At 57.9% G+C, this 48659-nt stretch carries 77 protein-coding genes; 39 read left to right on the top strand and 38 right to left on the bottom strand.

Features of this window, described 5'->3' with window-relative positions; translation table 11 throughout:
• Nucleotides 1-14: 14 nt before the first annotated feature.
• On the bottom strand, nucleotides 15-809 hold the full coding sequence (locus tag DXY37_RS11505; protein ID WP_115126794.1) for a PhzF family phenazine biosynthesis protein: 795 nt from the start codon (nucleotides 807-809) through the stop codon (nucleotides 15-17).
• 7 nt (nucleotides 810-816) lie between these two features.
• Nucleotides 817-1038 carry a hypothetical protein gene (locus tag DXY37_RS11500; RefSeq protein WP_115126793.1) on the bottom strand — a complete coding sequence of 74 codons (222 nt, stop codon included), beginning with the start codon at nucleotides 1036-1038 and terminating at the stop codon, nucleotides 817-819.
• 110 nt (nucleotides 1039-1148) lie between these two features.
• On the opposite strand from DXY37_RS11500, the gene DXY37_RS11495 reads away from it, so the two are divergent.
• Both DXY37_RS11495 and DXY37_RS13475 read left to right on the top strand, forming a co-directional pair.
• Nucleotides 1149-1286 (top strand): high light inducible protein, encoded by a 138-nt coding sequence (locus tag DXY37_RS11495; protein ID WP_066908436.1) that lies wholly within the window; start codon nucleotides 1149-1151, stop codon nucleotides 1284-1286.
• Nucleotides 1283-1444 carry a hypothetical protein gene (locus DXY37_RS13475; RefSeq protein WP_170951881.1) on the top strand — a complete coding sequence of 54 codons (162 nt, stop codon included), beginning with the start codon at nucleotides 1283-1285 and terminating at the stop codon, nucleotides 1442-1444. Before DXY37_RS11495 ends, DXY37_RS13475 begins: the two co-directional genes overlap by 4 nt.
• Nucleotides 1445-1527: 83 nt before the next feature.
• Here the strand turns inward: DXY37_RS13475 and DXY37_RS11490 are convergent, their stop codons facing one another.
• Complete coding sequence (locus tag DXY37_RS11490) at nucleotides 1528-2193, bottom strand: SDR family oxidoreductase (RefSeq protein ID WP_115126792.1); 666 nt, start codon at nucleotides 2191-2193, stop codon at nucleotides 1528-1530.
• Nucleotides 2194-2312: 119 nt separating this feature from the next.
• Here DXY37_RS11490 and DXY37_RS11485 point away from each other — a divergent pair, with 119 nt between their 5' ends.
• Nucleotides 2313-3140 carry a J domain-containing protein gene (locus DXY37_RS11485; protein ID WP_115126791.1) on the top strand — a complete coding sequence of 276 codons (828 nt, stop codon included), beginning with the start codon at nucleotides 2313-2315 and terminating at the stop codon, nucleotides 3138-3140.
• Nucleotides 3141-3174: 34 nt separating this feature from the next.
• Here the strand turns inward: DXY37_RS11485 and DXY37_RS11480 are convergent, their stop codons facing one another.
• The 3 genes from DXY37_RS11480 to DXY37_RS11470 all read right to left on the bottom strand — a co-directional run bounded on the left by DXY37_RS11480 (nucleotide 3175) and on the right by DXY37_RS11470 (nucleotide 3993).
• Nucleotides 3175-3498, bottom strand: coding sequence for a hypothetical protein (locus DXY37_RS11480; protein WP_115126790.1), 324 nt, complete (start codon nucleotides 3496-3498; stop codon nucleotides 3175-3177).
• A gap of 48 nt (nucleotides 3499-3546) precedes the next feature.
• Nucleotides 3547-3651: a DUF4278 domain-containing protein gene (locus DXY37_RS11475; protein ID WP_136975611.1), complete on the bottom strand. Its 105-nt coding sequence runs from the start codon at nucleotides 3649-3651 to the stop codon at nucleotides 3547-3549.
• A 153-nt stretch (nucleotides 3652-3804) separates the two neighbouring features.
• Complete coding sequence (locus DXY37_RS11470) at nucleotides 3805-3993, bottom strand: hypothetical protein (protein ID WP_067093064.1); 189 nt, start codon at nucleotides 3991-3993, stop codon at nucleotides 3805-3807.
• A gap of 123 nt (nucleotides 3994-4116) precedes the next feature.
• On the opposite strand from DXY37_RS11470, the gene DXY37_RS11465 reads away from it, so the two are divergent.
• Nucleotides 4117-4320: a hypothetical protein gene (locus DXY37_RS11465; protein ID WP_115126788.1), complete on the top strand. Its 204-nt coding sequence runs from the start codon at nucleotides 4117-4119 to the stop codon at nucleotides 4318-4320.
• A gap of 20 nt (nucleotides 4321-4340) precedes the next feature.
• Here the strand turns inward: DXY37_RS11465 and DXY37_RS11460 are convergent, their stop codons facing one another.
• Both DXY37_RS11460 and DXY37_RS11455 read right to left on the bottom strand, forming a co-directional pair.
• Nucleotides 4341-6266, bottom strand: coding sequence for a DUF4114 domain-containing protein (locus DXY37_RS11460; RefSeq protein ID WP_115126787.1), 1926 nt, complete (start codon nucleotides 6264-6266; stop codon nucleotides 4341-4343).
• Nucleotides 6267-6410: 144 nt separating this feature from the next.
• A complete protein-coding gene (locus DXY37_RS11455) occupies nucleotides 6411-6611 on the bottom strand; it encodes a chlorophyll a/b-binding protein (protein WP_115126786.1) in 201 nt (66 codons plus the stop codon).
• 213 nt (nucleotides 6612-6824) lie between these two features.
• Between DXY37_RS11455 and DXY37_RS11450 the strand changes: the two genes are divergently transcribed.
• Nucleotides 6825-7016 (top strand): hypothetical protein, encoded by a 192-nt coding sequence (locus DXY37_RS11450; protein ID WP_066908047.1) that lies wholly within the window; start codon nucleotides 6825-6827, stop codon nucleotides 7014-7016.
• A gap of 97 nt (nucleotides 7017-7113) precedes the next feature.
• Here DXY37_RS11450 and DXY37_RS11445 read toward each other — a convergent pair whose 3' ends face one another.
• On the bottom strand, nucleotides 7114-7734 hold the full coding sequence (locus DXY37_RS11445) for a DUF3598 family protein (RefSeq protein ID WP_115126785.1): 621 nt from the start codon (nucleotides 7732-7734) through the stop codon (nucleotides 7114-7116).
• Nucleotides 7735-8262: 528 nt separating this feature from the next.
• Here DXY37_RS11445 and DXY37_RS11435 point away from each other — a divergent pair.
• The 4 genes from DXY37_RS11435 (at nucleotide 8263) to DXY37_RS11420 (ending at nucleotide 9751) form a co-directional block, all read left to right on the top strand.
• Nucleotides 8263-8706, top strand: a complete 444-nt coding sequence (locus DXY37_RS11435) for a hypothetical protein (protein ID WP_115126784.1) — start codon at nucleotides 8263-8265, stop codon at nucleotides 8704-8706.
• Between the two features lie 46 nt (nucleotides 8707-8752).
• Nucleotides 8753-8977 (top strand): hypothetical protein, encoded by a 225-nt coding sequence (locus DXY37_RS11430; protein ID WP_115126783.1) that lies wholly within the window; start codon nucleotides 8753-8755, stop codon nucleotides 8975-8977.
• A 200-nt stretch (nucleotides 8978-9177) separates the two neighbouring features.
• On the top strand, nucleotides 9178-9378 hold the full coding sequence (locus tag DXY37_RS11425) for a hypothetical protein (RefSeq protein ID WP_136975610.1): 201 nt from the start codon (nucleotides 9178-9180) through the stop codon (nucleotides 9376-9378).
• Between the two features lie 103 nt (nucleotides 9379-9481).
• Nucleotides 9482-9751 (top strand): hypothetical protein, encoded by a 270-nt coding sequence (locus tag DXY37_RS11420; RefSeq protein WP_244277112.1) that lies wholly within the window; start codon nucleotides 9482-9484, stop codon nucleotides 9749-9751.
• Between the two features lie 18 nt (nucleotides 9752-9769).
• Here DXY37_RS11420 and DXY37_RS11415 read toward each other — a convergent pair whose 3' ends face one another.
• The 4 genes from DXY37_RS11415 to DXY37_RS11400 are packed head-to-tail and all read right to left on the bottom strand — an operon-like array spanning nucleotide 9770 to nucleotide 13694.
• On the bottom strand, nucleotides 9770-11035 hold the full coding sequence (locus DXY37_RS11415) for a cytochrome P450 (RefSeq protein WP_115126781.1): 1266 nt from the start codon (nucleotides 11033-11035) through the stop codon (nucleotides 9770-9772).
• Between the two features lie 39 nt (nucleotides 11036-11074).
• The gene (locus DXY37_RS11410) at nucleotides 11075-11932 is read right to left on the bottom strand and encodes a metal ABC transporter permease (RefSeq protein WP_170951880.1); all 858 of its coding nucleotides are present in this window, start codon (nucleotides 11930-11932) and stop codon (nucleotides 11075-11077) included.
• A complete protein-coding gene (locus DXY37_RS11405; RefSeq protein WP_115126780.1) occupies nucleotides 11925-12695 on the bottom strand; it encodes a metal ABC transporter ATP-binding protein in 771 nt (256 codons plus the stop codon). The genes DXY37_RS11410 and DXY37_RS11405 overlap by 8 nt, the downstream gene beginning before the upstream one ends.
• Nucleotides 12696-12701: 6 nt before the next feature.
• Nucleotides 12702-13694, bottom strand: coding sequence for a metal ABC transporter solute-binding protein, Zn/Mn family (locus tag DXY37_RS11400; protein WP_115126779.1), 993 nt, complete (start codon nucleotides 13692-13694; stop codon nucleotides 12702-12704).
• 129 nt (nucleotides 13695-13823) lie between these two features.
• Between DXY37_RS11400 and DXY37_RS11395 the strand changes: the two genes are divergently transcribed.
• The 6 genes from DXY37_RS11395 to DXY37_RS11370 all read left to right on the top strand — a co-directional run bounded on the left by DXY37_RS11395 (nucleotide 13824) and on the right by DXY37_RS11370 (nucleotide 19003).
• A complete protein-coding gene (locus tag DXY37_RS11395; protein ID WP_115126778.1) occupies nucleotides 13824-15161 on the top strand; it encodes a GTP-binding protein in 1338 nt (445 codons plus the stop codon).
• Entirely contained in the window at nucleotides 15149-16198 is a 1050-nt protein-coding gene (locus DXY37_RS11390; protein ID WP_115126777.1) for a WD40 repeat domain-containing protein, read from the top strand. The genes DXY37_RS11395 and DXY37_RS11390 overlap by 13 nt, the downstream gene beginning before the upstream one ends.
• Before the next feature lie 25 nt (nucleotides 16199-16223).
• Entirely contained in the window at nucleotides 16224-17033 is an 810-nt protein-coding gene (locus DXY37_RS11385; protein ID WP_115126776.1) for a VanW family protein, read from the top strand.
• 52 nt (nucleotides 17034-17085) lie between these two features.
• Complete coding sequence (locus DXY37_RS11380) at nucleotides 17086-17343, top strand: hypothetical protein (RefSeq protein WP_115126775.1); 258 nt, start codon at nucleotides 17086-17088, stop codon at nucleotides 17341-17343.
• 155 nt (nucleotides 17344-17498) lie between these two features.
• Nucleotides 17499-17696 carry a hypothetical protein gene (locus DXY37_RS11375; RefSeq protein WP_115126774.1) on the top strand — a complete coding sequence of 66 codons (198 nt, stop codon included), beginning with the start codon at nucleotides 17499-17501 and terminating at the stop codon, nucleotides 17694-17696.
• Nucleotides 17697-17782: 86 nt separating this feature from the next.
• Entirely contained in the window at nucleotides 17783-19003 is a 1221-nt protein-coding gene (locus tag DXY37_RS11370; RefSeq protein WP_115126773.1) for a glycosyltransferase family 2 protein, read from the top strand.
• Nucleotides 19004-19009: 6 nt separating this feature from the next.
• Here the strand turns inward: DXY37_RS11370 and DXY37_RS11365 are convergent, their stop codons facing one another.
• From DXY37_RS11365 to DXY37_RS11355, 3 genes are all read right to left on the bottom strand, one after another.
• Nucleotides 19010-19768, bottom strand: a complete 759-nt coding sequence (locus DXY37_RS11365; RefSeq protein WP_115126772.1) for a GAF domain-containing protein — start codon at nucleotides 19766-19768, stop codon at nucleotides 19010-19012.
• Entirely contained in the window at nucleotides 19765-20058 is a 294-nt protein-coding gene (locus DXY37_RS11360) for a hypothetical protein (RefSeq protein ID WP_136975609.1), read from the bottom strand. Before DXY37_RS11360 ends, DXY37_RS11365 begins: the two co-directional genes overlap by 4 nt.
• Before the next feature lie 107 nt (nucleotides 20059-20165).
• Nucleotides 20166-20555: a putative quinol monooxygenase gene (locus tag DXY37_RS11355; protein WP_115126770.1), complete on the bottom strand. Its 390-nt coding sequence runs from the start codon at nucleotides 20553-20555 to the stop codon at nucleotides 20166-20168.
• Between the two features lie 54 nt (nucleotides 20556-20609).
• Here DXY37_RS11355 and DXY37_RS11350 point away from each other — a divergent pair, with 54 nt between their 5' ends.
• Entirely contained in the window at nucleotides 20610-21140 is a 531-nt protein-coding gene (locus tag DXY37_RS11350) for a cupin domain-containing protein (protein WP_244277110.1), read from the top strand.
• 30 nt (nucleotides 21141-21170) lie between these two features.
• Here the strand turns inward: DXY37_RS11350 and DXY37_RS11345 are convergent, their stop codons facing one another.
• Nucleotides 21171-21647, bottom strand: coding sequence for a cupin domain-containing protein (locus tag DXY37_RS11345; protein WP_115126769.1), 477 nt, complete (start codon nucleotides 21645-21647; stop codon nucleotides 21171-21173).
• A gap of 69 nt (nucleotides 21648-21716) precedes the next feature.
• Between DXY37_RS11345 and DXY37_RS11340 the strand changes: the two genes are divergently transcribed.
• Nucleotides 21717-22139 carry a DoxX family protein gene (locus tag DXY37_RS11340; protein ID WP_115126768.1) on the top strand — a complete coding sequence of 141 codons (423 nt, stop codon included), beginning with the start codon at nucleotides 21717-21719 and terminating at the stop codon, nucleotides 22137-22139.
• Between the two features lie 85 nt (nucleotides 22140-22224).
• Here the strand turns inward: DXY37_RS11340 and DXY37_RS11335 are convergent, their stop codons facing one another.
• On the bottom strand, nucleotides 22225-22419 hold the full coding sequence (locus DXY37_RS11335; RefSeq protein WP_067093086.1) for a hypothetical protein: 195 nt from the start codon (nucleotides 22417-22419) through the stop codon (nucleotides 22225-22227).
• Between the two features lie 94 nt (nucleotides 22420-22513).
• Entirely contained in the window at nucleotides 22514-22660 is a 147-nt protein-coding gene (locus DXY37_RS13470) for a hypothetical protein (protein WP_170951879.1), read from the bottom strand.
• Nucleotides 22661-22792: 132 nt separating this feature from the next.
• Between DXY37_RS13470 and DXY37_RS11330 the strand changes: the two genes are divergently transcribed.
• The 3 genes from DXY37_RS11330 to DXY37_RS11320 are packed head-to-tail and all read left to right on the top strand — an operon-like array spanning nucleotide 22793 to nucleotide 26352.
• Nucleotides 22793-23749: an SdiA-regulated domain-containing protein gene (locus DXY37_RS11330; protein ID WP_244277108.1), complete on the top strand. Its 957-nt coding sequence runs from the start codon at nucleotides 22793-22795 to the stop codon at nucleotides 23747-23749.
• Nucleotides 23742-24698, top strand: a complete 957-nt coding sequence (locus tag DXY37_RS11325) for an SDR family NAD(P)-dependent oxidoreductase (RefSeq protein ID WP_115126767.1) — start codon at nucleotides 23742-23744, stop codon at nucleotides 24696-24698. The genes DXY37_RS11330 and DXY37_RS11325 overlap by 8 nt, the downstream gene beginning before the upstream one ends.
• A 19-nt stretch (nucleotides 24699-24717) precedes the next feature.
• Nucleotides 24718-26352 carry an FAD-dependent oxidoreductase gene (locus tag DXY37_RS11320; protein WP_115126766.1) on the top strand — a complete coding sequence of 545 codons (1635 nt, stop codon included), beginning with the start codon at nucleotides 24718-24720 and terminating at the stop codon, nucleotides 26350-26352.
• A 51-nt stretch (nucleotides 26353-26403) separates the two neighbouring features.
• Here the strand turns inward: DXY37_RS11320 and DXY37_RS11315 are convergent, their stop codons facing one another.
• The 3 genes from DXY37_RS11315 to DXY37_RS11305 form a co-directional block, all read right to left on the bottom strand.
• Nucleotides 26404-28854 carry a DUF1254 domain-containing protein gene (locus DXY37_RS11315; protein ID WP_170951878.1) on the bottom strand — a complete coding sequence of 817 codons (2451 nt, stop codon included), beginning with the start codon at nucleotides 28852-28854 and terminating at the stop codon, nucleotides 26404-26406.
• A 311-nt stretch (nucleotides 28855-29165) separates the two neighbouring features.
• Nucleotides 29166-30995 (bottom strand): gamma-glutamyltransferase family protein, encoded by a 1830-nt coding sequence (locus DXY37_RS11310; protein ID WP_244277106.1) that lies wholly within the window; start codon nucleotides 30993-30995, stop codon nucleotides 29166-29168.
• A 62-nt stretch (nucleotides 30996-31057) separates the two neighbouring features.
• Nucleotides 31058-31561 (bottom strand): DUF3828 domain-containing protein, encoded by a 504-nt coding sequence (locus DXY37_RS11305; protein WP_115126764.1) that lies wholly within the window; start codon nucleotides 31559-31561, stop codon nucleotides 31058-31060.
• 197 nt (nucleotides 31562-31758) lie between these two features.
• Here DXY37_RS11305 and DXY37_RS13465 point away from each other — a divergent pair, with 197 nt between their 5' ends.
• Together DXY37_RS13465 and DXY37_RS11300 are read left to right on the top strand one after the other, a co-directional pair.
• On the top strand, nucleotides 31759-31920 hold the full coding sequence (locus DXY37_RS13465) for a hypothetical protein (RefSeq protein ID WP_170951877.1): 162 nt from the start codon (nucleotides 31759-31761) through the stop codon (nucleotides 31918-31920).
• Nucleotides 31921-32135: 215 nt separating this feature from the next.
• Entirely contained in the window at nucleotides 32136-32672 is a 537-nt protein-coding gene (locus DXY37_RS11300) for a hypothetical protein (RefSeq protein ID WP_115126763.1), read from the top strand.
• 40 nt (nucleotides 32673-32712) lie between these two features.
• Here the strand turns inward: DXY37_RS11300 and DXY37_RS11295 are convergent, their stop codons facing one another.
• A complete protein-coding gene (locus DXY37_RS11295; RefSeq protein WP_244277104.1) occupies nucleotides 32713-33576 on the bottom strand; it encodes a M28 family peptidase in 864 nt (287 codons plus the stop codon).
• A gap of 437 nt (nucleotides 33577-34013) precedes the next feature.
• On the opposite strand from DXY37_RS11295, the gene DXY37_RS11290 reads away from it, so the two are divergent.
• On the top strand, nucleotides 34014-34286 hold the full coding sequence (locus DXY37_RS11290; protein WP_115126857.1) for a DUF1651 domain-containing protein: 273 nt from the start codon (nucleotides 34014-34016) through the stop codon (nucleotides 34284-34286).
• The gene (locus DXY37_RS11285) at nucleotides 34256-34582 is read left to right on the top strand and encodes a hypothetical protein (protein ID WP_115126762.1); all 327 of its coding nucleotides are present in this window, start codon (nucleotides 34256-34258) and stop codon (nucleotides 34580-34582) included. Before DXY37_RS11290 ends, DXY37_RS11285 begins: the two co-directional genes overlap by 31 nt.
• A 29-nt stretch (nucleotides 34583-34611) precedes the next feature.
• Here the strand turns inward: DXY37_RS11285 and DXY37_RS11280 are convergent, their stop codons facing one another.
• Both DXY37_RS11280 and DXY37_RS11275 read right to left on the bottom strand, forming a co-directional pair.
• Nucleotides 34612-34878: a hypothetical protein gene (locus DXY37_RS11280; protein WP_115126761.1), complete on the bottom strand. Its 267-nt coding sequence runs from the start codon at nucleotides 34876-34878 to the stop codon at nucleotides 34612-34614.
• Nucleotides 34879-34979: 101 nt separating this feature from the next.
• A complete protein-coding gene (locus DXY37_RS11275; RefSeq protein WP_115126760.1) occupies nucleotides 34980-35234 on the bottom strand; it encodes a hypothetical protein in 255 nt (84 codons plus the stop codon).
• 500 nt (nucleotides 35235-35734) lie between these two features.
• On the opposite strand from DXY37_RS11275, the gene DXY37_RS11265 reads away from it, so the two are divergent.
• Nucleotides 35735-35920, top strand: a complete 186-nt coding sequence (locus DXY37_RS11265) for a chlorophyll a/b-binding protein (RefSeq protein WP_115126759.1) — start codon at nucleotides 35735-35737, stop codon at nucleotides 35918-35920.
• A gap of 5 nt (nucleotides 35921-35925) precedes the next feature.
• On the opposite strand, the gene DXY37_RS11260 is transcribed toward DXY37_RS11265, so the two are convergent.
• The 7 genes from DXY37_RS11260 to DXY37_RS13455 all read right to left on the bottom strand — a co-directional run bounded on the left by DXY37_RS11260 (nucleotide 35926) and on the right by DXY37_RS13455 (nucleotide 40777).
• Nucleotides 35926-36810 (bottom strand): GNAT family N-acetyltransferase, encoded by an 885-nt coding sequence (locus tag DXY37_RS11260; protein WP_115126856.1) that lies wholly within the window; start codon nucleotides 36808-36810, stop codon nucleotides 35926-35928.
• Nucleotides 36811-37041: 231 nt separating this feature from the next.
• The gene (locus DXY37_RS11255; RefSeq protein WP_115126758.1) at nucleotides 37042-37467 is read right to left on the bottom strand and encodes a DUF3750 domain-containing protein; all 426 of its coding nucleotides are present in this window, start codon (nucleotides 37465-37467) and stop codon (nucleotides 37042-37044) included.
• 26 nt (nucleotides 37468-37493) lie between these two features.
• The gene (locus tag DXY37_RS13460; protein ID WP_170951876.1) at nucleotides 37494-37661 is read right to left on the bottom strand and encodes a hypothetical protein; all 168 of its coding nucleotides are present in this window, start codon (nucleotides 37659-37661) and stop codon (nucleotides 37494-37496) included.
• A gap of 78 nt (nucleotides 37662-37739) precedes the next feature.
• Nucleotides 37740-37922: a hypothetical protein gene (locus DXY37_RS11250; protein ID WP_115126757.1), complete on the bottom strand. Its 183-nt coding sequence runs from the start codon at nucleotides 37920-37922 to the stop codon at nucleotides 37740-37742.
• A 136-nt stretch (nucleotides 37923-38058) separates the two neighbouring features.
• Nucleotides 38059-38427, bottom strand: coding sequence for an AbrB family transcriptional regulator (locus DXY37_RS11245; RefSeq protein WP_067093102.1), 369 nt, complete (start codon nucleotides 38425-38427; stop codon nucleotides 38059-38061).
• 178 nt (nucleotides 38428-38605) lie between these two features.
• Nucleotides 38606-40558: a DNA polymerase gene (locus DXY37_RS11240; protein WP_115126756.1), complete on the bottom strand. Its 1953-nt coding sequence runs from the start codon at nucleotides 40556-40558 to the stop codon at nucleotides 38606-38608.
• 81 nt (nucleotides 40559-40639) lie between these two features.
• Nucleotides 40640-40777 carry a hypothetical protein gene (locus DXY37_RS13455; protein ID WP_170951875.1) on the bottom strand — a complete coding sequence of 46 codons (138 nt, stop codon included), beginning with the start codon at nucleotides 40775-40777 and terminating at the stop codon, nucleotides 40640-40642.
• A gap of 268 nt (nucleotides 40778-41045) precedes the next feature.
• Between DXY37_RS13455 and DXY37_RS11230 the strand changes: the two genes are divergently transcribed.
• The 4 genes from DXY37_RS11230 (at nucleotide 41046) to DXY37_RS11215 (ending at nucleotide 41977) form a co-directional block, all read left to right on the top strand.
• Nucleotides 41046-41219, top strand: coding sequence for a conjugal transfer protein TrbI (locus tag DXY37_RS11230; RefSeq protein WP_115126754.1), 174 nt, complete (start codon nucleotides 41046-41048; stop codon nucleotides 41217-41219).
• A gap of 45 nt (nucleotides 41220-41264) precedes the next feature.
• Nucleotides 41265-41408, top strand: coding sequence for a chlorophyll a/b-binding protein (locus tag DXY37_RS11225; RefSeq protein WP_066907841.1), 144 nt, complete (start codon nucleotides 41265-41267; stop codon nucleotides 41406-41408).
• 161 nt (nucleotides 41409-41569) lie between these two features.
• On the top strand, nucleotides 41570-41782 hold the full coding sequence (locus tag DXY37_RS11220) for a hypothetical protein (RefSeq protein WP_115126753.1): 213 nt from the start codon (nucleotides 41570-41572) through the stop codon (nucleotides 41780-41782).
• A 15-nt stretch (nucleotides 41783-41797) separates the two neighbouring features.
• On the top strand, nucleotides 41798-41977 hold the full coding sequence (locus DXY37_RS11215; RefSeq protein ID WP_170951874.1) for a hypothetical protein: 180 nt from the start codon (nucleotides 41798-41800) through the stop codon (nucleotides 41975-41977).
• Nucleotides 41978-42000: 23 nt separating this feature from the next.
• Here DXY37_RS11215 and DXY37_RS13450 read toward each other — a convergent pair whose 3' ends face one another.
• Complete coding sequence (locus tag DXY37_RS13450; protein WP_170951873.1) at nucleotides 42001-42171, bottom strand: hypothetical protein; 171 nt, start codon at nucleotides 42169-42171, stop codon at nucleotides 42001-42003.
• An 82-nt stretch (nucleotides 42172-42253) separates the two neighbouring features.
• Here DXY37_RS13450 and DXY37_RS13445 point away from each other — a divergent pair, with 82 nt between their 5' ends.
• Complete coding sequence (locus DXY37_RS13445; RefSeq protein ID WP_170951863.1) at nucleotides 42254-42409, top strand: hypothetical protein; 156 nt, start codon at nucleotides 42254-42256, stop codon at nucleotides 42407-42409.
• A gap of 80 nt (nucleotides 42410-42489) precedes the next feature.
• Here DXY37_RS13445 and DXY37_RS11210 read toward each other — a convergent pair whose 3' ends face one another.
• Nucleotides 42490-43074, bottom strand: a complete 585-nt coding sequence (locus tag DXY37_RS11210; protein ID WP_115125399.1) for a ferritin — start codon at nucleotides 43072-43074, stop codon at nucleotides 42490-42492.
• 281 nt (nucleotides 43075-43355) lie between these two features.
• On the opposite strand from DXY37_RS11210, the gene DXY37_RS13440 reads away from it, so the two are divergent.
• The 3 genes from DXY37_RS13440 to DXY37_RS11200 are packed head-to-tail and all read left to right on the top strand — an operon-like array spanning nucleotide 43356 to nucleotide 44613.
• A complete protein-coding gene (locus DXY37_RS13440; protein ID WP_170951872.1) occupies nucleotides 43356-43511 on the top strand; it encodes a hypothetical protein in 156 nt (51 codons plus the stop codon).
• A gap of 12 nt (nucleotides 43512-43523) precedes the next feature.
• Entirely contained in the window at nucleotides 43524-43778 is a 255-nt protein-coding gene (locus DXY37_RS11205; RefSeq protein ID WP_115126752.1) for a TIGR03643 family protein, read from the top strand.
• Between the two features lies 1 nt (nucleotide 43779).
• On the top strand, nucleotides 43780-44613 hold the full coding sequence (locus DXY37_RS11200) for an SDR family NAD(P)-dependent oxidoreductase (RefSeq protein WP_115126751.1): 834 nt from the start codon (nucleotides 43780-43782) through the stop codon (nucleotides 44611-44613).
• Here DXY37_RS11200 and DXY37_RS11195 read toward each other — a convergent pair.
• Together DXY37_RS11195 and DXY37_RS11190 are read right to left on the bottom strand one after the other, a co-directional pair.
• The gene (locus tag DXY37_RS11195; RefSeq protein ID WP_115126750.1) at nucleotides 44561-45034 is read right to left on the bottom strand and encodes a cupin domain-containing protein; all 474 of its coding nucleotides are present in this window, start codon (nucleotides 45032-45034) and stop codon (nucleotides 44561-44563) included. The genes DXY37_RS11200 and DXY37_RS11195 overlap by 53 nt on opposite strands.
• 111 nt (nucleotides 45035-45145) lie before the next feature.
• Nucleotides 45146-45997 carry an NAD-dependent epimerase/dehydratase family protein gene (locus tag DXY37_RS11190; RefSeq protein WP_115126749.1) on the bottom strand — a complete coding sequence of 284 codons (852 nt, stop codon included), beginning with the start codon at nucleotides 45995-45997 and terminating at the stop codon, nucleotides 45146-45148.
• Between the two features lie 143 nt (nucleotides 45998-46140).
• On the opposite strand from DXY37_RS11190, the gene DXY37_RS13435 reads away from it, so the two are divergent.
• A complete protein-coding gene (locus tag DXY37_RS13435) occupies nucleotides 46141-46314 on the top strand; it encodes a hypothetical protein (RefSeq protein ID WP_170951871.1) in 174 nt (57 codons plus the stop codon).
• Entirely contained in the window at nucleotides 46311-46658 is a 348-nt protein-coding gene (locus DXY37_RS11180) for a hypothetical protein (protein ID WP_115126747.1), read from the top strand. Before DXY37_RS13435 ends, DXY37_RS11180 begins: the two co-directional genes overlap by 4 nt.
• 20 nt (nucleotides 46659-46678) lie before the next feature.
• Here the strand turns inward: DXY37_RS11180 and DXY37_RS11175 are convergent, their stop codons facing one another.
• Nucleotides 46679-47086 (bottom strand): YccF domain-containing protein, encoded by a 408-nt coding sequence (locus DXY37_RS11175; protein ID WP_115126855.1) that lies wholly within the window; start codon nucleotides 47084-47086, stop codon nucleotides 46679-46681.
• Between the two features lie 96 nt (nucleotides 47087-47182).
• Here DXY37_RS11175 and DXY37_RS11170 point away from each other — a divergent pair, with 96 nt between their 5' ends.
• The 3 genes from DXY37_RS11170 to DXY37_RS13430 all read left to right on the top strand — a co-directional run bounded on the left by DXY37_RS11170 (nucleotide 47183) and on the right by DXY37_RS13430 (nucleotide 47958).
• Complete coding sequence (locus DXY37_RS11170) at nucleotides 47183-47410, top strand: Nif11-like leader peptide family natural product precursor (RefSeq protein WP_115126854.1); 228 nt, start codon at nucleotides 47183-47185, stop codon at nucleotides 47408-47410.
• 81 nt (nucleotides 47411-47491) lie between these two features.
• Nucleotides 47492-47791: a hypothetical protein gene (locus DXY37_RS11165; protein WP_115126746.1), complete on the top strand. Its 300-nt coding sequence runs from the start codon at nucleotides 47492-47494 to the stop codon at nucleotides 47789-47791.
• Nucleotides 47788-47958, top strand: coding sequence for a hypothetical protein (locus DXY37_RS13430; protein ID WP_170951870.1), 171 nt, complete (start codon nucleotides 47788-47790; stop codon nucleotides 47956-47958). Before DXY37_RS11165 ends, DXY37_RS13430 begins: the two co-directional genes overlap by 4 nt.
• A gap of 17 nt (nucleotides 47959-47975) precedes the next feature.
• Here DXY37_RS13430 and DXY37_RS11160 read toward each other — a convergent pair whose 3' ends face one another.
• Nucleotides 47976-48281 (bottom strand): hypothetical protein, encoded by a 306-nt coding sequence (locus DXY37_RS11160; protein WP_115126745.1) that lies wholly within the window; start codon nucleotides 48279-48281, stop codon nucleotides 47976-47978.
• On the opposite strand from DXY37_RS11160, the gene DXY37_RS11155 reads away from it, so the two are divergent.
• Entirely contained in the window at nucleotides 48276-48479 is a 204-nt protein-coding gene (locus DXY37_RS11155) for a hypothetical protein (protein WP_115126744.1), read from the top strand. The genes DXY37_RS11160 and DXY37_RS11155 overlap by 6 nt on opposite strands.
• Nucleotides 48480-48659: the final 180 nt, after the last annotated feature.

Raw genomic sequence — 48659 nt, 5'->3', positions numbered from 1 at the left:
CGTGGATCAACGCGTTATCCATCGATGTGAATCACGCCACTGAGATAAGGGATCACACGGCCGCTGATCAACACTCTTTCATTCGCCAATGCGCAGTGAAGCAATCCCCCTCGAGCTGAAAGCTGACGGGCAACCAGGCTTGCGCGATCGAGTCGATCAGCCCAGTAAGGCGCCAGGGTGCAATGTGCTGAACCGGTCGCGGGATCTTCTGCGATGCCGCATGACGGAGCGAAGAACCGGCTGACGAAATCAACGCCCGAGTCTGACCCTGGTGCTGTGACGATCAGACCCCGTCCGGGAAGAGCGGCGACAGCTTCCGAATCAGGCTTGATCGCCTCGACCTCACGCTCATCTGCGACCACCACCATCAGATCCATGGCCTGCAGACAGGCAACGACGTTGGTGCCAAGGATTTGATTGAGTCCGGTCGGGGTGGCGCAAGGTTCCCCCGGCTGCAGTGGGAAGTCGAGAGTGAGCTGCTGTCCATTGCGGCGAACCGTCAGTGGTCCGCTGTTGGAGCTGAACTGCACAATCTCGAGGTCGGGTTCACGCTGGAACACGACATGGCCAGCCGCCAAAGTGGCGTGGCCACAGAGATCCACCTCGCAGCTTGGAGTGAACCAGCGAAGCTCATAGTGACCTTCGCTGCCCACATAAAAGGCGGTCTCGGAAAGATTGTTCTCAGAGGCGATCGCCTGCATCATCTGTTCCGGTAGCCAGGTCTGCAGAGGGCAGACAGCGGCAGGGTTGCCCTGAAACGGACCTTCAGCGAAGGCGGCGACCTGTTCGATCGGGATCGTCTCTGTCATGACCTGCTCAGCTGGATTCGTTGCGAGTGTGTTCATCGACAGAGCCGCGTGATCTCTCGACCTGCGTGAACAGAATCCAGGCCATGGATGCGAGGACTCCCCCGGTCCAGTGGCTGCGCAGCAGTTCCACGATCGCAACGGTGCTTGCGGCAATGCGTAGGCCTCGCATCAGAATGTCCTGAAGCGCAGGCCTGACAGGCGTTGACTTGGAGGGCGTTTGCGGGTCCATCGTTGAGCAGCCTGTCACCGTTCAAGCGTCTGGCCGACTAATCAATTGCACGCTGAGCCACACAGGGGCGACACAATCTGTTACAAAGGGTGGACACGCGATTCTTCCCCATGGACAACGCAAAATTTGGTTTCTCCGCCTTCGCTGAGCAGTGGAACGGCCGTCTAGCAATGATGGGCTTCGTGATCGGTCTCGGAACCGAGCTTCTGACTGGTCAGGGAATTCTTTCCCAGGTTGGCCTCGGTTGAAATCCATTCAGGAGCCTGATGTTTGGGCACCGGAAGATCGTGTTGGATACGTCCAGCTGATTCTCTTCGGTGCGTTCATCGCGACCCTCGGAGTAGGTGCCAACATTGTTGTGAAGTACCTCTGGTCATCGCTGGACGCTCTCAGCAATTATTTTTGATAGAATTCATCCAGCAACCACGATTGCCGGTTTGAATAAGCCCCTGCTAATTGCAGGGGTTTTTTAATGGCAACTGCCATTCTTTACCAAGGCAGCACTGTGCCGTTGGCGTGCCAAAAGCTGCCACTGTTCTCAAGAGTCAGTTCATCAATTCGTGCAATCAGTCCGTTAACAGAGTCCTCCGGGCTGATGCCATTGGGGTTGAATCTGATCATCCGAGTCTTGACCAGGCCAGGATGCAGTATCGCCACGGCAATGCCTTGGCTCTGCAGGTCTACTGCGAGCGATTTGCCAGCAATATTCAGCGCCACTTTCGACATCCTGTAGCCGTAAGAGCCCCCTGAGCTGTTGTCTTCGATCGAGCCCATGCGGCTGGTCATCAGCACCAGTTTTGATCCTTCAGGCATCAACGGAATCAACGCCCTGGCAAGCAAAAGAGGAGCCAATGCATTGACCTCGAACTGCTGGCGGATGCCATCAGGGTCCAGGTCGCTCAGCCCCATCGACTGCAGGATCCCTGCATTGAGAATCACGGTGTCCAGCTGTTGGCCGGCCAGTCCGTTGACCAACGCAGCGATCGAATCTGGGCTGGTGAGTTCAATCCCTGATTCAACCCGTACGCCAAGGGCGTCCAGTTCGTCGCTGGACTGACGGCAGACCGCGATCACCTTGTCTCCACGCCTGTGGAGCTGTTGGCAATAAGCAAGACCGATTCCCCTGTTGGCACCGGTCACCAGAGAAGTCGCCAAGGGCCGAATCGCAGTTGAGCACCATCCTGCCGTCAGCATCAACGGATGGGGGTCTCTCCCATCGTCTCGGCTCGTAGTCTCTTTGCATTCGCTGAAGCGGTCGCCGTCGCGCGGTTTTCATGGGCTTTGATCCGCGCCAGTGGTCGTCGTCATCGTCAACCCGTGACGATCGCAACCGGCAGAACCACGCTGAACGTGTCACCAGCAATGTGGAAGCTTTGCTGCGGGAAAACGATGCTTTGCGCAGGGAGGTGCAGCGATTGCATCAGCAGCTTGATCGTTTGCAGCGGAAGCAGTGGCAGCGACCTCAGCGTGATGCGGACCGTGATTGGAACCGGCAACAACCATCGACTCTGGTGAACTCTGCGCAGGTGCAGCGCTGGGGAGATTCTCTGGCGATGCAGCCGGGTTGGAGTGCGTTGCGCCAGCATGGCCTTGAGCAGCTGATCGACCAGCTCAATCGCAGCAGCTTTCACTCTCAGCTCAGCTTGAGCCAGAGGCTTGACCGGGTGGTGAGTGGTCTTGGCACTGATCTGTTGGCTGCCGTGGGGGGAAAGTCCACGAAGAAAACCGCGGCGGTGCTAGCGGCGTTTGCCCTCTATGGGGTGCGGGCCAGTGAATGGCTTGATGAGGATCCACGCAGGGTGGTGGCGGAACTCCGTCACCGTCATCGGCAGGGCCAAGATCATCGCCAGGCAGGCAGCAGCGGTCGGCGAACACGCAGTGATCAACGAGCGACGGATCGAGAGCCAAGCGAGCAGGGGCGTACTGGATCGAGTGATGCGCGTTCCGAAGCGCTGTCGGTTCTCGGGTTGAAGACGGATGCCTCCCAGGAGGCCATCAAGCAGGCATTCCGGACGTTGGTCAAGGTGCATCATCCCGATCTGGGTGGATCGGCAGATGCTTTTCGCCGGGTTAATGACGCCTATCAGTTGCTGATGGCCTGAAGGCAACGCTGCCAAGCCATCTATTGCCCTGGCCTCATCGCCATAGCACTTCGATCGTGGCGCCTCCAGACATGTCGAAGCGGATGCCTGTTGTGCTGTTGCTGCGCTGATAACTCTGTCCCGCTTCGCTGTACAGGAAGTTGAATGTCTGTTCGCGGAACATGATGGTCACGTTGCCCTGGCGCTGGCTGAACCGACACGGACCGGATTGGATCGGAATAGAAGGGATGTGATGGCTCAGTTGGCAATGGGCGATCGTGCTGTCGGCATGAACCCTGGTGGCTACTTCAGTGATGGCGAAGCCAAGGATCAAGAGAAGAAGCCTGCAGGTGAGTTTCAGAGGATGGTGCAGAGGCATGAAAAAAGCCCTGACAGAGCAGGGCGTTGTGCCGGAGTTCGGCGGAACTCATCTGGCCACTTTCTGGCCCCGGTACACGAGTTCAGGACGCTCGCTGCTTTTGGCGACAGCGGTGTTCTGCGCGTACTTCTGGCCGCGGTAGGTCAGTGTCATGTTGGTTCCTCGAAGCAAGCTCAGGTCCCCGTTCCATGGCCTGAGTCGTACTGCGCCTCGCCAGGGACGAGGTGAACGATGTTGAGAGCCTCAACACGATTTTTATAGCAGGCTGGTCAACAGTGAGGTCGTTCGCGCCGCTACACGGCGCGTTTAACTCTCCTCCGGAAGCGGGCAGGGCATCAACGGCAGGCAATCTCCGGAGGGGTTCAGCCATTCCTCGAATTCACTGCGAACTGCATCGGCGTCGACGCGACGGTCGGTGCTGTGCAGAACTCTGCAGCGCTGCCGGCTGTAATCCACCGCGGCTCCAATCAGTGCAATCGCTTGTTCTTTGGTCATGGGCTGCCAGCAGTTGGATGCATGCTTGACGTCCAGACCGGCTTTGGTCGTGACAATCGCGACAGTCTGTGAGTTCTGCGGCGTGGTTCGGCTACTTAAGATGAGGCCAGCGTTGGCCGCGACATGAATCCCAAGCAGGTGGGTGCCCTTCGACGGGCCGTGATCTATTTCCTGGTGGGATATGGCGGACTGACTGTGATCAACAACAGCGGTCTGGCTCCTGAACGGATGTGGCTGGCCTACACGCCCTTGTTTGTGGGGGTTTATTTCTTCGCGCGCTGGGCGGACGCCAGGATCGCTGCGTCAGGCCAGACCAAGGACGAGTGACTGGAAGATGAGAGTGTCGTTCAGACTCCCAGGCTGAAACGCACAATCAGATCGTCATAGTCGCGATCGCCACCTCCGTAGCCATCCTCCATGCCCCATCCATTGGCGCCGAATCCGGTGAAATGCCCGAGCTTGTCGGAGTTGGCCGCGGCAAAGGCGAAATAGCGCTCACTGCGCGTTTGATTGATGACCAATGGTGCGTAGATCGCGCCGCTCTCCAGGGTGATGCTGAAGGGAGCGATCTTGGAGTTGATCAACTCCAAGTTGTTGTCGCTGATGAGGTCGGCGCGACGGGCTGCTGCTTCGGCATATCCAGGCTCGCTGGGTTTGAGGATTGAGCCACTCAGAGGGTCCACCACCGTGCCCTCGTCGTCGAAGACGGAATACCACTGAAGAACGGAGTCGTCTGCAGCCGATCGGCTGAAGGATCCTGAAACGGTGACACCACTTGGCGCATCAACCTCCCTGATATCGATTAGATCAATGGCAGACGGCTGAGTTCTTTGGCCTGGCAGATCCGTTGCTGTTGAGGAGGACGCCTCGAAACTGCTGAAGAAGCGACGATCCTGAGGATCGAGGTAAGCCAGGATTGTCTGTCCTGTCATCGTGTCTTTGACAGCAGTACCAAGCAGATCTCCCACAGGCCGGAGGTTCCAGGGATTGCGCAGAACGGCACCGTCGGTTTCCACAAAGGTGACCTGCCTGGCACCGTCCAGATCGAAGCTGATCGGAATGCTGTGGTCCTGGCAGGGCACGGTGAAGGGTCCCGGAGCAGCGCCGGGAGCATCGGGACTGTTGCCTGGCCCACCTGGGTTGTACACAGCGCTATAGCCATTTCCGGATGGCATGCGAACGGCACTGAGTGCCTTGATGGCATTCAGATCACCTTCAAGGATGACGTCGTAGTAGTTGTCATGGTCCTCCACATAAGCCGCATTCACAGGAGTGCCTGCCGGTGCCAGATCAGCGAGGCCGACCACGGTGAGCGTGCCCTGATTCCCGATGGCATAGGACACTCCCGTTTCAGTGATCGTGATGCTCTCACCGCTTTGCGTGGTTGCCTCTAGCTGGAAAAACCGGCTGAAGTCATCCGGCATCAGGCTCGCGATGCCGTCCGGTGAAAAACCGGCGCTGGTGTACAGCCGCAATCGATACTGCGCCTGATCGCCGTAGAGGTCGGAGCCACTGTTGTGTTGTGATGCAGCACCGACCCCGACGGGTCCGCCCTCTCCCAGATCGCTGTACTGATTCAGCTTCGCGGACACCAGTCGAGGACCGTTGCCTGCCACGTAGGAGTTGCTGCTGTCGATCGACAGGCCAACGGCGTTCACCGGCCCTGATCTGCCAATCATCTGCAGCGGTGTGCCGTCGTTGACGATCGCCACCGATATCGGGTACCTGGCACCGGGACTGCCAGGTGTGATGCGATTGCCGAAATCACCGTCGATCACGACAGTCTGGCGTTCGTTGTGCTCGAGGTTCGGCAACAGGCCCGCGATCTGGGGGGTCACCGTGGTGCCGTTACTGAGGGTTACCTCAAAGTCACTGCCGTCGGCATCCAGTGACGAGGGCAGCACGGGAAAGCTGAACACCAGTGGCATGGTGTCAGCGAGCAGCAGTCTGGTGGCATAGGTGCCGCTCGCGCCCACCAGGCTCGCAGCGGATGTGAGTGCCCTGAGGGATGGGTTTAGAGCCGGATCGAGGGTCTGCCAGGCCACATTGAATTCCGCAGCCGCCTGTTTTGCATTGGCACCCATCAGGCGTGGGACGCCCATGTATCCGTCGAAGCCGAAGTTGCCGGTCAGAAACTTGGCGTCGTCGTCGAACAGATCAGCTCCGTAGACGATGGGTGTGAGCAGACTCGACGCCAGTGTTGATGCGTTGGCGATGTCGGCGTTGATGGTGTCGAGCAGTGGAGCGGCCCACTCGCTGTAAACAAGCGCCATCGTTTCCGTAGCCGTTCTCTTGAAATTTAGGGACGCTCACGGATCTTTCAAACGGCTCAGATCTGACGCTTCTCATTAAAAAAGAACCTCGATAGCGACTGCTAGAGAGGTGCCATGGGTTGGTTGAGCGAAGGCTTCGAGGGCTCAGCTGAGGCCCAGCACTCCGAAAGTGATCTGGCTGAGGATGCCGTGACCAGTCAGCGCTTCGGTGAGAATTCCGATCACGAAGCCGAGCATGGCAACGCGGCCGTTCAACAGTTCTGCGCGCACTAGTCGCTCACCTTTGATCTGGCTCGCAGCTGCATCCTGGTACCACTGGTCTTGGGTGGATGTGGAAGAACTCATGACTCATGCGCCTGTAAAAGAATATTAAGGGCTTTTGTAACGGAATGCAACGCATCCGATGGCGGTATGGCGAGATTGTCTGTCGGTCAGGGCATTTCAGCCCGGTTGATTGATCAACTGCGACTTGAGATGAACCAATCCCGACATTTTTCCGTTGCTTCTCAAGATGTTCGTTTCAGCCGCACATCTTGATGTCAGATTCCTCGAGATCTTGTGTTTCAGATTGAAGAGCTCACTGACGCTGGCTGGCATCAGACCGACTTGCATGACACCAAGGACCACGCTCTTTGGCATGCAAGATCCAAAAGCGATGCAGATGGCCACACCTATCGGGTGATCAGCAGGGAATCGGGTCTTGTGTGTCTGATGACCAGGAATGGCAGTGAATGCTGGGAACTGGATTGAATTAATCCCAACAGGTGCTCACCGTTGATGGCTCTCGTTTGGTCAGAGTGTCAACAATCCACGCTGGACGATTTCTGCAGCCGATAGCTTCAAATCGTCATCCCCAGATGTCTGCGTCCGAGAGGGGCTCGAGGTATCCGTTGGCGTCGTAACGCCGCACGATCTGATGGGTTTGCCCCTGGGGAGTGATCCAGCGCAGGCCGCAGGCCGTGGAATCTCCCATTTGCCGATCTCTGGCATCGAGCAACAGCTCCACATGCGGCTCGGGTTGCCAGATAACCCAGTTGCCGCTGGTCCTTGTCGTGCACTCCAATGGCTGAGCCGGTGCCACTGGTTCACTGTCTTGCCTGGTTTCAACGATGTAGACCACCTGATCCAGACCATGAAATCCATGGCGTGCAACAACCCGCCGCCGTTCTTCGCCATGGACGACGCTCAGTTCACCGACCCAGGCCAGAGGAGTGATGGCACTCGGGCCGAGTGACCAGCCGCCACTTGAATTCACCTGCATCGTGAATGGCACGGTTTCGAAATTCATCGACCGCTGCTCTCCGGAGGAGAGATAGGTGAGGCAGTTTTCGATCACGCCATCGCGTTCCTGCACCTTCAGCGATGTCGGGAAACGATCGTCCTCATTGCCGCTGCTGCCCAGCCGAATGAAGCACCCCTTCCAGTGTCCGCTGTTGTGCTGCAGCAGCGCAGCGCGGGGGTCATGCATGGCTTCATGTGGTGTTGGTCGACCACCAATCGTGGCGGCCTAAACGGTCAGCCGTGATGCATCAAATGCGGAAGGCCGCCCCTTCCGGATGGAAAAGACGGCCTATCTCGCTCGTTCTCGCATGGTTTCACTCCATCAACGTCGGTGAAAGAAGGAGTGCGAAGCAACTGGCTGTGGCGTCCCTGGGGCCATGACGTCCAGAGGTGGGGCTGATGCGGCTCCGGGGCACCTGCGGCGGTGCAATGGAGTGTCGATCGACGTGGCGCACCTGATGTCTGCCTGTCGAAGGACCAGCCTCACGGATGGGTGGAAACTGTTGGAGCAGGGGGCCAGAAAGTCAGAAGGCTTCTGCGATCTGGTTGGGTGGAGTGTCGGCTGTCATCAGCGCCTCCGATCTCGATGAACACAGTTTTGGTGTCGGTCGCTACAAAAGCAATGAGCATGAAGGCGCATTGCCTGATTCCGGTGGATCCCTGGAGAGTGAAGACGGCGTGCCTGGTTCTGAGATGAGGCCACGGGTTTTTCGAGTTGTCGGATGCTGCCGCGCTGGCAGCAACGGTTCTGCTCGCTTCCTGCACGGGTGGAGAGGCTCTGAAGCGTTTTGAGTTCAATCCCGACGCGATGGGTGCCCAGGTGGCGACCGTGGATGTGCCCGCGGGTGGAGAGCTGAGTTTCTGGAACAGTCTTGATCTCAGCTATGAGCAAGGCAGTTCTGTGGCGTTCAGGATCTCGATTCAGCCGCAGGATGCGTCCAGTTCCACAGAGGTGGAGTGTGATGCTCTCGACCCGTCGATGACGTTGATGTCAACGAAGACGCAGCTGCAGGATCGTGTCAATCAATCCTGGAAAGTGGCTCGAATGCGCTGTGAATACGGTCCCATCGCTGGGGATCAACGGCTGCAGGTCACCGCGGTGCCCGTTCTGTCCGGGTCGGTTGAGATCAGGCGACTGGTTCTCGAACTGAAGCGCTGAGTTTTACGCTCCGTGCCAATAAGACAGCCCCTGAGGCTCGCGATGCATGGCTTTGCAACTTCACTCGGCTGAGTTTCTGCATGACGATGGACTCACCTATTGCATTCGGCGTGAGTCGCTTGATCAGGACTTCACGATCTATGAGAAACGAGATGGTGATTGGCTTGATTGTGGTCTTGATCAAGCTGTGAAAGACCTCAATTTTGCTGAGTTCAAACGCCTTGGATTGCTGATCAAAACGATCATGGACGCCGACCGCTGGGTCGCTTAGTTGATTGTTGATGTGGGAAGCCGTGGAGGAGTTGTATCTCTTGCTGTCTGGACAACCGACCCTGTCCAGGCGGTTTTCCCCCTGTGAAGATTCCGGTTGCTGTAGGAGTCTTGTTGCGGTTGAGAAGTTCATGAGAGCACCAGTTCCTGAGGTGAAAACCTTGGGAACTTTTTTTATGAAGCGCACGTGTTTTTGCAGTGTTGGCAGAAGACGATGGAGTCTTACTGCTGCACAGCCCCTTGCTGGAACCGGAGCTGATTACGCCACTGACCGCCCTCAGGGTCGATGAAGCCGGTCGGCTCACCTATATGGGGCAAGACGGTTGCCGGCGTGTGATCGTCGGCAACCCTGATCTGCTGGACAGACTCACGCAGAATGATCCAATCATTGATGAACAGTGAACCTGAGCGGCTTGATTGGGTCGCGTTCATCTTCATCGATCAATAGCTGTGATCTTCAGGGCCTTGACGGTGACGTTTAAGTAGGGAAGCATTTCCCCCTTCCATGATTAAGGGAGTCTTTGAGTTTCTGAAGTCGTTGTTTTTCGGAGAGTCCGATCAACAATTGGCCACGGATAATGCTCAATCGTTGAAGCAACGAACCCTTCAGGCGGTTGCCTCCGATCAGCAGGATCTGGTTCACAAGGGGCCACGCGGAGGTCTTTACCGCCTGGACGCCAACGGCCGGAAGATCTATCTCAGGCAGAGCTCCCAGGCCGCAGGCAAGCCTCGCCGAGCCAGGCGACGTCGGCATCATTCCTCCAAGGCGTCCTGACGGCTTGCGCAGAGTTGTTCATTGGCGTGGTGTCACGCTCACCACCAGCCCGTCACGCGGGGTCGGGCTGGGAATCTGCTTCAACGAGAGATCTTGATCGGGCACGAGACGCAGCTGCAGCTTCTGGATCAGCCCTACGGTCATCAGCCTGATCTCCAGTTCGGCCAGGGCCTTGCCGAGGCAGACCCGCTCACCGCCTCCGAAGGGCAGCAGGGTTTGAGTGAACGACCCATCCAGATGGCGCTGCGGCCTGAATGCGGCGATGTCAGACGCTGCCTCTGCGGTTCTGGAACCCAGCACCACCTGAATCACCCGATCCTGGGGAATCTCCACATCGGCCAACCGGATTGGCTGCAGATTGCGGCGAAAAAAACCTCCCACCGGTGGCGTGAGCCGCATCACTTCCAGAACCGTGGCATCCAGGCGGGGTGATCGATGCGAGGCCTCGAAAGGCCAGGGTGATGACAGCAGCTCTGGCAGAAGCCATTGCTCCACGTCTGGGTTGAGCAGCAGAGCACGGAACAGACAGCTCAGCGATGATGCCGTTGTCTCATAACCAGCGAACAACAGCAGCAATAACTGCTCCACGAGGTCGTCGTCATCCAGTGGCATGTCGACTTCATCGAGCCCGCCACTGAGTAGATCCAGCCCTCCCTGGCTGGAGTCGCTGTGTTGCAGCACCGTTTTCAGGCGGGTGAGTAACCGCTTCCGTGCAGCCAGTGCTCGGGCAAAGGGAGTCCCCGGTATCGCCAGTGGAATGGAGAACAGGGCCTGGGTCCAGATCTCGAAATCAGTGAACAGAGCATCGCGATCGCTGGCGTCGAGCCCCAGCACGGTGGTGGCGATCACGGCGAACGCGAAGCGTCGCATCCTGGTGGCCAGAGGCTGCGGAGTCTCAGACTGCTGCAGCTCAAGGATCAGTTCCTCGATCAAACCCTGGATCGATGGGGTGTAGCGGCAGAGTGCGCCGCTGGAAAACAGCTGCCCCACCACGCGGCGGCGGGCTTTGTGAGCGGGGCCGCTGCGGTTGGCCAGCGACCGGCTGCCGAGCAGTTGACGCACGCTGTCTGGCCACCAACCCTCGAGGGCTGCTTCCTGCTTCAGCAGATCGGAAATGGCCCGTTCACCCTGGATGAACACGATGCGCTGAGCCAGCAGGCGGGTCTCAAAGACATCGCCATGGGCTGCAAAGCGTTTGCTGGCGAAGCCAGGGTCACTGAAGAAGTCGAGCGTCTCCCTGAGGCCCGTGACAGCACCGGTGCTGGGACATGTCGCGACGCTCATGGAAGCTGATTGGTTGCCACGAGAACCTATCGGCCTCACTCAACGTTGTGGGTCAAGTGCTGTCGTTGATGGCCGCCTGAAGACGCGTGAACTGAGAATCAGGGCGATCAGGAATCCCAGGAACTGCACCATCACCACCGAAGGACCTGAGGGAAGGTTGGTGAGTCCGGATGCCAACAACCCCAGCAATGCGCAGGTGCCTCCCAGGATCGAGGAGACGAAGACGTAGATCGGAAAACGTCGACAGAGCAGACGGCCTGCGCAGGACGGAATCACAACAAAGGCGCTGATCAGGAGCACGCCAACCGCCTTGATCGACACCGCCACAACCACAGCGAGCAGCACGATGAAGGCCAGTCTGTGCCATCGGGTCTGCACACCCACCGCACCGGCAAGATCCTGATTCAGGGTGAGCAGCACCTGTGCACGCATGCTCAGGCTCAGATAGATCAGTGCCGCTGCCAGCAAAATGCCGATCACGATCAGGTCGAGACTGCTGACCCCGAGGATGTCTCCAAACAGCAGCTGGCGAATACCGCCCCGATAGCTCTCCACCAGACTGAGAAATAAAATTGCAGCCGCAAGAGACGATGAATACACAATGTTCAGCAGGGCATCCGTGGGGAGGGAGCTGCGCTCCACCAGCTGATTCACCAGGATGGCGAACACCACCGCAAAGGGGATCAGAACCAGCGTGGGATTCACGCCGATCAGGATTCCCAGCGTGATGCCCAGCAGGGCGGAATGCCCCAGGGCATCGCTGAAAAACGACAGTTCCCTGAGCACGGCGACACTGCCCAGCAAACCGCCAAGCGCTCCAGTGAGCAGACCGCCGATCAGCGCGCGCTGCATGAAGGGTTCGGCCAGAACAAGCGCCAGCGCTTGAGTGTCAACCATGACACTGATGCCTGTACGGAACCATGTTGGGTCCATACAGATCAACGAGTCGTTCAGGAGTCAGGGTGTGGTCCGGTGAACCACTGCAGCAGAGGCGACGGTTCAGTCCGAGAACCTGGTCGCTGCTGCGGCGCACCATGTCGAGGTCGTGGGAGACATGCAGAACGGTCCATCCCTCCTGACGCCGCAACTCCAGCAGCAGCTGCTGAAAACGTTCGTTCGATGGCACATCAAGACCTGCCTGCGCTTCATCGAGCACCAGGAGTTGACGGTGCCGCACAACGCAGAACGAGAGCATCACGCGTTTGAGCTGCCCCCCAGACAGTTCACTGAGAAGACGGTTGCGCAGATCGATGCAACCGGTGCGATCCAGGGCCTTCTCGATAGCACTTTTGCGTTTGCGATGTTGCTGCCATGGCCAACGTGGCCCTGGCGGGTCAAACCCAAAGCCGACGAATTCGGCCACGCTTAAGGGGAAACGACCCTGCAAGGCCAGACTCTGCGGCACGTAGCCAATCTGAGATCTGATCGCACCGGGAAGTTCGCCGTTGGCTGAAAGCTGTTCTCCGAGTATCTGAACGTCTCCTTCCTTTCGTGGCAGAAGCCCGAGCAATGCAGCTACCAGAGTGCTCTTACCAGCACCGTTAGGGCCAACCACAGCGGTCTCGCTCTCACTCTGGAGTTCGAACGAGACCTTGTCCACAGCGAGGCGACCTGAACGTTCAACCGACAGGTCGTTCACTACCAACACCGGGCTGGGCATCAAACGTCAGTCCCCAATGGCTTTGACCAGATTGTTGACGTTGAAGCGCATCACCTCAAAGTAAGTTCCAGGCACTTTGGCGGACTCTGCTGAGCCGGTCTCCAGAGGGTTGAATTCAACGATATTCACGCCGAGATCTTTCGCCAAGGCATTGAAGGAACGCTTGCCCTCCTGAGGCTCGCTGAGCAGGGCTTTGAGGCCTGAAGCTTTGACCTGAGCGGCCACCCGTTGCAGATCGGCCGGGCTGGGATTCATCTCGGGAAGGTCAACCAGGAATTCCGCTTTCAGCGAATAACGGTTGGCGAAATAGGTGGCGAAGTCGTGAAAGGCCACAAACGTCTTGCCGCTGTAGGGCTTGAGCTTCTCGGTGAATTCCGTGTTCAGCTCCTTGAGCTTGGCGGTGAACTGCTCTGCATTGTTCTTGTATCCCTCAGCGCAACTGGGATCGGCTTTGACCAGACCATCTCTGATGTTCTCGACTTGCTGAGCGGCGCGAACCGGGTCTAGCCAGATGTGGGGATCGTATTCACCATGGCTGTGTCCATGGCCGTGGTCGTGGTGCTCAGCGACGTGATGGTCGTCGTGGTGATCATCGTGATGGTCGTCGTGGTGACCACCTCCAGCCGCTTTGATGGTCTTCACTCCAGTGCTGGAGTCAATCACCACCAGATCCTTGTTTTCAGCGGAGCTGATCAGATCATCAAGGAACTCCTCCATGCCGAGCCCGTTTTTGACCAACACGTTCGCGCCACTGAGGTCCGTCAGGTCGGATGGTGTGGCCTGAAAGTCGTGGGGCCCCAGGTTGGGTGGGATCAAGGCCGTGACATCTGCGCAGTCACCAGCCACCGCTTCAGTGAAAAGTGTGATCGGCAGAAACGTGGTGACCACTTTCACTCCCTTGCTTTCGGTTGCATCGGTGTTGTTGACACCAGGAGCACCGCAGGCCACCAGGCCAAGTAGAAGCGACATTGCGCTCAGACGCGAAAACACAGAAGCCATTCAGTTCTGAAAGCCAGGGCGGGTTTGAGGTTCAGAGCTCGATCGAGCTCACTAATGAAAAATGATAATCATTATCGCGGTGGTTGCCCGTGCTCACTAGCGTTGTGAAAATCACGCTGCTCAGTGTAGATGTATCAAAAAGTACCCGTTACGATTTTGACCGGCTACTTAGGGTCTGGAAAAACAACTTTATTGAATAAAATTCTCAGCGAAGAACATGGTAAACGCATTGCTGTGATTGAGAATGAGTATGGTGAAGTTGGCATTGATCAAGGTCTTGTGATCAATGCAGATGAAGAGGTTTTTGAAATGTCGAATGGGTGCATTTGTTGCACTGTTCGTGGGGATTTGATCCGGGTTCTCGGTAATCTAATGAAACGACGTGACAAATTCGATTACGTCTTGGTTGAAACAACTGGGCTTGCTGATCCTGGGCCAGTTGCGCAAACATTTTTTATGGATGATGAGATCCGTGATGAATTCACGCTTGATGGAATCGTCACGCTCATTGATGCTGCGCATATTGATCAACAACTTGAGCGAAGCAATGAAAGCTCTGAACAAGTGGCGTTTGCTGATGTTTTGATCCTCAACAAGTCTGATCTTGTTCCAGAGGAATCACTGGTGAAGCTTGAGTCGCGCCTGCGAGACATGAACACGTTGGCCCGTGTGGTGCGCAGTACCCAGGCTGAAGTTCCAGTTGAAACGGTGTTGAACCTGAGCGCCTTTGATCTTGACCAGATTCTGGAGCGTCGCCCCACCTTCCTTGAGCCGGAGTATCCCTTTGAATGGACCGGCGTGTACCAGCTTGAGCCAGGCAAATACGAAATGACTCTCGATGATGGCCCAGATCCTGAGATGTCTCTGGTTGCCATCCCCGGGCAGAAAGCTGATGAAGATGCGCTGAAGCAAAGCGCAGAGCAGTGTGTTCGGCTCTTCGCCCAGTCCGCGCAATCCCTCAAGCCAGGCGATTCAATTGCTGCCAATCAACATCTCAGTCTGGAGTTGGAGTCGAAGGGGACGAAGTCGTTTCTGTTTGAAGTCAAGAACGAAGAAACGATCGGTTTCTATGCCCAGCACACCGCAGAGGAATTTGACCTGAAGATCATCAAGGCTGGGCAAGCGGTGAGTCCGATCAAAGAGCGCGTCTGGGTTGCAGAGCACGAGCATGACGATGAGGTCGGTTCCATCGCCATTGAGCGTCAGGGCAATGTTGATCCTGAAAAGCTCAATCAGTGGATTGGAACACTGTTGGCGGAAAAGGGCGTTGATATTTTCCGGACCAAGGGATTCATCAGTTACAAGAACGAGTCCCGCAGAGTTGTGTTTCAGGGGGTCCACATGTTGTTCACCGCCCAGCCGGGGCAGGAGTGGGGAGATGCGCCGCGCTGCAATCAGCTCGTGTTCATCGGCCGTAATCTCGATGAGGCCCAGATGCGCAAGGACTTTGACGAATGCCTGATCTGAAGACGTTTGCCCCCCAGGGCATGCTTCATGAGGGTTGGACTGCCCAGGTTGATGACTACGCGCTGGCCTGTGGATGGACGGGCGATGGAGACAATCTGCTGGTCGGTGATGTTGCCGGAGGACTGTCTCTGTTTGCAGGCAAGACCGGTGAACTGATCTGGACCAAAAACAACATTCACCAGGGCGGTTTACTGGCTTTGGCGATTCATCCGAAAGGGGATCGTTTCGCCACATCCGGCCAGGATGGATGCGTCTTGATCTGGGATAGTCAGCAGGGGGAAATCCTGCACTCGATCAAGCCTGGGCGAGGCTGGGTTGAGCATCTGGCCTGGTCAGGCAGCGGCGACATGCTGGCGGTTGCCGCATCAAAAAACGTTCACATCTATCACCCTGATGGTGTTGAGAAATGGTGCACTGAAGAACACCCCAGCACCGTGAGTTCGATCGCCTGGTCGAAGCCCGATGAGCTCGCCACCGCTTGTTATGGGAAGGTCAGCTTCTTTGACATCACCAGGCAGCAAGTTGCGCAGGAATTGAAATGGCAGGGATCACTGGTCTCCATGGTGCTGAGTCCCGGCGGAGACATCGTGGCCTGCGGTAGCCAGGACAATTCCGTGCATTTCTGGCGCCGTTCAACCGGCATGGATGCTGAGATGACCGGCTATCCAGGCAAGCCCAGTCAGCTGGCGTTTGATCAAAGCGGTCAGTTTCTGGCCACCGGTGGCAGTGATCAGATCATTGTCTGGAATTTTCAAGGTGATGGTCCTGAAGGATCACTGCCTGGTCAGCTTGTGCTCCACCCCGAAGCCATTTCCACCCTGGCTTTTGCGCATGAAGGACGGATCCTGGCCTCAGGTGCAAGGGATGGATCGGTGTTTGTCTGGCTGCTGGATCACAATGGTGATGGCAATCCACTGGGAGGAGCTTTCACTGCTGAGAAGATCAGTGCGGTGTGTTGGAAGCCCGATGACACAGCTTTGGCGGCGATTGACTCCGATGGTCGAGTCTCGGTGTGGCAATTCAAAATTCGTGGTTGATCTCTGATCCAGCCTTTTGTTGGGCATGTTTGAACTTCACCGACCGATTCAGCGCAGCAGGATCCGGCATGTTCTGGGTCGAGAGTTCCATATTGCAAAACGAAAGATCCACTGGTTGATGGGTGGCCAGAGCTGGGCTGCACGCTCGGACTCCTTATTGATCAACTATCTGAAGTTCAGTCATCAGTCTTTGATTCTTCGTCCCTTGCCAGGAGTGGACCTTCAGCTTCAGCACAACAAGCGCAGGAATCTCGAGCTGGCTATTGCCCGATTGGACCGAGTTGTGTTGCGTCCTGGCGAGACATTTTCAGTGTGGAAGCTGGTGGGTCGGCCGACCAGAAGCAAAGGCTATCTCGATGGTTTGGTCTTGAAACAGGGAAGGATTGCTCAAGGTCCGGGAGGCGGGCTTTGCCAGTTGGGAAATCTTTTGTTCTGGATCGCAGGGCACAGTCCACTCACGATCAACGAGCGTTGGCGGCATGGATTTGATGTTTTTCCTGATGTGAATCGATCAATTCCTTTCGGGGCTGGAGCAACATTGGCCTACAACTATGTCGATCTGCAGTTGACCAATCAAACGGCCTATTGCTTTCGCATTCACTTATGGCTGGATGAGACGCATTTGCATGGTGCGCTTTTCTGTGACACCAACTATTCCTCGACATACACCCTGGAAGAGCGCCATCACCAGATCAAGCAACAGATCTGGGGTGGCTATTCCAGGCACAATCAGATCTTCCAGATCCGGCAGGATACAGATGGCTCTAGCTCAAACAAGCTGCTGGTGGAAAACCATGCCCTCATGATGTACGAGCCGTTGTTGACAGCGGCTTGAGTCAGGTGCTGTGGATGTGGCTAGCTAGTTGAAGTGACCTGTCTCTCTGCCCATGGACTGGATGCTGCTGCTGTTGATTGCCGCTTCCCATCTGGCCAGCGCCTTCCTGGCCGCGACGATTGCCCGGCAGAAGGCTCGCAACAGCCGGTCGTGGTTTGTCGCTGGTCTTCTGTTCGGGCTGCTGGGCTTGATCGGGGCCGCAGGAATTCCCGATCGTCATCAGATCGTTTTTCTGCGCCATCTCGCTGAAGCTCAGGGATACAGAAACAGACGTGGATCCGGGGGCAAGGCAGGTCAGTCAGAACGCTGAACCGTGCCGCAGCTGTTCAACCTGGATGAAAGTTCCGATTCGTGGCAGCGGATACCGGTTCATCACGGCGATGGAACCCGGATCTCTGATCTGTCCTCGACCACACATCAGCGGCGGTTCAGCTGAGGTGTCATTCCACCACCTGTTGCTGATCCATGGGTTCTGCCTCTTGCTCCAAGAGCACTTCCTCCAGTCGATCCATCAACAGCTGTGCGGAGGATATTGATGCGGAGGATCAGGTGTGCGTGCAGTTCTGGAGGAATGGCTGCTCCCAGGTCGCCCATGTGAGTCGCTCCGCTCTCGGCCGCTATCGCCGTGATCTGCTGGCGACAGGGGCTGTGCTGTTGAACTGAATCATTGGATTTCGCCTCCTGTTGACTCGCGTTGCTTGTTCAGCAGCCCTGGGTGATTTCCTGGAGAGATCGATTCGGATTTTCTCTTGGACCCTCTGCTGATCACAGCCCTGTTGTTGGTGGCCACCGCTTTTGCCGCCTGCGCTGGTTTGCTGATTGCCCTGGTGGGGTTGCAGCGGGTGTTTTCGATCGCCCCTTGCTTGGAGGCAGAGCCTGAACTTGATCCAGCGGACACATCGCTGTGTGTGGTGATCCCCGCCTACAACGAAGCCGACAACATCGGTCCTTGCCTGAGCAGTGTGCTGGCAAGTGATCCTCCCTGCCATGACTGGCAGGTGCTGGTGGTGGATGACGAGTCCACGGATCTCACCGCCGAACGAGCAATGCGCACAGCAGCTGCGAGCACAGCCAGTGATTCGAACGCTGCTGGGCTGCCGTTTGAACTGCTTAGGGCCGGCCCCCGTCCTGCCGGTGAGCGCTGGGTGGGCAAGAACTGGGCCTGCACCCGAGCCATGGAGCAGGTGCGCAGCCACTGGGTGCTGTTCATCGATGCCGACGTGCGTCTGCAGCCCGGGGCCTTGCGCCGTGCGCTGGCTCAGGCGATCCGGGAGGAGGCCGATTTGTTCAGCCTGGCGCCGCGGCTTGGCTGCGGCTGCGTGGCGGAATGGATGGTCCAACCGATCATGGCCAGCCTTCTGGGGCTGGGGTTTCCAATTGAGGCCACCAATGACCCTGATTCAGAGGTGGCGTTTGCGGCAGGGCCTTTCATGCTGTTCCGCCGCAGTGCCTATGAGGCCATTGGCGGGCATCGCGCTCTCGCGTCAGAGGTGGTGGAGGATCTGGCCCTTGCAAGGGGCATTAAGGAGGGTGGCTTTCGCTTGCGCTACCTGCTCGGTCTGGATGCAGTGGATCTGCGCATGTATGCCGATCTGGCATCGCTCTGGGAGGGGTGGACCAAGAATTGGTTGATCGGTCTCGATCGCGACGTGGCCAAGGCACTGGCTGCCGCCGGTGTGGTGGTGCTGATGTTCAGTGCTCCCTGGCTGCTGCTGCCCTCGTCGCTTGTGTTGCTCTGGCTGTTGCCCCAGCTATCGCTCTGGTGGCTGGTGTTGTTGGGGTTGTCATTGCTGGGGATTGGGCAGCAGTTGGCTCTGCGCTTCTGGCAACGCCGGCGCTTTGATGTTCCGCTCACCTACTGGTGGTTGATGGGTGCCGGCGGCCTGCTGCTGGGGGCGATCGGACCGGTGTCGGTGTGGCGCACGCTCACCGGCCGCGGCTGGACCTGGAAAGGTCGGCAGCTGGCCTGATCAGCCTCAATCACTGATCACCTGTGCTGGTTTCTGAACGTCTTTCCCAGACTCCCGACTCTTTGCCTGCCAGGCCTCCAACACTTCCGGGAAGTGCTCTTCAATGCAGCTGTCGCAGATGCCATGGGAGAAGTTCAGGGTGCTGCGTTTGGCCAGGTACTGATCGAGATGAACCCAGCTGCCACGCTCATCCTTGGCTTTGCGGCAGTAGCTGCAGGTGGAGATGATTCCCGATGGCTGGCTCTCAGAGCAGAACGACTCGAGCAGATTGATCGATCGTTTTCTCAGGTCAAGGAACGAAACCACCTGTCTGGACAGGGCTTTCATGATCTGCATCTGATTGTCTGAGAGCTGGCTCGGCTTGCGGTCGATCACACACAGGGTGCCGATGCGGTGCTCTGCTTCGTTGTTGAGCGGAAAGCCGGCGTAGAACCTGATCTTTGGATCGCCGCAGACGAGCGGGTTATCGACAAAGCGATCGTCGCGAAGCGCATCGGTCACGATCAGGGGCTGGTCGGTGTGGATGGCATGGGCACAGAACGACCAGTCTCTGGGGGTTTCCTCGGCTTCAATTCCCACCTTTGATTTGAACCATTGGCGCTCGCTGTCCACCAGGCTCAGCAGTGCAATCGGTGTTTCGCACACCAGAGAGGCCATGTGTGTGATGTCGTCGTACGACTGCTCAGGGCGCGTGCCCAGAATCCTGTATTCACTCAGGGCCTTGAGGCGTTCCTGTTCAAATTCAGGGATGAGAGCGGTTTTCATCGCCTGGCCCAGTTGGACCTCAAGGTATGTGTTGTTGAGAACCTGTGCTGATGCAGCAATGGAAGTTCACGGCGTTTCAATTGATGTGTGAAGTTTCGAGATGAATCGGTGAAAATCCCTGCTCTGCTGAATTCGTTTCTGCTGAATTCAATGCCGTTGAAATCGTTCTGGTGTTGTATTGATTCACCGCGACTCTTGCCGGCTGACTGCCAGGTTTGATCCAGGGCGACCTCAACCAAGAAACCAAGCATTTTCTTGGTTGTCTTGATATGACTCTTGATCGCGGTCAAGCCGAATCCTCGGATCTCAGCAGTGCTTGCATCACTGATACGGACGTCAACCATCCATCAAGTGCGGGCACTTGTGGTCGTGAAAACTCCTCAAGTTGTCGGCACGATTAGACGCGGCTGTAGCCCAGCTTGCTGGCGAAGATTTTCAGTGGTAGCCCGAACGACTCCATCAGGGCGCGGCATTCGTCGCCAACGGTGCCATACACCTCGATGCTGAAGCCATCACCGAGTTCGGCATGTTGTTGCAGATAGTCCTGCACCGGTGGATTGCTCACATGGGCCGCGAAGGCTGCATCGTTGGCATACACCTCTGACCAGACGAAAGCCTGGGGATCGTCGGGATCCTGATCAAAGGTGTGATGCAGCATGCCCGGCTCACTGGCCTGAACGGCGGCATCGGTGGCTTCGGCAAGCTTCAGGTAGGCATCCACGCAGCCCGCTTTCACATGAATGCGGGCCAGCAACATGAACGGTGTGGATGCATTAAATCCGGCCATCACTTCACTGTTGTTTGGTTGATTTTCGCTTGAGCGGGGTCTGCTGACTAATTCATGGTCACACTGATCAAGGTGTTTGTTTTGACCTCTGAATCCATGCGTAAGTTCGTTCTCCCCGCCCTGGCGGCAGTCTCTGTTCTGATCACGGGTGTTGCTGGCTGCTCCAACCGGGGAAGTGAAACCACCCAGGCTGCTGCGCCTGCTGAGCCTGCTTCAACTGAGGTCAAGATCGAGGAGGTGTTCAAAGGCTCGAAGACGCTCAACGGCACTGCTTTGAGCTACCCCGAGGGCAATCCGGAGCTGCGCCTGTATCGGGTGGAAATCCCAGTGGGCGGCAAGATTCCTGTGCACACCCACCCCGCTCCGATGCTGGTGCATGTGCAGGGCTTCGAATCCGGGGATCTTCTCAACACGCGGGTTCAGCCGGATGGCACGGAGGTGAGCACCGTGTTCAAGCCCGGTGAAAGTTTCATCGAAGGCTCCGAGGAACCTCATTTCGTGCAGAACAACAGCGACAAGCCCACGGTCGTGTGGGTGATGGTGGCCTCAGTGGAGGGGATGCCCACCACTGAGTGGGACGAATGAATGGCTGAGCGCTTCAGCTGATCCTGGCTGTCATGGCTGCGTCTGCGGCACCAGATCGATCACCACGGCGGTGGCTGGTTGGTCTGAGTCGTTTCTCCAGCCGTGCAGCACACCGGTGGATTCGAAGACGGAATCTCCGGCCTTGCGCTGAATCGCACGGGGACCTGTTCCGTTATCGCGGATCTCGATCAGGGATCCGTTGATCAGGTAGGCAACACCGGGCCGTTGCTGATGCTGATGCCAGGCCACTGATCCACCGGGACCAATCGTGATGCGCCTGGTGCGCAGCACCCGTCCTTGCAGTGCGGCGAATTCCCTGGAAAGATCCAGGCTGCCCAGCGATTCCACGCTCACCTTTGTGGTGGTGGATGGAGCATCACGGGGTGCTGGGCGTTGTTCGCGGGCGGGCGTCACGGTTTGGGGTTCGTGGTTGCCGTGAGCCAGGGCCGCGGCTCCCGGAACCAGCAGGCTGGTGATGGCGATCAGCGACAGAACGGGGGCTCGCATGGCTTCACTCGACTTGGTCACTATTGTTTCAACCACTACCAAGGCGGTGCCTGTGACCGCTCGATCGACATGAGTACCCCCGTTTCGCCCAACCGGGTTCTGGATTTCCTGGGCCGCGTATTTATCGCCGCCGTGTTTGTGAACGCGCTGCCCGGCAAATTCACCGACTTCGCCGGCAACGCCGCTCGGATCGCTTCCAAGGGAATCCCCGAGCCGCTGGCGAATGTGCTTTTGTTTGCAGCGATTCTCGTGCTGATCGCTGGTTCGATCATGCTGGTGTTCGGCGCCGACACGATTCTGGGCGCTTCACTGCTGCTGGTGTTCCTGGTGCCCACCACCTTGGTCTTCTATGCATCCCCGTTTCAGGCGGTGCCTTTTCTGATGAACCTGGCACTGATTGGTGGCCTGATCCTGGCGATCACCCGATCAACGGCCAACCCTGCGCCCAACTTCCGCAAAGTGCGGGCCAAGGCCTTCGACAGCATCCGCTGAACGACCTCTGCTGTATGCGGTCTGAGTATTCAGGCCACAAAAACCCCCCACGCCCTGGTGGGGGTAAGGCGAGATGGTCAGAGCTTCACTCGTCGAAGACTTTGCACATCGGTGAGCCGGGATGGGTATCGCAGATCTCGTCGAGCACCTTGTCGCGGTGACGGCTGTCGGGGTTGTTCACCCCAGCATCCTTTTTGGGGTCAAACTCTTCTGTTGTGTGCTTCTCGTTGGTGCCGTAAGGGAGTTCATACTCCTCGAACTTGTGCTTGCCTTCAGACATCGCGCAATTCCTCCTACAGAACGAATTCCTGAAGTTCAGACCTTAGAGAGCCTGGAGGGGGAACTGAGCAACTTTGGCAATTCTTCCGTTGAGCTCAGCTTCCGGAGGAGCGCAGCGGTCTGCGTTGGATGCGCAGGCGCTGGGGGATTTCGCTGGAGCTGGGCAGTTGCAGCTGAGCCTCAGCCCAGTCCTGCATCAGTGCTTCCAGCAGGGATTGACGATCGCCGAACAGCCGAAGCATTGTCCTTGCATCTGAGATTCAGTCTCAACAAAGCATGGTGGCTCTGCTTGGAGCAAGTGATTCTCATTAGCGTTCACATTGTGTTGCGTCAGAATTTCGCAAGCACTATCTCCTCAACTGCTCAGCAGATCGATGCGTCGACGCTCCCTTTTGGCGATGGCGCTGACCGCTGGATCAGCGGTTGGAGCGTCTCTCGTTGGTGGAGCTGCCAAGCCCCAAACCAGTCACCGTCTCAAAGGAATCAATCCAGCTACGGGGACATCAACTGCCATGAATTCCACGTCGCTCATGGGACCGTTCCGCCTTGAGCTGATCAGCAGGCACAAGATCCGTGATCCAGGCCTGGGCCTGAATGAACCCTCAGGGCTCAGCCTGAATGCTGATGGCACGGCGCTTTATACCGTCAGCGACGACACCAAGGCCATCTATTGCATGGATCTCGAGGGCCGGGTGTCGGTCAGTGAGTCGTTCTTTGTGAGCGTGTCGGATCTGGAGGGCCTCGCTCTCAGCAGCGACGGCCAACAACTGTTCGCGGTGCAGGAAGACAGCAACACCGTGATCAGCGTTGATCTGGCCAGTGGCCGCGAACTGCAGCATCGCCCCCTGGCTGAGATGGCCAATTACGCCAGTGTTGCGATCCACTTCCCGAGCGAGCCGGATAACAAGGGTCTGGAGGGGATCATGGTCAACAGCACCAACCAGCATTTGTTCGTGGTCAAGGAAGGACGACCCGGGCTTCTGATCGAACTCGATGCTGAATGCAGCACGATCTTGTCGTCGCGTTTGCTGACGACGGCGAACGGCTTCTCCCACCCAAAGCTTGGGCGACGCAGGCTCGACTTCTCCGGGCTGAGCTACGACAGCCAGCGCGACACGCTCTGGATTGCCAGCGACAAGGGACATTGCCTGTTTCATTACGACTGGAATCGCGATCAAGTGCTGCAGCGCCTGGATCTGCGGCTCAATGACGGCGGTCAATCCAAGCGAGTGCGTCAAGCCGAAGGCATCGCCGTGGATTCAGAACGTGGCAGGGTTTATGTGGTAAGCGATCGTGACGCCGAGCTCTACGTGTTCCAGCTTCATGGCTGATCCTGCATCCCAACGCGTTTTGCTCACCGGAGGAAGCTCCGGCGTGGGTTTTGAGGCGGCGAAAGTTCTCAGTGCCCAGGGGCATCAGCTCACGATTGTCTGCCGCAACCAGGCCACGGCCGATCAGACCCGCAGCCTGCTGCCGGGTTCTGTTCATACCCTGATCTGCGACCTGGCAGATCTCGGGGCCGTTGCCGCGATCTGCAGCCAGCTTGTGGATCGCGGCACAGCGTTGGATGCGCTGGTGCTCAATGCCGGTCTGCAATATGCCGGTGCCTCCGAGGCGCAGTTTTCGGCGCAGGGCATCGAGCTCACCTTTGCGGTGAATCAGCTGGCCCATCAGCTGATGGCGATGCGGCTGCTGCCGCTGTTGCACCAGGCCAACAGTCCGCGCGTGGTGATCACCGCTTCGGAGGTGCACAACCCCTCAAGCGGTGCCGGCAAGGTGGGCAAGCCTGCGGATCTCGGCGATCTGGAGGGACTGCGTGCCGGGGCGGGCTTCGCGATGGTGAATGGCAGCCCAGGCTTTGATGGCAACAAGGCCTACAAAGACAGCAAGCTCTGCAATGTGCTGATGGCGCGGGAGCTCAACCGGCAGCTGGAGGGCGCTCTGCCGGTAATCGCCTGGAGCCCCGGTCTGGTGATCACGCGCAACAGCGGTGGCTTTTTCCGATACAACAAGCGCAGCAATCCACTGGGCATGGGGGCGTTTGCCTTTGTGGCCCGCGATCTGCTGCGGATCACCGAATCGCCCGGAAATGCCGGCCGCCTCCTGGCGCAGCTGGTCTGCGATCCGGAGGTCGCGCCGGGGTTCAACTACTTCACCAACAAGGTGGTGAGCTTCGGTGGGCATCGGCTGGAGCCCACCGATACCAGTGCTGAAGGTGCTGATCTGCAGAAGGGCAGGGAGCTGTGGCAGCTGTCGGAGCAGTTGATCTCCCTAACTTGAGCGCACGCACAGCAGCTTCATGGTCGAAACGGGTTCTTCAGCGCAGCAGCAATCGCATGTGGTGGTGGTCGGCGCCGGTTGGGGCGGCTGGGGTGCCGCCAAGGCGCTCTGCGAAGCAGGCGTGCGCGTGACCCTGATCGATGGGATGGCGGATCCCAGCGGCAGTGAGCCGATCACCACCGAGAGCGGCAAGCCGTTCGAGGCCGGCACCCGCGGCTTCTGGAAGGACTACCCCAACATCAATTCACTCACCGATGAACTGGGGCTCGGTTCGATCTACACCGACTTCACCACCAGTGCCTTCTGGTCGCCGGATGGGCTGGAGGCCACCGCACCGGTTTTTGGTGATGCGCCACAGCTGCCCAGTCCGGTGGGTCAGGTGCTGGCCACAGTGAAGAACTTCAAGCGACTGCCGGTGCCGGATCGGCTCAGCATCGCCGGCCTGCTTTACGCCATGCTCGATCTCAACCGCAGTGATGCGGTGTACCGGAGCTACGACGCCATCGATGCGCTGACGCTGTTCAAACAGCTGCGCATCAGTGATCGCATGATCGACGACTTCCTGCGCCCAACGCTGCTGGTGGGACTGTTCAAGCCGCCGGAGGAGCTCTCAGCAGCGGTGACCATGGAGCTGCTCTACTACTACGCCCTGGCCCATCAGGACTCGTTTGATGTGCGCTGGATCCGCTCCAAGAGTATTGCTGAACAGCTGATTGCGCCGCTCAGTGAGCGCTTGCGTGAGCGCCATCAGCTCACGGTGCTGGGCGGCACCCTGGCCAGCAAGTTGAATGTCTCATCCGATGGCCAGAGCATCCGATCGCTGGAAACCCGCAACGTGATGACAGGCAGCAGCGCTGTGCTCGATGACGTGGATGCGGTGGTACTGGCCGTGGGTGCCAAGGGCATGGGCTCTTTGATGGCGCAGTCGCCGCAGTGCGGCGTGCTGGCACCGGAGCTGGTTCAGGCCGGCACGCTTGGAACGATCGACGTGGTGTCGGTGCGGTTGTGGCTGGATCGCTACGTGCCGGTTGCCGATCCCGCCAATGTGTTCTCGCGCTTCAGTGCACTGCAAGGCTCCGGTGCCACCTTCTTCATGCTGGATCAGCTGCAGAAGCAGTCGGAGCCTGAGCTCTGGGGTGGTCAGACCCCTCAGGGATCGGTGATCGCCAGCGACTTCTACAACGCCACCGCGATCGCCGAATTGAGCGATCAGGCCATCGTCGATTGCCTGATGCAGGATCTGCTGCCGATGGCGCAGCCCGCCTTTGGCGAGGCCAAGGTGGTGGATCAGGAGGTGCGGCGCTATCCGCGTTCGGTGTCGCTGTTCTCACCGGGAAGCTTCAGCAAGCGGCCGCCGCTGGAAACCTCATTGGCGCCGGTGGTCTGCGCCGGTGACTGGGTGCGGATGAGTGAGAGGGAACATGGCGCAAAAGGGTTGTGCCAGGAACGCGCCTATGTGTGCGGTCTGGAAGCGGGCAACTCGCTGCTGCGTCGCGGCATCGTGCGCGGCGACAGCGTGCCCCGCAGTCGCCAGCATCCTGTGATTCCGATCCGGACGGATGAACCGCAGGTGCTGCTGGGTCGTGCCCTCAACAAGCTGGTGATGGATCCGCTGGAGACCCTGGGCATCAACTGGCCCTGGCTAGCGAGCTAGGTCGCAGTCAGATCCCACTCCATCAAGATGAACGGGGGGTGGCGCCTTCGCTCAAAGGTCAATCGAATGAATCGTGAACAGCCCGTCATTGCGGTCATGCTCATCGCCGCCAATGCGCTGATCCTCAAAGGCGAAGCTGCTGCCGCTGAGGAGATCGAAATGTCGGTAGTCCCCTGCATTGGCGCTGTCGAATGCCGTGAACATCAACCCTTCTCCGTTGTGCACGATCGGGGCGTAGAGCTGACCGGTCTTCAGCTCGATGGCGCCTTCCTGGATCGAACCGAGGCTCGTTTCAATCGGAGCCTCGGGGTGCACCCGACTCTCCCAGGCCTGGTCCAGGTAGCCGATCTCATCGGGAAGGACACCATCAATGCTGCCGGTGATGTCGTCGATGGCATAGAAGAAGAGCCGGTTGTCGTAGGAGCCGTTTCGGGAGTAGCTGTAATTCACCGTTGCGGTCTGGCCGTTGAGGGCCTGGGGCAGGATGCTGAGGTCGATCAGGGCTCCAACGACATCGCCGTTGAACACCGAAGTGACGTCGAGTGGGTTGGTGGATCCGAATGCGGCATCTTCGGCTTTCACCCGTTCTTCAGCGGAGTCGCTCAGGAGATCCCAGGTATAGAGGCGGTTGAGACCAAGACGCTGGATCACTGGAGGCACGTAAAGGTCGGCAGACTCACGCCGTCGGTTATTGGGCGCGAGAACCGATGGTGTGTCCGTTTTCGGCAGGTAGTAGCGGACCATTACCTGGAATTCACTGGCATTGGCTGGGTTGGACGACCCCGAACCGGTGATCGAAGGGATGGGAAGCCAGTTCTGCACGTTGGATTGAGGCTCGAAGCTTGAGAGGCTGAGAGCGAGGTATCCATCGCTCTCGATGGCGAGGGTCGTGCTGGCATTGGTTTCATCTGCCAACTGACTAGATCCGAGTTGAGCGACGGGGTTAATCCATCCAAACGACAGGCTGCTGCCAGGTGCGCCATTGAGCGAGAGCTCCGAGCCAGGGGTGGGGGATCCAGCACCACCAATCGGGATTCCGTTGCTGGCGAAAGATGATTGATACTCAGATGACAGCGAGAGAAAGAGTTCGTTGCCGATCTCCTGAGCTTCATTCACGTAGTAAATCGTGTTGGCATCAAGGCCGTTCACGCCATTTGTAGAGCCTGTCAGCAGGGCTGTGCCAACAGCTGTTCCCCGATTCCAATTTCCGGGTTTTGCTGTTAAAAGCCTCCCATCCGCTGTGAGCTTGGCTGTGGCATTGATAGGTGAATAGGCCGTGTTCTGTATGGCGTTCTCAATCAAGAAAGGCTGGTAAGCATTCCCTGGGTTTGGTTGGTAAATCGTGAAGGCCCAGAAGCCCTGGGCCGGACCATATGTTTCGGTTTCGGGCGGAGCTTTCTCTGCTCGTGCCGGCAGAACAATTTGGTAGTTGTAGGCACTGGTGAGTGTATTTCCTTCGTTGTCGATTTCGGTGGTGGGATAGACAGCGTCATTGGGGATATTGGCTGCACCTCCTTGAACAGCAACACCAGCACGAACTAGCCATGAACTCCAAGTGTTGGGGTAAACCCCGATATCTTTGTTGGAGATGTTCCAGCCATTGTTGACATCCACGTTGCCTTCCACCAATGCTGTGGTGGCTTCATTCAGCAGATTAAGGCCGTAGCGATAGGCCTCCTGGAAGACAACTCTTTCTTGAGCTGTCCAGTTGGCGGGAAGGGAAAAACCTGTCTCCAGATTGAAGCCGATCGTGGCAAAACGCTCATTGAGGTCAGCCCGGTCTTCAGGTGTAAGAGCAGAGGGAGGCTGGTAAGGCGTGTCGGAATTCTGTAGCGAGTTCTGGTTCCCGATCCAGATTTGATAAGGGGGAGGTGTGACATTGGTCTCAAGTTCAGCAGGGACAGGATTGAGTGCCAGTGCTTTAGAGACTTGCGTGAAGAACTCCACAGCATGCGTGGGGATCTCTCCCCATGTCCTGCTTGCTGCTTGATTCGTCGATGATTGGCTGATTGGTTTGGAGTAAGGGACGACTCCGGTTTCCTTGAAGTCCTTCAGAGATGTGAGCTGAAAACCGCTACCCAAATCATCTTTGCTGCCGTTGATGAAAGCACGCGTGGCTGTCATCGCATCGGCGTCCAGCGTGTTGGTATCGATCCGTGCCGTGATCCAAGCCAAGGATGTATCCACCGGGAGCACCGGCAACTTGGCCCCCTGGATGGTGACTTCTTGAAGGCCCCTTCCGTAATACGTGCTGTCAGGCCCAATCAAAAGAATCTGTTGGGGAAACTCAGATCCACCCTTGGGGATCGTTCTGGGCCCAAATGATCCAACAGTGTTGATGTAAGCATCCAGAACTGCGAGGATGTAGTAGGCATCATCAGGATTCTTAGGGAGCTGCAAAACCTGTTCCCCGTGATCGGTTTCATCAACCTTTCTGAGGTCAAGCCATGCGGGCATGTAGAGCACCGAAGCATTGGGTGCTGGCGACGAACTCTGATTCAACCAGCTTGCTGCAAAACTAGGCTTAAAAAGTGAGTTTGCAGGCGCCTGAGTGCGGGTATTTAGGTTGTATAAACGGTAAGTTTGATTGAGTGGATAAGACCAGGTCAAGGCCTCCAGAGTCGAACGAAAAATAGAATTCTCATCAGCATTAATATCTAATAAACCGCTGCTTTTCTTGAAATCATCCAGCAGAGATCGAATATTTAATCCGCTTCCATCGGCTGACACGTAATCACCAGGCCATGCAAGGGAGCTCATTGAGCTAGGTCAGTAGTCAAATTTTTTTTAGCGAAGGAGCTGGCGATTGGCAGTTAAGGGTCTGACTTCAGATCCTGCGGTTGACATCTGGAATGGCGTGAACTCAGATCAGCGATGGCCAGCGCTGTGCCTTCCCGGCGTGGGTCAGCCGCCCCATGCCAGCGGCCGTTGATCCTTTGCACCAGAGCAGTGCCGCTGCCAACCCGCTGCAGGCGTGCGGGTTGATCGCTGGTTTGCAGCTGATCCAGCGGCAGCGGCCAGGGGATCGGTGGATCCTGTTCCAGTACAAGCCCTTGGCCGCGGCTGGAGAGATGGGGCATGCCCACGCTCCGCTGCGGTGATTCGTTCCAGACCAGTGAGGCCAGCAGCACCCGGCTGAGCAGATGAGGAATGCTGCGGCCTCCCGGGCTGCCGAGCGCCAGCACCGGCTGGCCCTGCTTGAACACCAGTGTGGGCGCCATCGACGACATCGGCCGCCGGCCCGGCAGACGGCGGTTGGCGACCGCTTGGTCGTCAACCTGAGGCTCAAAGGCGAAATCGGTGAGCTGATTGTTCATCACCATGCCGGCCACCAGGTGCCGACTGCCGAACACCGTCTCCACCGAGGAGGTGTAGCTGGCGATGTTGCCGAACCGGTCTACGATCGTGACCTGGGTGGTGCCCTGTTCGCGGCCCTGGTTCGGGCGGCCATAGGGGTAGCGACCGATCCCTGGCGGCAGCCCCGGTGCGGGTTCGGCTGCGGGTTTGGCCTTGATCATGTCTGCACGCCCCTTGATGTAGGCCGGATCCAGCAAGGCCGCGGCGGGACCACCACCATCTATCGGGTCATGCACCCAGTAGAGGCGGTCGGCATCAGCCCAGGCCTGGGCTCTGGCCAGTTGCCGCCAGGTTTGCGGATCAGCGGCGCTGGAGCCGGGCAGATCCGTGGACTGGTTCAGCAGGGAGAGGGTCTGCAGCAAGCCCACGCCACCACTGCTCGGCGGCGGCATCGTGCAGATCCGGTGCTTCAGTTGCTCGCTGCAGAGCGGTTGGCGGCGCAGCACCGCATAGGAGGAGAGGTCTGTTGGGCTCCAGCCGCGGAAGTCAGGGTCGCCGGCCTGCAGCCTGGCCATCTCCCGCAGGATCTGCCGGGCCAGGGCTCCGCGATAAAAATCAGAACCGCCGTGTTGCACCAGTGCTTCCAGCGTGCGTGCCAGCTGCGGATTGCGGAAGGCTTGATCGGCCGGTGGTGGCTTGCCGCCGGGAAGGTAGAGCGCCGTGAATGCTGTGTTGTGCCCCACCCCGATGCGCTGGGCCAGGTTGATCGACCGCAGCAGCCGCGGGCTGGGAAGGAAGCCATCGCTGGCCAACTGGATCGCCGGTTGCAGCGTGCGGCCCCAGCTCAACCGTCCGAACTGCTGATGGGCCTCCCAGAGCAGCGCCACGGTTCCGGGGATGCCGATGGCATTGAGTCGTGCTGTGGCCTCGCGCCAGGGCAAGGGTTTTCCGGTTGGCGTCAGCAGATCGCCGGGCCGGCTGCTACGTGGTGCGACTTCACGCCCATCCAGCACCTCCAGGTTTTGTTGCTGGCTGTCCCAATAAAGAAGGAAGCCACCACCGGCGAGGCCGGAGCTCTGCGGTTCAACGACAGCCAGCACCGCCTGGGCTGTGACCAGCGCATCGGCTGCGGTGCCACCCTCTTTGAGAACTCTCAGTCCTGCTGAACTGGCCAGCGGATTGGCGCTGACCACAACCGCAGAGCCAGCGGCTGTGGAGATGGGCTTGCGGCCTGGGTCGGAGGATTCCGGATCATCGCGGCTGATCGGTGCTGCAGCAGCTGCCGCAAGGCTGCCGGCACTCAGCACGAGCAGCAGAGCTCTGAGCAGTGGGGCAGGGCTTGGCAAGTGGCGTCGTTGGCTTCGCACACCAGCTTGGTTGCTGCTGAGCGTCTGCGCGGGGGCGTGGCTCAGGGCGTGGGATGGACCAGCTTCTGTAGAAATGACCTCAGCTCAAACACCTTTGCATCGAGATAGGTGATGTTGTTGATGCGCCAGCCGCCCTTGCTGTTGTTGAGCCCGTAGAGCAACCTTTGCGGGGTGCCGCTGGATTGGCCACGCAGGCCAACATCCACAGCCACTTCAGCCTGGATGCTGTTGCCCTTTTCGGCGCTGCAGCCTGTGACCTTGGCTCCGTAGGTTGCCACCTGTGTGTTGCTGAACACGTCGAAATCGAGAAAGCGTCCATCACGCGCGGGCGTGAGTTGTCTGGCCTCCAGCAGCAGCTTGAACAGTGATGGTGTGAAGCGCTGGCGCTGGCTGGAGAATGCTTTGTCGGGGTCTTCGTTGCCATCGAATGGCTTTACATGCCATTGGTAGAGACCATCGATCTGATCGATCACGCCTTTGGGGCAGGCTCGATCGGCGGCCGGAACCGCAACGGCGATCAGGCTGGTGGCCAGCAAAGACAGCATCGGTGTGCTTCGGTTGGTATCAGTCTGGCTGCGACAACCCACTAGGACTGTTGATGGATTAGTGCATAAAAAGTGATCGCCGATTCGTTTCAATTGTCTCCAATCACACCGCATTGCTGATCTCAAGGCGGCATGATTTCTGGACGTGGATGGTCAAGCCGACCAGGACGCGGAAACCAAATAAACGGACCAGTTCAATGAGCCGAAGAGGAATTCATCCCCTGCTGATGGGGTTGGACAAGACCAAGCGCAAACCGATCGAGAAGAAACAGGTTGAACTGTCTGGCTATGAGTCAGCGCAGCGCAAGCGTTTTCTCCGTTCTGAAGCCGAAGAGTCTGAGCAGAGCAAGGCCGCCTGAGGCTGGAGCTCTCAAGCTGGTTGGATCAAGAGGGGGGCGACCGGGGTCGCCTCCGTCCTCATGATGTGGGCGCCCCACCAAGAGCGTTTCCCACAATCCATTGATGGCAACGGAATTGAGATCAGGCAACCGTTGATGCCACTGGATAAGAGAAGTTAAGGCGCAGTGATCGGGCTGATGAAGTCTTGGATATTTGATCAGATCCTGATCGGAACATGATTCGCAGAATCGCAGCGCTAACGCTTTTCGCCGCGTTGAGCGGAGGCGTCATCCCTGTCTCAGCGGAGCCGGTGAAGCAGCTGCTCCAGACCCTTCCTACGAGTCTGGGATCGAATGCTGAGCTGATGTTCAGTGCCAATCCGTTGGGGCAGTTGGCGCTCAATAGCCGGCATCAAAACACCACGCTGGAAGCGCTGCTGGCCAAAATTCGTGCCGATCTCACCAACGCCGGTTACTGCGAAGAACCGATTCGCACCAATGTCACCCGGGGAACGTTTTCAGCCACCTGGGCACCGCCAAAAGGAACGGTTGTTGATGGCACACAGCAGGGCAAATACGCAGTGCTGGCGACGCAGGCCGTGATGCTGAATCCATCTGTTGTCAACCTGAATGTGAGCTTCAGGGAAGTGCTCGGTGGTAATCAGGCCGTGATCACCGAGTGTTATGGCGGCTCCTCTCTGAACAGCAACCCTTCTGGATCAAAACCGTCGTCAAAACCATTGGCTTCACCAGTCAGGATCAAGTTGTTCTGAGCCGAAGCCTGTCTGCCGGGAAGTTGCTGCCGCCCCTGCTTTAAAGCCTTCCCAGCGCCAGCTCCAGCCCATCAATCACTGAGGCCAGGAAGGGCAGATCAAGCGTGTCGATCGTGTCGCTCATCTGGTGATAGTGCGGGTTTCGCATGAAAGATGTGTCTGTCACCATCAGGGCGTTGTAGCCCTGATCCCAGAAGGGGCTGTGGTCGCTGCGGCGTACACCGGGCACATCGATGCCAGCGCGCGGCACCGGCAGAGCTTTGCTTTTCACGTGTTGCCCCATGGCATGGGTGAGCCTGGAGAGCATCAAGCCAGCGCGGGCATTAGCCACCAGGGCAATGAAGTCGCCGCGGTTGCCGTAGAGCCTGCCCATGGCGGGGTGGGGGTAGCTCTGTTGGCCGCTGGTGTAGGCGAGCATCTCCAGACTCACCATCAGCTTGAGCCGTTGCTGCTCAGCTCTGAGCTGATAGGCCAGCATGGTGCTGCCGATCAGGCCCCATTCCTCCAGATCGAAGCCCACCAGCCACACAGGTCGCCGTGGTGGTGCAATGCTCCAGCGCCTGCCCAGTTCCAGCAGGGCAGCCACCGCACTGGCGTTGTCATCGGCGCCGATCGATTGCAGCGGCCCGTCGTAATGGGCCCCCACCAGCAGCGGCCGGCGCCTGGGATTGCGGCCGGGAAGTTTCAGGATCAGATTCACGCCCTCATGGCTGCCGCGCCTGAAGCTGTGTTCCTCCACATCCCCGAGTGCGGCGAGCTGTTGGCGCACGTAGCTGCGCACGGCCATCAGACCCACTGGATCCCAGCTGGCATGGCGTGGAATGGCGATGGCGTCCAGGTCCTTTCGGCAGGCGGGAGAGAGCAGGGCCATTCCCCCATTCTGATCCGCCTGCTTGGCCGGCACCCAGGCAGGAAAAGCCTCCCCCGACGCCTTTGAAATCTCAAGCAGCGCCTTGAGATCTTCCAGGGGGAAAACCGTCTGCTCCGGTTGCGGGGATCTCTATCGCAATCGACCAGGCAGCTGGCTTGTGCATCGGACAGATACCTCGCAATCAAGCAAATACGACCTGCGGGCCATCAGCTCATCACCTTGGGCTGAGCCGGAGCCTTTTAATTTCGCAGCATCAAATGCAGATCCAACGGATGTCCGATCCGACTCAGCCATCGGTCTGGCCGGCCATGCTGCCCACGTTTCTGTTCTTCGGTGGGCTGGCGTCCGCCGCTCTGCTCACCCAGCTGATCGCCTAGCTGCAGCGGCCCATGTGCTGCAAAGCACTGGCTGGAGTGAGGTTCTGTGAATTCTGGGCCGCGTTGCCAAGGATCACAGCGAAACTTTCCGGCATGCCGAACTGGGACCAGGTCACTCATGAACCACCGCTGCAGGCCGGCAGGGATGGCTGGCTGGTGAATGGTGATGAGCAGCTGCTGGTGAGGTTCAGCAATGGCCGCTCCACCGCTCATGGTCAGTGGGTGATTCTGAGCACCTATCGCTGGGTGAGGCCTCACCCCCCGGAGCCGCAGAGTCAGAGACGGATGCTGCAGCACAACGCCATCGAGGCCTGGCAGAATATGCAGAAGGTCGGTTGGCGGCGCTGCCGTCCACCGGTGCGCTGAGGCTGTTTTGCAAACGCAAGACGCGTGACAGCGATTTGCCGGGGTTTACTGATCTGCGGGTTGCCATTGAACGGCGAGCCGGTTTGATCCTGGGCAACAGGGCTATGCCCATGGACCGCGCTCAGAATCTCGCCGGACTTGCCTCCATCGCAGTGGCCAGACAATCCATGGGCGAAGCCAAATGGCAAACCATGGAGAACATGCGCCGGGCTGCCTACATCCATCGCATCGTCGACTGCATGCTCACGGGCCAGGTTGCGCGTCTTCCCGATACCTATCGGATCAACCCGGTGTGATCCAGCCATCCGTGTTCTGGCTTCCTGGCTTATCCAATCGGTGGGAGGAGCTGCCAAGACCACTGGATCAACCAGGCAATGGCCAGCGAATGCAGAACGTAAGGGAACTGGTCGCTGAGCTTGGGGAACTGACGCCGGGCTGAACCATCACTGCTGTCTCCAGCCGGGCCTTGGCTCAAGGCAAGGTGTGCTCCCCAGTTCAGCACCAACCAGGCAGAGACCCACTCCACTAACAGGTATTGATCGAGTCCGAACATCCCCACTGCGCCCTCCGTGATGCAGGGGAACTCTCGCAAAGTTGCGATGACCGGACTTCACTGGGCGTGAACAACGGGGGATGACAACGCTGCTGCCGTCGTTATGAAGTTGCGGAGCTCTGATCAACTCAGTTTGACGTTCACAGGCTGCTCACAACAGGAGCCAGCAGCATCGCCAGCCCAGCAGCGCCCAGGGATATAATCCAGGCCAACAACCGCTTACGCACGGCGACCGGTCGCGGGTCAAGCCCCGTGAGGACCATAACGCTGGCATTGCCGAAAAGCCGAATGGCCACTGTTATCAGGGCCAGAGTTAGCAGCCTTACTTCCATGCTGATCCGCTGCTTGTGCCCCTGAATGACTTCCTGCCATCTGTAGCCAGGGGAGTGAATCAAGGCTTCGCCATCGCCCTTTGCGGGCTGGCTGAGTTCCGACTAGCCCGGTGCTGAATCGTTCAGCACCGGTCCCACCTAGGCGACCAATCGACCATCAGATTGGACTTACAACCTGGCAACAGCTGCCTAAAAAGCCTTGCATCACCTGAAGCACCAGCACAGGTGAAATGCATCCCAACCACTGAATCATTTGCGGGTGTCCATACGTCCTGGCGCTGTCCCACCAGCGCCCGAACGACCAATCAGCCACCTCTGACTCATTGGACCTCAAAGCTGCCACCTCAGCGGGGTCAGTCAATGTGTCGCCGACATCCTTTGACCAATGAATATTGGCCGTTGTTGCTGTTCAATCCCGCTGAGCAGTCCATCAAAACGGGTGACTCTGCTCCTGACCGACCTGCCCGAGAAGGTCCTGAAACCGAACCTCCAAGGGCGGCTGTCACCTCTCCCAAGCGTCATCGAAGGGTCATAGACCGATCAGGTCCCACTCGGAGACAGCCATGACAACTCCAACTCTTCTGGCTGATGAGCGCTACTGGCAAGACCTTGCCGCTGCACAGATGCGCCTTGAACACCTGGCAAAAGCTGAACGCCTGAACGGACGTCTGGCCATGCTCGGCTTTGTTGCTCTGATCGGCAGCGAAGCCCTGCTCCACCAGGGTTTGCTGATGGCGCTGGGTTTTTGATCTGATCAGCCAAGTTCTAGGCAGGCCAGCCCGTATACCTCATCCAGCTGCCTAGATGGCATCACGCCGCGGTACATCCGCAGCGTGCGGCCAACGGCTTTGAAACCAAGTTTCTGCAGCAGCGGCGCGGCCAGGGCATTGCCACCCGGTGAATCCATGATCACCAATCCCTTTCTGGCACTGAGTAGATCCATAATCAACAGCTCGGCCAGTTCAGGGGAATCCGCCAGTAAGGGGCCGATGCGCCAGCCCGCTTCGTTTTTCAGCAGGCAGGGGCGGATTCGGGCAAAACCGTGGCAGTCCTGCTGACTGTCAATCAGTGCCGTGACATCACCGGCTGGGTGATGCAGCCAATCAGACAGAAAGTGCGGTCGGGGGTTGAGTTCACGATCAGCGTCATAGATCTGAACCTCGGGTTCTGGGATGTCATCGCCATGAATCAATCTGAGCCCTCTCGGCCGTTCCAGAGCTCTGATCTGATGAGGAAGAGAGTCAAGCTCAAGCTGCCACCGCGTCGTTATGGAAGCCGGTTGAAACCCCCAGTTTGAGTAATCATCAATCCTGTTTTCGGCTGCTTCGAGCCCAACGCAGCTCACGTCATGGAGGTGGTCAAGAGCTTCTCGCCAGAGCTTCACTCCGTAGCCTCGGCCTCTCTGATCGGGGCGCACGATGTAGAGCCCGATAAATCCGTAGGCATGGTTGTAGCGGATGCCTGCGATGCATCCGATTGGATCTTCACCCAGGCAGCCGGTCCAGATGCCCTGGCGGTCGGTTTGGCGATAAATCCCAATATCTCCTGCCCCAGGGGCAAACCCTTCACTTCTCGCCCAGTCGTTGATCACTGGAATGTCAACGGGAAGGGCCGGGCGAATCGTGAATTCAGATTTCATGGACTCAGCCTGAACCGACAACCTTGTTGTCGCAAGCAGGCTTCATGGCTGCTTCAGATTGTTGATGTAAATCGCCAACAAGTGATTTTTTCGGCCCAATCATGCTTTCCGTGAAAGAAGATTGTTGCCGCAGTTTGGCATCAATTTAATGTCATTTCACTGACACAATCGAACTGGTCAGTGTTCGCTTCTGTGCGTTGTCGTTGTCGTTCTTGATGGCCTGAGTCTGCATCAGGCGATCTCTGGTACAGGGAAGCTTTTCCCAACGGCTCGACGATCGAGCCTCGTCTTGTCGCGAACGATCCATTGCGCGAAGGTGTTGCTGTTCGGGCCCGGCCAGTATCGGTAGGTCTCGGTGAAGGGGTAGTGGTTAGGGGAGGATTCAATCTTCTCTGTGATGCTGATTGCCTCATCCCCAACCCATTGCTGGATTAAACGTGATGGACCATTGCCAACACCTTGGTAGGGAGACAGAAGGTTCTTGTGCAGATGCCCCCAGCAGGAATCGTTCTGGCGCGCAAATTGCCAGACTTCCCATCGATCACAAGTTTCATGATCGCTGGCTTCAACGTCGCGAATCACCAGCAGCCAAAAATGATCTGCAAACCATCCAGGCAGGCCTGGAACTTTGGCGGCCCTTAGTTCAACCTTCAGCATGGGTTGATCAAAGAAACGATTGAGGCTTAGAGATCGTTGGCCTGCTGCCGCTGCTTCCTGAGTTGCGCTTTCTTTAGCTTCTCCTGCACTTCGTAATTGGTTGTGCGCGTGAAGGAATAAAAGAGAACCACAACAATCGATGCCAGCCCTAGGCCGAGTGCCACCAGATAATACGGAGGGATCAGGCTCAGCAAGGTTGACTCAAGAATTGAGAAACTCTAGCTGCCTCGAGAGGCTTCAACGACACTGTCTTTTAACCCGACCTGTATGGCTCAAGCCGCTTGCTCGTTGTTCAGCATTAATTCGATTGAGCACTCGTCGTTGAACAGATGCAGTGCTCCATCGCGCCTGATGTACTCATATTCCTCTGGCTCACCACTCACGTCTTCCGACTTCAGAACCTGCTCCAGCTCGTCAAGAGATAAGTCTTTCCAGTGGAGTTTTTCTGGGCTCACTGATGGTTTGCTTGGAGCAGCATTTTAAGGGATGGGCCATGAGGTCGCTTCGCTTGGCCTTAACAGCAGAAAAGGCAGGGCTGATTAGCAACCCTGCCTTCCATCGACTAAGTGGTGATTTGCTTTGTTAGCCCGATCACTCTTCGCCTTCTTCCTCACCGCCCACAGGAATCAGGCGGATCGCCTTTTTACCCAGCTTGATCTCGAACTCATCGCCAGGAGCAAGATCCAGCATGGCTGTGTAGGCCTTGCCAACCAGGAGATTGCCGTTGCCTTGCACTTTGGCGGTGTAGCTCAGTTTGCGACCACCTTTGCCCATGCCGGCAGAACCGCCACCGAGTTCGATTCCTTTGGCATTCAGCAGTGCCTCGTAGAAGGCAGTGAAATTCACACGGTCAGAGCCGTCTTTCTTCTTGGAGACATACCCACAGGCAGTTGCCAAATCAGTTTTAGAGACATCTCCTAGTTCTTTGACCTTGGCAAGCAGATCGGCACCAGTGAGCATTTCAGGTAGAAGAATTCGTCATTCATATTTATACCCTGCCGCCCATGAATAACAAGTCTTGAGCTCGTCGGGCTCTCAACCTTTCGTGGATCTCATCGGTTGCGGATGTAGCAGATGAACTCGCAGAGTCCTACCTCATGCTGGTAAGGAATTGGCCTTTTCGATGCAAGCGTCCCTCTCAGTGAGCTTCTCCCCAGCTCTCTGCAATGTTGCAATCTGCCTCCAGGGGAATGTCACCCAGGTATTGCTTCTGAAGCTTTTCTGAGGTCATCGAGGCCAAGGCCACTGCTTTCACCTCGTCCACCAGATCCCTTGGAACCTCGAGAAGAATCTCATCGTGAATCAGGCCAACGATGTGAACACCTGCGAAGCGATCCAGTGCTGGCCAGAGGTCACCAAGGGCAGCGGCGAGCAGATCACGACCAGAACCCTGAACAGGGAAATTGATCCCGTTGGTGCGTCCCAGCGGTTGCATCGCTCTGATGCCATCCGGGCCTGCCTGCTGACTGCGGAATGTCATCCGTCTCCCCGCAATGCTGCGCACTTCGGTGACGCTTCTGTTGGAGAACCTGTCCATCTCCAGGCTCATTTGTGGGTGCAGGCGATGCCAGGCGTCGTAGACCTTCTGGGCTTCAGTCTCCGTGACCTGCTCACCGCGAGCACGGGAGAGCAATTTGCGAACACCCGAGAGCCCACAGCCGTAGGCCAGGGCGAAATTGGCACGTTTGCCGATCGTCGAGCGTTCCGGATCCGCTTTGGTGATCTCGCGTCCGCAGGCCTGACTGGCGATGTAGGCATGCGGGTCAATGCCATCCAACAGGATCCTGCGCTGACCATCGTCGTTGTAAAGCTGCGGGCTGGCCTGGAGCCGGATCTCAATCGATGACCAGTCGAGGTCCATCAGCACGCTGTCGGGATTGCCGGTGCCCAGGGCTTTTTTGCGATCGCCAGTGATGCCCTGGAAATTGAACCCGCATTGCCCAAGCTTCACGGCCTTGGGTTCGCCTTGTCTTTGGCCTGTTTTGAACCGCTCGGTATCGGAGGGAACCTGACTGCTGGTTTCGCGGATCAGAGCGCTTGTGCTCATGCGGCCGGTGCTGGCACCAATGATCCGGTAGTGGGGGCGGACGCGGCCATCCGTGAGCTGGGCTTCCTCGAGCAGCCAGTTCACCTCTTTCAGCTCCTGATCCAGCGCCTTCAGCTGGAGCAACGTCTCGATGACGGGATCGGGACGGTAGGTGTTCAGAGTCCGGTCTTTGGTGTTTTCAACGCGCTCTCCCAGGTGAACACTCAGAGCCTCCTGAAGTTTGTCCGGGCTTCTGTAATTCTCAATTCCGAGCGTCTTCTGCACCTCAGCCGCCAAGCGTTGCCGTTCCCTGAGAGCACGTGTTCTGGAGTCGCGTGCTGTTTCGACATCAACCGCCAGCCCTCGCACCTGACCATCGGCGCAGGCACTGATCATTGAGCAATCGAGCCGATGCACTGCGACTTGTTGCGTGGCCACCAGCTGTTGATGGAGTTCACGCCCCAAAGGCAGCACGATTTCGGCATCCAGAGCCGCATAGCGCAGCTGGCTGGCGCTGAGGGCATTCCCCCAGTCGCTGGTCTGTTCGCTCTTGTCGAGCTCACGCTTCAGGTAGTGCGCAGACGCGGCGGCCAGGCTGCTGCTCGGTAAGTCGCCGATGATCTGACAGGCCAGCATCGTGTCCCACCACTGGCACAGCGGCCTGATTCCAGCAGCGATCAGAAAGGTGGCTTCAAACAGAAGGTTGTGGCCCACCAGCCTGCGCTCCGGGTTGCGCGCCAGCCTGCGCAGCCAGTCGATGGCGGCTTGGCCGATCACCGCCACATCGACCACCAGCGTGCTGTTGCTGTCAGCCGTCGTGAGCTGAGCCAGACGGATTTCGCCACCCAGAGACGGGCTGAGGCTGGCTTTATGACGCCACAGATCAGTGCGGCGGTTGAACGTTTCCAGATCAAACCCAATGGACAGTGCCATCGAATCAGGATCGGGTAGATCAACCGCGTTACCGATGTATTCGATTCCGGTGGGAGCCCTCTCGCAGAAAGGCACCGGGCAAGCCGGTTGGATGGCTTCGCTTCCTGGGAATAGCAGTTGCTGATCGAACAACGGCTTTGACTTGCTCCAGGCAGTCTCGGCGGTTTCAGGCGATTGCGGCGTGCCTGACCACGCTGGTTGCCTCGATCGGGCTCAGTTCCTGACCGGGCAGGCGCAGGCGTCCATCTGCAGCTCGCGGGTCACTGCTGCCACGCCATCCATGTCGCGGAAGGCGCGATACATGGCCAGCTGCTTGTTCAGGTCCTGGCAACGGTTGCTGTTGGCTTTCATGAGCCCAACTCCAACGGTGGTGATGTCGTCATGCTGGCCAGCCGAAATCTCTTCGTCGGTGACAACGGCTACTGAGACCTGATCGATGTGTTGCTCAGCTGTGATGGGCAGCTGTGATGCGGGTCAGTCAGATGAAAAAAACCTGTGAATCTGCTCTCACCCAACCCGCCTGGAAAGATCCTGAAACCGTACCTCTGAGGTCGGCTGTCCCCTCTGCTCCCTGCAGTGCGACAGGCATAGAACGAAAAGGTCCTTCCCGGAGACACCCATGACAGCAGTTCTGCTTCAGTGCGCCTGCCCCGACTGTACCTGCGCCGTTGAGGAATCCACCGCCATGCGGCGTGGCAATCAGCTCTTCTGCTCGCAGGCCTGCGCCAATGGTCATACCAACAGGGAGCCATGCCATGACCATGAGCACTGTGATTGCAACTATGCCGGTTGATCTCCTTGATGTACGTCTGCGTCAACAACACTTGCACCTGAAACCATGACTGACACCACCCAACGCCGCTTCGGCTTCGTCAACTTCGCTGAAACATGGAATGGCCGTCTTGCCATGCTTGGCTTCGTGATTGGCCTCGGCACCGAACTGCTCACCGGCCAGGGCATCCTCAATCAGCTCGGATTCTGAGCCTGGCTGGCCTCGACAAAGGTTGGCTTATCACGCCCCGGGCCTGACCGTGTGTTCGGCCCGGGGCGGATTTCACTGTCACGATCGAGCCCAGGAATGGCGATCGTTGGATTCAGCCAATCAACGTCTCACTCAAGTGAGGCTTTTGCCGTCTCTGCACCATGACCAACCATCGCTTGTCGGTTGAGCAGAAATTCAATCTCGAATCTGCGTTTCGCGAGATTGATGCCTGTGAGGACATTGAGCAGTTGCGTCAGCTCACCAAACAGATCATCACCGCGCAGGAAAACGAGAAGGCTTTTGCCCGCGAAGCGATTGTGCAGATCAGACGCGAGGCTGAAGCCAGCGCCGCTCGCCGTTTTGGGTTCGCTTAGAGCAGGAGTCAACTGATGTCACCAGTTCAAACGACGAACCGCTACCTGGTGCGCTACCGGGATCTCAGCGGAGCCACGCTCGAAGGTTGCGTCTATGCCTCTGATGCGATGGAGGCCAGGGATCTGGCCCGTGAATTCACTGCCGAACTGCGGCAACGCCCGAACCTGATCAGCGCGATTCTCAGAATTGCCTGACGACAACGTCTGTAGGGATTCGTTCAGGCTTGATGGCGCTGTTGAAGCGCCTGGACCTCCTGGTTCAGCTGCGCGTTGAGCTTCTCGAGGTGGCAGACCTCGTGCTCGAGCATCTGCATGTACTTGGCGATTGAGGGGTCCGTGCCGCGCAGACTTTTGCGTGCCTGCTTCTGCAGCTCTGGGTCAACGTTCATTCAATCAGCGTGATTGGCTGTGAACCTTACGGAGCATCGCCATGCTGATGCGGGCTGTGAAATCAGGCTGGAGTTGGCTTAGATGGGAGATCTTTTTCAGCTTGGTGTGACCTTCGGGAGATTTCTGGCGTTGTTCGCCCTGGGCCTCATCGCCGCTGTCTGGCTGCAGTGGTCATGGCTCTACTGGCTGCTTGCTGCGGCTGCACTCTGGGCGCTGTACAAGCTGGTCCGAGCCTGAAGCTGGGCATCGGTGTTTGGTGGAGCCAGCGCACAGCAAAGCCCCGCGGTGAGCGGGGCTTTGGGTTGTTGTGAGTTGGATCAGGCTTCGAGCTTGGCGGGCTTGGCGTCACCTTCTCTGAGCTCGGCGTCGATGATCATCACGGCAGCAGGGTTGCCTGCGGCGAACTTGACGCGACCCAGCAGATAAGCGGCTTCGTGCTCAGAAAGGCGCTGATCATCAACGATGGGATCAAGGAACACCGAGGTGCGGCGGTCGAGATCCTGCTCAGCGGTGCCGTAGAGCTGCAGAACGGAAGCGGTGACATCAGCTTCCATGCGGAAGACATTGGCGATCACCTGCTCGACATCAGGCCATTGCTGACGAGGCGGTTCAACGGTGTCGAGAACAGGCCGTTGACCTCTGGAGATCAGGTAATCGGCGAACTTGGCAGCATGTTGCTCTTCCTGTTTGGCCTCATCGCGGAGATGCTCGGCAAAGCCGACCAGCTCGCGTTCAGCAAACCAGATGGCAGCAGCGAAATAGGCAGCAGCGGACTGACGCTCCAGGTTGAGGTGAGCCTGCATGAGATCGAGCATCTCGGAGGACATGGGCTCGGCCATGGCCCGGCCTGCAGGACCGACGGGAACGGTGATGGTGGCTTGAGCGGTAGCTGAATTTGTCATGTCGAACCTCTTGGAGGGATGAATCAGTTCTACATCACAAAAGAGCGAAAGATAAGGGTAAAAACCGAACATTAAAGGATCAAAATATGCTTTTGAGAATCACATTCAGTAGTTGTAAATATGCACTTGAGAATCACAGTCAGGAGTGCAAATCTGCTGATGAGAATCAGTTTCGTTTGCGTGCCCAGTTCGTTCTGCGCTGCCCGCTAGGCGGCTTTTATGGTTAATGTTGCGCAATGTTAAGGGTGGTTCGCTAGCCCTTCCGTCTCACTGCCGCATTCATGACCTACCCCTTCGGCGCTGCCAGAACCGAGTTGGAGAAAGCCTTTGCGCTTCCTTCCGTGCCGCCGGCTGCTGAGCTTGAGCCGGCCTCCAGTGCCCGCGTGCTCAGCGAGTCCGACCGGGCAGTGGCTCTGTTTGAGCATCCCGATCACTGATCTGACCGTTCAATGGACTGCGGCCTGCTCGACCAGCTCACCTCTGAAGACATCGATCGCGTGATCGAAATGGCCTGGGAAGACCGCACCACGTTCGAAGCCATTGAATTCCAGTTCGGCCTGTCTGAAGCTGCAGTGATCGCTCTGATGCGCTCCCAGCTCAAGTCAGGCTCTTTTCGTGCCTGGCGCAAGCGAGTGACTGGCCGGCGTACCAAGCATGGCAGCACCAGTTCGTCCGAGCGTTTCCGCGCGGCTTGCCATAAGTGAGATGACAGCGTCCCGATCCAACTCCAGGCCCAGCGTCTTGATCACTGGAGCGTCCAGCGGCATTGGCCTGGCGACAGCTCACCGGTTGCTCGACCGTGGTTGGCGAGTTTTCGCTGCTGCGCGTCGGCTTGAGGCGATGGAGTCCTTACGCTGTCGCGGCGCTGAGGTGTTGCCGCTTGATCTCGCTGATCAGGCGTCCTGCCGGCAGCTGGCCGACGCTGTCAGCGGCCAGGTTCGTGCTTTGGATGCCCTGGTGAACAACGCCGGCTATGGGGAGACGGGTCCGGTGGAGACCATGCCGATCGAGCGTGCCCGAGCGATGTTTGAAGTGAATGTGTTTGGGTTGATCGGTCTCACTCAGATGCTGCTGCCGCCCATGCGTGAACGGCGTCGCGGCCGCATCGTGAATCTGTCATCGATTGCCGGCCGTTTTGTCACTCCCGGTGCCGGCTGGTATGGAGCCAGTAAGCATGCGCTGGAGGGCATCAGTGATGCTCTGCGTCTTGAGCTGCATCGCTTCGGGGTGCAGGTGGTGCTGGTGGAACCTGGGTTGATCCGCACCGGCTTCGAAGCGGTGAGTGAGGCTTCCTTGCAGCAGCAGTCGACCGATCCGGTGTGGGGGCCGATGATGCGTCGTGTTGCAGCCAGCTGGGCTGAGGGCTTTCGCCGGGGTTCATCGCCGGAGCTGGTGGCCAGCACCATCGTCTCGGCTCTGGAGACGTCCAGTCCCAAACCTCGCTACCGCTGCGGCAGCGAGTCGGAAGTGTTGGTGTTGCAGCGGTTCATCCCCGCCCAGCTGTGGGATGCACTGGTGCGCCAGCGCATGATCGGTTAGCTGCGTCCAGGCTCTGCAGCGCCTGCCACTGAGGGATCAAGGCGCGTGGAATGGGTCTGGGTTGATAGTCGCGTGGGTCAACCGGGCCATGGCGTAACACCGCATTCACCACGGTTGCAGCCTGATCGCCCCGGACGATGGCGGCATGCGGAATTCTCGGCGGAATGCGGACCCAGGTTCGATCCTTTTGCTTCATGCGAATTAACTGAAACTGGCGATTCTGAAGAATCACCAGATCCAGTCTGCCGCTCAGAACCGTCAACTGGTCGGTTTGGTGGCGATGACAGAACAACTCGGCAAGTCGGTTGGGCGTCACATCCGCGACCAGCGTTTCATGGCTGATGAGGGGATCGCTAAAAAAGGCGATTCCTGTGTCTAGGCAAGCGCATTGAATGATTTCAATTGATTGTTGATTCGCCATGATATCCGCATTGATTCTGCATATCATCGCGACTCAATCATTGGAGCTGATGTGTGCATGAATACCCATTCAGCCTGTTGTCAGCGATTGGTCATTCGCTGATTGAGCATTTCAAACAATGGCTGGTTCCAGCATCGATGGTGACATCAGCTTGAAGCCGGATTCCTTGATCTTTTGGTTCGAAACACGGGCATTCATGCTGCGTTCGCTCGTTGAGCTGGAGTGGCTCCAGAGCACGGGAGGCAGGCCATCTTGATCGCAGATGAGAGTGGAGAGTTCCCGGCGACTCAGCTGCATGTCGTCGACCAGGTTGTAGATGCCTGTCAGTTTCTGTTCGCTTGCGAACTGCACACCCCTGGCGATGTCGACAAGACTGCTCCAGGCATTAATGGCATTGCCGTTCTTGGGCACCTGCTGGCCAGCGGCCTCGCGAATCATGCCCACCATGTCGCGGCCGGGTCCATAAATCCCGCCCAGCCTCAGCACACAGATCGAGGTATCGGGGCGGTCAATGTCGAGCATCAGTTCCTCCGCTGCCGCGAGCATGCTGTTCACCGGAGAGCTGGAGTCCACCGCTGAGTGCTCCCACACCTCTTCTCCCTGCCGGTCTCCGTAGACGCTGACGCTGCTGATGTAGGTGATGTGCAGGGGTTGTGTGCTGGTTCTGCGCCGCAGTGCGCCAGCCAGGTTGCGCATGCCGCGGGCGAAAACATCGCTGTAGCCATCGTTCTGTCTGGTGGGTGCCACGCTGATCAGCAGGCCCTGCAGATCGGCAAGGAAGGAAAGTTCCGGATCGGGGTCAGTGATGTCGAGTTGGCGCACGTCATCCATCAGTCGCTGCAATTCGAGCACGTTCTCTACTGAGCGTGTGGTGGCAGTCACGGGCTGGCCGGCCCTTTTCATGCGCATAGCCACGGCGGTGCCAACGTATCCGCTGCCGATTACTCCGTATCCGAGGGCCATGTCTATTGTTCGTGTCAACCCTTTTTAACGGATCTTGACCTGTCACTGTTGCAGCGACGCCGACCGTTTGGCCGTTCTGTTTGTGCGGGCTTGCTGATGATGCGCCATCCATGATTGGCTGCCCTGATTGCGATGTGCAGTCCATGGACGACGAGAACCTGATGCAGCTTGAGCGTCTGCGTACCGTTCTGGAGGTGGCCAGGCGCAACGGTAATCAGCTGTTTATCGACAACATCGAACGTGAGATCGCAGCCCTAGAACGCGGTGATCGCTCTCCCATCGTTGAGGAGTACCTCACTGAGGAGGAACGTTCTTGAGGCTCGGCCATGCCCCATCAGATCTCCTGGCGGCGCTGTGCAGAAGTGCAGCCACGCTGGTGCTGTTGGCGCATCCTTGCTCTGCGGGTCTCGACAGTTACACCGAGCTTGACCGGGTCAATGGCTGGTTGATTGAGCGCAAGCAGGGAGCAGATGGTGCGATGAGCTGTCGGGCGTTTCTGCCCTCAGGCGCATCGTGGTTCAGCGCCAACATTCATCTCGATGCCGCTGGCGAGCTTGTGGTGCCGCCAGGTCGCAACTTCGAAGCAGAGCAACAGGAGCTCGAAGATGTGCGTGAGGCGTTGGAACGCTGCAGCTCAGATGTTCTCTATCTGCCTTTCTGAAGGCCGCTGGTCAGCGGCGATCAAACGTTGCGCACAGGTACAACGGTCATCCCCACAGGAGCCAGGGCGATCAGGGCCAGCTTCATGTGCTGAATTCCGAAGGGGATGCCCACGATGGTCACGAAGCAGGCCACGGCGGAGCTCAGATGGCCGATCGCCAGCCACCATCCCGCCACCAGAAACCAGAGCACGTTGCCGATAAAGCCCAGAGATCCGGTGCCTAGATCATCGTGGCCCCGCAGATCACTGCGGTTTACGGCTTCCTGTCCGAAGGGCCAGAGCGAAAAACGCCCGATCACAAAACAGGAGCGAGCCCAGGGCAGTCCTACCACCGTGATTGCGCAGATCAGTCCGGCCAGCCACCAGCCCAGAGCCATCATCAGGCCGCCGAGCACCACCCAGAGGATGTTGAGCAGGGAACTCAGCATGGGGCTCGTCTCCAGAAACGCGATCTCTGCAAACAATGACCCGCTTTCACGCATCCGCTGAGGATCGTGTTCAATTGCACCAGTTCATCAGCAGCGATGACCGCATCACCGGTGCAGCAGTTTCTTGAGCACCTGGGCCGTGATCCGGTCCTGCAGTTGAGGGTTCAGGCGGCTGTCACGGCGGATGAAGTGGCGCAGCTGGCTCAGGAGCTGGGTTTTGCCGTGTCTGGCTGCGATCTGCTGATGTTGTCCGGCCGCAGCACTGCGGGGGTGCGCGTCACACGCGTTGATCACCCCGGTGAATATCCCGGCCGTTACTACTGAGTTCAGCTTTTTCACTCAGGCGCATTGGTCACAGACATCAGCGCAACCGTCTGGCAGCCTCCCTGAAGTCTGAAAATTCAAGTGGCAGCACGATTTCTCAACAACGTTCGTGTTCGCTGCAAAGAAGGCTGCGAAGACAACTTGATCGTCGTAACGAAGCAATGGGTCAATCCCGAAGGGATGCTTGATGCCTACTGGGCCAAGACAGGTGAACCCTCCTATTGCTTTGTCGGCCTCTGGGAGAGCGAAGAGAAACTCGTTGCTGCAAAGCCTCAGATGATTGAGCATCTCAATGCAGTCCGCGACTTTTTTGAGGAGCTCTCACCAGAGCTTGGAGTCACTGACCCTGTCTCCGGTCCTGTCATTATCCACACGCCTTGAAGCAGACGCACGAACAGAGGTGGAATTCGCTGATTGGTTTTGTCGTCAGTGGCGCGATCGCCTGTCTGCTGATTGCGACGCTTGGCTCCAATCCTCTGCTGGTGGCTTATCTCTTGTTTGCGGGGATGGTCTGGCTGCTGTTGGCGACGGGAGTGCTGGATCAGTAATGGCCCTGTTCTAAGGCTTAAGGGAAATCCTGCGGATTGCGATCACTGCTGCGCGGCTGCCGGTACAGCTCCATCAGATGCTCAGAAGCTCGAATCGTGATCACGGCTCCGTTATGTGCGGTGAATTTCAGACACACTCCTCCTTCAGACTCCAAAACACACCGGGCAGTTGTGGTGTTTGGATCGATCGAGGCATCCAGCTCCGCTTTCGTAATGCGTTCCACCTCAATCTGATGCTGGGAGCAGTAGTTCTCGAGAGCCGTCAGCTCGGCTAGGCCAGTGATTCGGTGGCTCTGCTGATAAGGCTGCAGATTGAAATGCATGCGCTGGCTGATTCGTTAAGTCATTCAGATGATCCGCAAAACTGCTCGAATCTGCGTCAACGTGGACTCACCCGACGCTGCATTCCGCAATACGCCGTCGGGTTCGTCACGTGCGAACGCCCACCTCTGAACGGTCGCGTCGTGATCATGGCGAGCCGGCTGGCACTGTTGCTGCATCACATGCACCGCATTGCCTGACAAATGCACTGAGTGCATCAGTCCAAGACGTAATTCATCGGGTCATCTCCATTGAAGCTGCTGCATGGGGTCGATGCCCGGCCGCCAGGGAGCATCCTTTCGGAAATCAAACCATCCTTGACCCCCTGGCAAAGTTCAGCCGGTGGTCTGCTGTCCACCCAGTCTTGGAAATCAAAATCA

The sequence above is a fragment of the Synechococcus sp. GEYO genome (assembly GCF_900473955.1).
In the GTDB taxonomy this organism is placed as follows: domain Bacteria; phylum Cyanobacteriota; class Cyanobacteriia; order PCC-6307; family Cyanobiaceae; genus Synechococcus_C.
The sequence above is the reverse complement of the archived record's forward strand: the minus strand, read 5'-3'. Positions and strand labels throughout refer to the sequence as shown.

Excerpts from the sequence above, each read along its gene's own strand:
- DXY37_RS11505 (WP_115126794.1), bottom strand. The coding sequence starts at position 809 with ATGACAGAGACGATCCCGATCGAACAGGTCGCCGCCTTCGCTGAAGGT.
- DXY37_RS11500 (WP_115126793.1), bottom strand. The coding sequence starts at position 1,038 with ATGGACCCGCAAACGCCCTCCAAGTCAACGCCTGTCAGGCCTGCGCTT.
- DXY37_RS11495 (WP_066908436.1), top strand. The coding sequence starts at position 1,149 with ATGGACAACGCAAAATTTGGTTTCTCCGCCTTCGCTGAGCAGTGGAAC.
- DXY37_RS11485 (WP_115126791.1), top strand. The coding sequence starts at position 2,313 with ATGGGCTTTGATCCGCGCCAGTGGTCGTCGTCATCGTCAACCCGTGAC.
- DXY37_RS11480 (WP_115126790.1), bottom strand. The coding sequence starts at position 3,498 with ATGCCTCTGCACCATCCTCTGAAACTCACCTGCAGGCTTCTTCTCTTG.
- DXY37_RS11475 (WP_136975611.1), bottom strand. The coding sequence starts at position 3,651 with ATGACACTGACCTACCGCGGCCAGAAGTACGCGCAGAACACCGCTGTC.
- DXY37_RS11470 (WP_067093064.1), bottom strand. The coding sequence starts at position 3,993 with ATGACCAAAGAACAAGCGATTGCACTGATTGGAGCCGCGGTGGATTAC.
- DXY37_RS11465 (WP_115126788.1), top strand. The coding sequence starts at position 4,117 with ATGAATCCCAAGCAGGTGGGTGCCCTTCGACGGGCCGTGATCTATTTC.
- DXY37_RS11460 (WP_115126787.1), bottom strand. The coding sequence starts at position 6,266 with ATGGCGCTTGTTTACAGCGAGTGGGCCGCTCCACTGCTCGACACCATC.
- DXY37_RS11455 (WP_115126786.1), bottom strand. The coding sequence starts at position 6,611 with ATGAGTTCTTCCACATCCACCCAAGACCAGTGGTACCAGGATGCAGCT.
- DXY37_RS11445 (WP_115126785.1), bottom strand. The coding sequence starts at position 7,734 with ATGCATGACCCCCGCGCTGCGCTGCTGCAGCACAACAGCGGACACTGG.
- DXY37_RS11430 (WP_115126783.1), top strand. The coding sequence starts at position 8,753 with ATGGCTTTGCAACTTCACTCGGCTGAGTTTCTGCATGACGATGGACTC.
- DXY37_RS11420 (WP_244277112.1), top strand. The coding sequence starts at position 9,482 with ATGATTAAGGGAGTCTTTGAGTTTCTGAAGTCGTTGTTTTTCGGAGAG.
- DXY37_RS11415 (WP_115126781.1), bottom strand. The coding sequence starts at position 11,035 with ATGAGCGTCGCGACATGTCCCAGCACCGGTGCTGTCACGGGCCTCAGG.
- DXY37_RS11410 (WP_170951880.1), bottom strand. The coding sequence starts at position 11,932 with ATGGTTGACACTCAAGCGCTGGCGCTTGTTCTGGCCGAACCCTTCATG.
- DXY37_RS11405 (WP_115126780.1), bottom strand. The coding sequence starts at position 12,695 with ATGCCCAGCCCGGTGTTGGTAGTGAACGACCTGTCGGTTGAACGTTCA.
- DXY37_RS11400 (WP_115126779.1), bottom strand. The coding sequence starts at position 13,694 with ATGGCTTCTGTGTTTTCGCGTCTGAGCGCAATGTCGCTTCTACTTGGC.
- DXY37_RS11395 (WP_115126778.1), top strand. The coding sequence starts at position 13,824 with ATGTATCAAAAAGTACCCGTTACGATTTTGACCGGCTACTTAGGGTCT.
- DXY37_RS11390 (WP_115126777.1), top strand. The coding sequence starts at position 15,149 with ATGCCTGATCTGAAGACGTTTGCCCCCCAGGGCATGCTTCATGAGGGT.
- DXY37_RS11385 (WP_115126776.1), top strand. The coding sequence starts at position 16,224 with ATGTTTGAACTTCACCGACCGATTCAGCGCAGCAGGATCCGGCATGTT.
- DXY37_RS11380 (WP_115126775.1), top strand. The coding sequence starts at position 17,086 with ATGGACTGGATGCTGCTGCTGTTGATTGCCGCTTCCCATCTGGCCAGC.
- DXY37_RS11375 (WP_115126774.1), top strand. The coding sequence starts at position 17,499 with ATGGGTTCTGCCTCTTGCTCCAAGAGCACTTCCTCCAGTCGATCCATC.
- DXY37_RS11365 (WP_115126772.1), bottom strand. The coding sequence starts at position 19,768 with ATGAAAACCGCTCTCATCCCTGAATTTGAACAGGAACGCCTCAAGGCC.
- DXY37_RS11355 (WP_115126770.1), bottom strand. The coding sequence starts at position 20,555 with ATGGCCGGATTTAATGCATCCACACCGTTCATGTTGCTGGCCCGCATT.
- DXY37_RS11350 (WP_244277110.1), top strand. The coding sequence starts at position 20,610 with ATGGTCACACTGATCAAGGTGTTTGTTTTGACCTCTGAATCCATGCGT.
- DXY37_RS11345 (WP_115126769.1), bottom strand. The coding sequence starts at position 21,647 with ATGCGAGCCCCCGTTCTGTCGCTGATCGCCATCACCAGCCTGCTGGTT.
- DXY37_RS11340 (WP_115126768.1), top strand. The coding sequence starts at position 21,717 with ATGAGTACCCCCGTTTCGCCCAACCGGGTTCTGGATTTCCTGGGCCGC.
- DXY37_RS11335 (WP_067093086.1), bottom strand. The coding sequence starts at position 22,419 with ATGTCTGAAGGCAAGCACAAGTTCGAGGAGTATGAACTCCCTTACGGC.
- DXY37_RS13470 (WP_170951879.1), bottom strand. The coding sequence starts at position 22,660 with ATGCTTCGGCTGTTCGGCGATCGTCAATCCCTGCTGGAAGCACTGATG.
- DXY37_RS11330 (WP_244277108.1), top strand. The coding sequence starts at position 22,793 with ATGCGTCGACGCTCCCTTTTGGCGATGGCGCTGACCGCTGGATCAGCG.
- DXY37_RS11325 (WP_115126767.1), top strand. The coding sequence starts at position 23,742 with ATGGCTGATCCTGCATCCCAACGCGTTTTGCTCACCGGAGGAAGCTCC.
- DXY37_RS11320 (WP_115126766.1), top strand. The coding sequence starts at position 24,718 with ATGGTCGAAACGGGTTCTTCAGCGCAGCAGCAATCGCATGTGGTGGTG.
- DXY37_RS11305 (WP_115126764.1), bottom strand. The coding sequence starts at position 31,561 with ATGCTGTCTTTGCTGGCCACCAGCCTGATCGCCGTTGCGGTTCCGGCC.
- DXY37_RS13465 (WP_170951877.1), top strand. The coding sequence starts at position 31,759 with ATGAGCCGAAGAGGAATTCATCCCCTGCTGATGGGGTTGGACAAGACC.
- DXY37_RS11300 (WP_115126763.1), top strand. The coding sequence starts at position 32,136 with ATGATTCGCAGAATCGCAGCGCTAACGCTTTTCGCCGCGTTGAGCGGA.
- DXY37_RS11290 (WP_115126857.1), top strand. The coding sequence starts at position 34,014 with ATGCCGAACTGGGACCAGGTCACTCATGAACCACCGCTGCAGGCCGGC.
- DXY37_RS11265 (WP_115126759.1), top strand. The coding sequence starts at position 35,735 with ATGACAACTCCAACTCTTCTGGCTGATGAGCGCTACTGGCAAGACCTT.
- DXY37_RS11260 (WP_115126856.1), bottom strand. The coding sequence starts at position 36,810 with ATGAAATCTGAATTCACGATTCGCCCGGCCCTTCCCGTTGACATTCCA.
- DXY37_RS11255 (WP_115126758.1), bottom strand. The coding sequence starts at position 37,467 with ATGCTGAAGGTTGAACTAAGGGCCGCCAAAGTTCCAGGCCTGCCTGGA.
- DXY37_RS11245 (WP_067093102.1), bottom strand. The coding sequence starts at position 38,427 with ATGCTCACTGGTGCCGATCTGCTTGCCAAGGTCAAAGAACTAGGAGAT.
- DXY37_RS13455 (WP_170951875.1), bottom strand. The coding sequence starts at position 40,777 with ATGAAAGCCAACAGCAACCGTTGCCAGGACCTGAACAAGCAGCTGGCC.
- DXY37_RS11230 (WP_115126754.1), top strand. The coding sequence starts at position 41,046 with ATGACAGCAGTTCTGCTTCAGTGCGCCTGCCCCGACTGTACCTGCGCC.
- DXY37_RS11225 (WP_066907841.1), top strand. The coding sequence starts at position 41,265 with ATGACTGACACCACCCAACGCCGCTTCGGCTTCGTCAACTTCGCTGAA.
- DXY37_RS11220 (WP_115126753.1), top strand. The coding sequence starts at position 41,570 with ATGACCAACCATCGCTTGTCGGTTGAGCAGAAATTCAATCTCGAATCT.
- DXY37_RS11215 (WP_170951874.1), top strand. The coding sequence starts at position 41,798 with ATGTCACCAGTTCAAACGACGAACCGCTACCTGGTGCGCTACCGGGAT.
- DXY37_RS13450 (WP_170951873.1), bottom strand. The coding sequence starts at position 42,171 with ATGAACGTTGACCCAGAGCTGCAGAAGCAGGCACGCAAAAGTCTGCGC.
- DXY37_RS13445 (WP_170951863.1), top strand. The coding sequence starts at position 42,254 with ATGGGAGATCTTTTTCAGCTTGGTGTGACCTTCGGGAGATTTCTGGCG.
- DXY37_RS11210 (WP_115125399.1), bottom strand. The coding sequence starts at position 43,074 with ATGACAAATTCAGCTACCGCTCAAGCCACCATCACCGTTCCCGTCGGT.
- DXY37_RS13440 (WP_170951872.1), top strand. The coding sequence starts at position 43,356 with ATGACCTACCCCTTCGGCGCTGCCAGAACCGAGTTGGAGAAAGCCTTT.
- DXY37_RS11205 (WP_115126752.1), top strand. The coding sequence starts at position 43,524 with ATGGACTGCGGCCTGCTCGACCAGCTCACCTCTGAAGACATCGATCGC.
- DXY37_RS11200 (WP_115126751.1), top strand. The coding sequence starts at position 43,780 with ATGACAGCGTCCCGATCCAACTCCAGGCCCAGCGTCTTGATCACTGGA.
- DXY37_RS11195 (WP_115126750.1), bottom strand. The coding sequence starts at position 45,034 with ATGGCGAATCAACAATCAATTGAAATCATTCAATGCGCTTGCCTAGAC.
- DXY37_RS11190 (WP_115126749.1), bottom strand. The coding sequence starts at position 45,997 with ATGGCCCTCGGATACGGAGTAATCGGCAGCGGATACGTTGGCACCGCC.
- DXY37_RS13435 (WP_170951871.1), top strand. The coding sequence starts at position 46,141 with ATGGACGACGAGAACCTGATGCAGCTTGAGCGTCTGCGTACCGTTCTG.
- DXY37_RS11175 (WP_115126855.1), bottom strand. The coding sequence starts at position 47,086 with ATGCTGAGTTCCCTGCTCAACATCCTCTGGGTGGTGCTCGGCGGCCTG.
- DXY37_RS11170 (WP_115126854.1), top strand. The coding sequence starts at position 47,183 with ATGACCGCATCACCGGTGCAGCAGTTTCTTGAGCACCTGGGCCGTGAT.
- DXY37_RS11155 (WP_115126744.1), top strand. The coding sequence starts at position 48,276 with ATGCATGCGCTGGCTGATTCGTTAAGTCATTCAGATGATCCGCAAAAC.
- DXY37_RS11160 (WP_115126745.1), bottom strand. The coding sequence starts at position 48,281 with ATGCATTTCAATCTGCAGCCTTATCAGCAGAGCCACCGAATCACTGGC.